This window comes from Taklimakanibacter albus (assembly GCF_016595235.1).
In the GTDB taxonomy this organism is placed as follows: Bacteria; Pseudomonadota; Alphaproteobacteria; order Rhizobiales; family Aestuariivirgaceae; genus Taklimakanibacter; species Taklimakanibacter albus.
Genome location: NZ_JAENHL010000007.1, coordinates 1,330,107 through 1,384,718, shown reverse-complemented (window position 1 = coordinate 1,384,718; position 54,612 = coordinate 1,330,107). Strand labels below are relative to the sequence as shown.

Sequence of the window (54,612 nt, the reverse complement as noted above, 5' to 3'; positions counted from 1 at the left end):
CTCGACGACGAGACGTATCGCGACATGCTCGTCCTGGTGACCGGGAAGAACTCTGCCCGCGACTGCTCGGACCATGAGCTTGTGAAAGTCATCGAGCTGTTCGGCAAAAAGGGGTTTCACGTGAAGCCCTCGAAAGGCCGGATGCCAGGCTATGCCGAGCATAAATATGCCCCCAAGATCAGGGCACTTTGGCTCTCCGGCTGGAACCTCGGCATCATCCGCGATCCCGAAGAGAAGGCGATGTGGACTTTCATCCATCGGCAGACCGGCATCGCGTCTGTGCGCTGGCTCAAGAGTTCGGAAGATGCCTTGAGGGTGATCGAAGCGCTGAAGAAGTGGCTGGCGCGAGAAGGCAATGTGGATTGGAGCAAGCCAGGCCCGATGGCGTCAGCCTTCCGCGACTTCCCCGGATACCGCATCGCCGTGGCGCAATGGCTGAAGCTCATCGCGATCGGCGCGGTTTCCATTCCCCACACCTGGACCTGCTCAGATGGCGAGCGCAGCGAAGGCCTGTTCCTCTACGGCCAGAAGGTGCTGGACAAGAGCGAGCCGGCAGAATGGTCCAACGCCGATTGGGTCACGATCACCAAGGCGCTCGGCCGCAAGCTGCGTAAAGCGCTGCAGGAGGCCGAATGAGCCCCACAATCACGATGCGGGAGCTGATCGCTCATTTCGACGCGGCCGACGCTTCCGGCAAGCCGGCGCGTGAGCAGTTCGTCGAAGTGCGGCGAGCGCAATTCGAGAGGGCGCAGGCCAACGGGCGAGTTGTGATGCTCGACGAAAAGCAGATCTATGATCCCGAGGAGCCGCTCCTGATGGCCTTGGTCGCGTCGACCTGCGGCCACCTGGTCCGGGTCGGGATCACAGCCCAGGAGGCCGCGGCGATCTACAGGTTCGCCAGATCGCAGGGGCTAGTCCAATGACAGGCTGGCCCTTCGACAATCTCAAGCCGCTTTCCTATGGCGTCATCCTCGCCGACTTCCCCTGGCGCTACAAAATGCGTAGCTCCAAGGGCTATGGCCGATCGCCCGAGGCGCACTACAAGACGATGCCGGATGAGGAGATATTAAACCTTCCGGTCTCGCAGCTCGCGCGCGGTGATTGCGTCTACATCATGTGGGCGATCTGGCCACGACTGCCGTTCGCCCTGGAGGTGATGAAGCGTCATGGCTTCAAATACAAAACTGGCGGGAGTTGGTTGAAGCTCACGAAGACCGGCAAGACCGCAATGGGAGGCGGCTACATTCTGCGCTCTTCGTGCGAGCCGTTCATCATCGGGACGATAGGCTCGCCAACTTATGGATCACGGTCGATCAAAAACTCGATCGAGTCGCTTCGACGGGAACACTCTCGCAAGCCGCCTGAAATGCGCGAGCTGATCACGCGTCTCTTGCCGACCGAATTCGGCTGCGAGCTTTTCGCTACCGAGCAATGGCCTGGATATGACGTCTGGGGCGATCAGCTCGGCAAATACGAGGAGGCCGCCTGATGGCGAGGCTCCCCGTCACCGATCATGCGGTCCTGCGCTACCTGGAGCGGATCTGTGGTGTCGACGTCGCCGAGGTTCGGCGGCGCATCTTCACGGCGGCCGAGCCGGCCTTGGACAAGGCGGCCAACGGCATCACGGCCGAGGGCATCAACTACCGTATCCGGCGCGGCCGGGTGATCACCCTTCACGTCGGCAAGGCGTTCCCGGTGCGCAGGCAGCATGCCGTCGCGATGAAGAAGATCATGCGCCAGGCGCGCAAGGTTCCGATCAAGAAGGAACTGTCGGAATGAGCCTAGTCGCAATAGGCCTTAGCATATTCTTGCCACTCGTTTCGAGCACTGGCGGCGTGGTCGAGGACCGTGACCGTGATGTAGTCCTTCTCATCTCGACCGATATCGCGGGTGAAGACACAAAGGGAACTCGCCCAGGCGTTCCATTTGGTCTTGCCGTCATCGGTGACGTAAACCCAAAGGCTCATCGCCTGCGTCCATTCCACCGCCCGGACCCCGAGCTGCATGCCGATCTCTTCCTTGGCGCGGATCTGCCAGGGCTTGAGATCTGGCGCGGCATGGGCTGGAAGGGCAAGGAGGGCCAGGGCGAACAGGGCGGTGGTGGCTCGAAGCATCTAGTTTCTCCGGTGATCTGCGCATGAGACCTCGCCGCCTATACCTGCCGGGTATATTGCGGGAGATCGCCGATGTGGCGGGGCTGGAAGCTGCCATAAAGATCGCCGAGGCGAAAGGTGGGGCCAGGGCCTATTTCCCGGCCGTGCCGGGGGCCGAACACTGGCTCTCGCAGCTCGTCGGCAAGGACAAAGCCGGCGCGATCGGCAAGGCCCTTGCGCCAGGCCAATGGCACGAGGTGCCCATGGGGCCGAGCGCCAGCCAGGCCAAGCGCTGGCGGATGATCATCGAAATGTCGGACGAAGGTCACTCAAAGCCTGCCATTGCCAGGGCGGCCGGAGTGCATCATAAAACAGTACAGCGCATCGTGAACGGCAAGCGCCGCACCGTCGATCGCGTCCTGGCTCAGAAAGACCTCTTCGAATAGATGGGGACGGGCGTCCCCCGCAAGTAATCCCGGAAATCGCTGCACTGTCTCGTCATGGAAACGAGACGCGCCACCGCAGCCGAATTTGTCAACTTCAACCTGAGCGCCGCCGCTCTGGCGGAAGAACCCCGGCATCTGCAGCTTGCCCGAAACTTCCTCGGAACGAAGGAGACTTCCGGCAAGCGCGACAATCCCGTCATCATGCAATTCTATGCCGACGTCGGGCATGACTACGTCGAACACGATGAAGTCGCCTGGTGCGCCGCTTTCCTCGGCGCGATGTTCGAGCGCTGCGGCGTCCGATCCACTCGCGCCCTGAATGCTCGCTCGTACCTCAAATGGGGCGAGGCGGTCGATCCCGAGTTCGGCCGCCCTGGTGACGTCGCTATCTTCACGCGGGGCAAGAACACCTGGCAGGGGCATGTCGCCTTTGTCCTCCGGGTCGCAGATAAATTCGTCGAGGTCCTGGGCGGCAACCAGAACAATTCGGTCTCGATCGCCCGCTATCCGCGCGAGAGACTGCTCGGCATTCGCCGCGTCGGCAAGTACAGCGTCAAGGCCTCGGGCCTCAAGTTTGGCGATCGCGGCCGGCGCGTCGAAGCGCTGCAGCAGCAGCTCACTGATCTCGGCTATGCCGTCGGGCATGTCGACGGGACCTTCGGATCTCGGACGCGCGAAGCGCAGCTCGCCTTTGAAGCCGACAACGACCTCCAGACGGACGGCATCGCCAGCGAGGCCGATATGGGGGTGATGGAAAAGGCGAAGAAGCGCGAGATCTCGGAAGCACGGAAAAACGCCACTCTCACGTCTCTTGCGGGGCGCTCGACCATTGCCAATGCCGCCGTCCACAATATCAGCGCCGGAAGCATTCTGTCCGGTGCCGGGGTTGTCGGCATCCTCGGCGAATTCAGCGGCACTCTCGGCGTCGTCGGTGACGCGCTGCAGATCGTGAAGGGCTTCGTCGCGGATAATGGGTTTCTGATCGGAGCGGCGGTAATCGGCGTCGGCGCCTGGATCGCCTGGCAGGCCTGGAAGTCTGGCGACGCCCGCGTCCAGGGCGAAAGAGCCGGGAGGATCATGTGATCGGGCTCCTCCGATATCTTCCCTATGCCATCGGCGCGATCCTTCTCATCGTGCTGCTCTACTATCGCGGTGAAGCGATAAAGGCGGAGGCCGAGCGCGATCTCCTGCAGGACAAGCTGACGATCGCGCTCATCCAGAACCGCGAGAAGGACAAGACCATCGATCTCCTGAAATCCTGGAAGGAGAAGTCCGATGGCATCCAGACCGATCTGATTTCGAAGATCGAGAAACTGGCGGCGGAGAGCCAGGACATCCAGGACGAGATCACCAATCTGGGTAAGACCGATGCTGATGCCAAAACTTGGCTTGACACTCCTGTGCCTGACGCTGTGCGCCGCGTGCTCGGCAAGAAAAGAGGGAACGGGAAGCGAGACGGTCTTCTTGTACCCGGCCGAGCAAGCCCCTTGCGACACGAGCGAGCGCGATCCCCCACTCAACGAAGACCTGGCCAATGAACTGACCAGGACTCGCCTGCAGCGCAACACATGCGCCGCGAAGGTCGAAGCCAACAACGAATTCACCCGGTGGGCGCAGGAAGAGGAACGCCGCCGCAAGGAGAAAAAGCCATGAGCCTGGCATGGAGAGTCGCGGTCTTGCTCTGCCTCATCGGCATCGGCGCGGTGCTCTGGGTCGCTTCCTATTCGGGGCCGCCCCAGCCCTGCGTGATGGGGCAGAAAGCGGACAAGTGTAAGTGATGGACATAGTCGACAAGGCGCAGGAGCTGGAGCAACGCGCACGTTTCAGCGGGGTAGGTCGGATCAGGGCGGGTCTACTCGCTGACGGAACGGTCGATTGCGTCGACTGCGCCGAGGAGATCCCGGAGGATCGCAAGAAGGCGATGCCGAACGCGCGCCGCTGCTCGACCTGCCAGGAGAAGCATGAAAGGCGGGGGCGGCGATAATGGATCAAGTCAATTGGGGATGGATGATCTCCGGCGCGGCATTCGTCTGGACGGTCTATCTGACTTTCTGGACGCGCCACTCGCAAAGCAAGAAGGCGGCCGAAAAGGACGTCACGGATCTGCGCGACAAAGTGACGAAGCTGGAGACTGGCTTTGCTGGGCTTGAGCAGAAAGTCGACGACATGCCGACGAGCGATGCGATCCACAAGATCGAGCTGGGCATGACCGAAATGCAGGGCAAGCTAAACGTCTTCACCGAGAAGCTCACGCCGATCGCGGCCACCGTCAACCGCGTCGAGACATTCCTCATGAATTCGAGCAAGGACCGATGACAAGCTTCAACGATTTTGTTCTGCGCGATCTCCGCCTCTGCCTCCTTCGCGCGCTTGCCGAGCAGCCGGGATATACGGCGAATGAAGTTTTGCTGCAGAAGGTGGCGGCGGGATACGGAATGAGCCGGACCCGTGAAGTGATCCGGACCGAATTGAACTTCCTTGCTGACGTCAGTGCGATCACCGTCGTCAATCAGGGAAGCTATGCCATCGCGACGCTGCATCGTCGTGGCCAGGATCATGTCGACGGTCTCATCGAGATCGCCGGGGTGAAAAAACCCTCTCCGAAGGAGTGACGACATGGCGAAAGACGCCAAGCGTGGCCGGCTGTCGTCGATCGACCTCTTGCCGGAAGAGGCTCGTCCGCATGTCATCGCGGCCATGGAGGCGCTCAAGGAACGGCGCCGGCAGCAGGATGATATCCGCGAGGAGCTGAACAGTCATCTTCTCGCCATGGGACAGAAGCCGATCTCTCGATCAGCCTTCCATCGGAAAGCATTGTGGCTCGCCACCTATGGCGAGCAGCTCACACAGGCACGCGAGGTCGCGGCAATCCTTGCCGAGAAACTCAACGAGGCACCTCAGGGCGATGTGGGCCTCCTCTTGAACGAGACAATCAAGACGATCGTCTATGACGTGATCATGGAGCAGTCGCTGAATGACAGCTCCGCCAGCATGGAAATGCTGAAGGAAGCAGCACTGACGCTCTTCAGGCTCGAACAGGCTCGCAAGATTTCGGTCGTGACGCGCAAGCGCATCGTCGACGACTTCAGCGACAAGGCCACGAAGGCGATCGACGTGGCGGCCGGGAGGGCCGGCCTCGCGCCCGAGGTGGTGAGCCAGATCAGGCGGGAAGTCCTGGGAGTGATTGACCGCAAATGAACGATGAGCCCGACAAGCCGCTGCCGGCCGAGCTGCAGCCCGTCCTGCCGAGAGACCCCGAGGCGGAGCTTCCGGGGGACCTTCCGCGCGGCGCGGACATAGCGCCGGATCTTGATCCCTTCGCGGAAGGCATCCTGATGAAGCACCAAGTCGACTGGCTGGCCGATGCATCCAGGTTGAAGATCGCCGAGAAGGGACGACGCACTGGTATAACCTTCGCCGAGGCCCTGGACGATACGCTCGAAGCCGCCAAGGAAGGCGGCTCAAACGTCTTTTACATCGGCGATACGAAGGACAAAGGCCGGGAATTTATCGGCTATGTCGCACACTTCGCCCGGGTCGTCGCGCAAGAGCTGGTGAAGATCGAGGAGTTTCTCTTCGAGGACAAGCGGGAGGATGGCCGATCGTCGTTCATCAGCGCCTTCCGCATTGTGTTCGCCAGCGGCAAGCGCGTAGAAGCTTTGTCTTCCCGGCCGGAGAACATTCGCGGTCTGCAGGGCATCGTCGTGATCGACGAGGCGGCTTTCCATCGCGATGTGCGCGCAGTGCTCGATGCCGTGATGGCGCTTCTCATCTGGGGCGGCAAGATCAGGGTGATCTCGACGCATAATGGTGTGCTCAACCCCTTCAATGAGCTGATCCACGAAGCGCTCGCCGGAAAGAATGCTTTCAAGGTCCACCATATCCCTTTCCGCAAAGCTATCGACAACGGCCTGTTCAAGCGGGTTTGCGCGAAGACGGGCGAGATCTGGTCGGCGGAAGCTGAGCAGGCGTGGGAAGCGGAGATCCGCAAGGCCTATGGCCCGCGCGAGTCCGCGATGAAGCAGGAACTGGATTGCGTCGCGGCCGAGTCGGAAGGGGCCTCATTGTCGCGCATCCAGATCGAGAGCTGCATGGTGCCGTGCCCGATCGCCCGGCTGAGCCTCCCCGACTCCTTCAAGGACAAGCCTCCCGCGATGCGCAAGCTAGAGGCGCATGCGTGGTTTGTCGCCAAGGTGAAGCCGGCGCTCGATCGACTGAACGTCAGCCGGCCTCATGTTTATGGATATGACTTCGCCAGGTCGGGCGCGATCTCCGCCATGAAGATATTCGAGATCGGAACCGATCTGAAGCGACGCTGCAAGCTGCTCTTGGAATTCCGGAACGTGCCCTTCGATCAGCAGCGCGAGCTGCTCTTCCTTGTCGTGGATCGCCTGCCGCGTTTCTCGGGCGGCGCAAATGACGCGACCGGCAACGGCCAGTACCTAGCGGAAGTCGCTCGCCAGAAATATGGCGAGCTGATCCATGAAGTGAAATTCTCGGCCGAGTGGTATCGGCTTAATGCGACGCCTTATATCGAGGCCTTCAACGACCAGACGATCGAGATCCCCCGCGACGACGACGTCTTGAAGGATCACCAGGCGCTGGCAAACGTAAACGGTGTCACCAAGGTGCCGGACGATCATATCGCCAAAGGTGCCGACGGCATGGACCGGCATGGCGACACGGCGATCGCCGGCATGCTCGGCTACTTCGCGAGCCGGCAAGATATTGCTGCTTACGGCTGGACGGCTGTTCCGGCCGTCAATGGCGATGTGCGCAAAGGCGACGAAGACATTTTCGAGCGCGACGTGCGGATCAGCAGCGGCATAGGCTCGATGAGAGGTGCATACGGATGAAGTGGCTCGAAGATTTCCTAAAGAAGGTCAGCTCCAAGAAACTTGCCGAGCCGGCCGGCGAAGCCGAGACCGGAAGCATCGCCGACAAATGGGAAGAAACCATTGTCGCCGGTCTCACGCCAGGCCGCATGGCGCAGATCCTCAAAGATGCGGCGGGGGATGATCCAGACGACTTCCTCGGCATGGCCGAGGAGATGGAGGAGCTTGATCCGCATTATGGATCGGTCCTGCGAACCCGCAAGCTCGCGATCTCCTCGATCGAGGCCGAGATCGTCGCGGCCTCGGAGGATGCGAAAGACCAGGAGATCGCCAAATTCGCGCGGGAGATCGTCGACGCGCCAAACTTCCCGGATCTGCTCGCCGATTGCCTTGATGGACTCGGCAAGGGCTACGCCGTCTGTGCGATCGAGTGGGACACCAGCAAGAACCTTTGGAAGCCGGAGAATTATGTCTGGCGAGATCCGCGAAGCTTCCGGTGGGACAGGGCCACGCGGACGATAAAGCGCCGGCTTGCGGACGGTTCGTTGGTCGATCTCGATCCCGGCCGCTATGTGACGCATGTGCCGCGTTTGAAGTCGGGCGCGCCAGTCCGCGGCGCTCTGGCGCGCCTGGCCTCCTGGAGCTTCTTGTTCAAGAACTACACGGTGAAAGACTGGGTGAGGTTCATCGAAGTCTACGGCATGCCTTTGCGGGTCGGCAAATATGGTCCGAACGCGAATGAGGATGACAAGCGCAACCTTCTTCGGGCACTCGCCAATATCGGCACCGACGCGGCCGGCATCATACCGAACACGATGAATATCGACTTTGTGCAGACGGGTGCCGGCACTGCAGCGCAAGGGCCGGTCTTCGGCCAATTCGCCGACTATCTCGACAAGCAAATCTCCAAAGGCGTGCTCGGTCAGACGATGACGACCGATGACGGCGCAAGCCGCGCGCAGTCCGAGGTCCACAATGAAGTGCGGCTCGATATCAAAGCAGTCGATGCGCGCCAGCTCGCGGCGTCGATCCAGAAGAGCCTGATCATTCCAGCCTGCGCGCTTAACTTCGGAATGTTGGAGAAATATCCGACCTTCCGTCTGCCCGTTGAAGAGCCGGAGGATCTGAAGGCATGGACTGCGAATGTCACCGAGTTCATGGACCGAGGCCTGCCCGTTAGCCGGAAGCAAATCCGCGAGAAGATCGTGCTCGATGAGCCGATCGACGAGGCGGACGCCCTTGTCGGCCGCGCGCCACGGTCATCACTCGAACCGGATGACGAGATTGCTCCGCGCTCCAGAAAGGCGAGAGCGCACCGCTCCGACTGCCCATGTTGCGGCGGCAAGGCGATCGCGCTTGCGACGAGCGAGGGGCAGGACAGCCTGGACGAGATCGTCGCGGCTGCGCTTGCGGACGATGCCATGGACGGGCTGGTCGAACCGGTTCTCGCGGCTGCGCGGGGATCTCGGAGTTTCGACGAGTTCATGACAAAGCTCACGCAGGCGGCCGGCGAAATGGATGCGGCATCGATCATCACCAGGCTCGGCGAGGCGACATTCAAGGCTCGCGGCCTCGGCAGTGCCACCGATGATCCCCAGGCATGAAGGCGACGATCAAGATATCGAGCGAGCCTTCGCCGGAGGTCATGCGCTTCTTCGAAGAGAAGTCGCTTCGCCCTTCCTTCAACTGGCGCGACGTCTGGGGCGAGGAACATGCTCATGCCTTCACCGTTGCGAAGAGCGCCGGCTTCGACATCTTGACCGATGTGCGGGGCGCTGTTGCCGACGCGCTGCGCGAGGGCAAAACCTTTGAAACTTTCCAGGCCGAGCTGGAGCCGATCCTCCGAGGGAAGGGATGGTGGGGCAAGAAGAAGCTCATTGATCCCAAGACCGGCGAGCTCGTCGACGCGCAGCTCGGATCAGCGCGCCGGCTTCGCGTGATCTATGAGGCCAATGTCCGGTCGGCGCGCGCGGCCGGCCAATGGGAAAGGGCGCAGCGGACGAAAGCGGCGTTGCCCTATTTTGAGTATCGCCTCGGCCCATCCGAGCGACACCGGCCGCACCATGTCGAGAAGGCCGGTATTATTCTGCCGATCGATGATCCTTTCTGGGATGAGTGGTTCCCGCCGAACGGCTGGGGCTGCAAATGCTGGCTGCGCCAGATCTCGCGCTCGGCCGCGAGCGCTGCCGGTGGCGTATCCGCGCGGCCGATCGTTCCGCGCCGCCGCTATGAGAACACGCGGCGCGGCATCGTGGAGGAGCTGCCGGTCGGCATCGATCCCGGCTGGCAGACTTCGCCTGGGAAGGGCCGGGCGCGGTTTCTCTCGAATGAATTCTTGCGGCGCGTGGACGGAGCGGACGAGCCGGCCGCGCGCGAATCGATCCGGGAGTTTTGGGGCCTTCCCATGTCGGCTGTCATCGGAACCATGGAGGAGCGCGTACCTCTACCGGTTGGGGCCTCGCGCAAGCTGCAGGCGATCACCGGGGCGCGCGGCGCTTCCGTCGCCATGTGGAACGACAAATGGCGCGCGGCCAGGAAGAAGCACGGCCACGCCCAGGAGATGGCGGACGCGCTCATGGCGCTCGACCAGGTGATCGAGGCCGGTGAAGAGGACCCGCTTCTTGATCGCCGGCCTGGCGAGGTCTGGCTCTACCCGGCGATCTTCGGCCGAGTGTGGAAGGTTGTGATCGTGAAGTCAGAGGCCGGATATATGCGGCTCAAGTCCTTCATGCCGTATAGCCCTGCGCGAGCTGAGAAGGACCGGAAATAGAAACGACAGCAGGGAGTAGGGCTTGCCTCCAACGGCCGCCATTGGCCGTCCCCCATATGCTGCTGTCGTAACGCGGAATATAGGCCATCCCGCCCCCAAAAACAACGCGGCTGGGAAAACCCCCAAAAAGGGGGTGAAGGCCCCCGGAAGGCCCGACTGTGGCCGGAGACCCCCGTTTTTGCCAGAAAACCCGTTCTAAACCCCTTTAAAGGGCCGACTGGAGGCCAGGGGAAGCCCCTAAACAGGTGAAGCCCGGTTTGGGGGCCGGGCTTCGAAGCAAAAACCAACTGAGTTCTGAAGTGTTGCGCTAACTGTTTGGGGGCTACTTCATGGGCCTGCCTCCATGGTGGGGGTGGAAGTCGAGTGGCCCGATCATCGCCGCCCCATGAACGCAAATGACGGGGACGCGCGTCCCCGTCATTGCATTGAGCCTCTGTCGCGATATTGGCCGCATGTCGCGAGAAAACGCAAGAGAGACACTGACGCCCAAATCGGGAAAGGCCTTCGCGCTCGCCCTGACGAGCCAAGGCACCGCGCCTGAGTGGGTCATGCTTCTGCCGGCCGGCCGCATCGAGGCAAATGATGGGCGCGCCTGGCTGAATGATCGTCCCGACGTGGTCGTCGCGAATTTCAATTCCGGTGGGCTCGATCTTCCGTTCGACTTTGAGCACGGTTCCGAGAAGCGCGCGCCGCTCGGCGAGTTCGTGCCGGCCGCTGGCTGGATCGTCGACGTTGCCAATCGCGAAGGTGCGATCTGGGCAAGGGTGCAGTGGACCGAACGCGGCCGGAGCGCCATCGAGGCGAAGGAGGTGCGCTACGTATCACCCGCCTTCCACCATGAGCTTGAGACGGGGCGGATCGTTTCGCTGTCTTCCGCAGCTCTTTGTCTGAGCCCTGCAATTTCATCGCTGCCGGCGATCGCTTCCCGGCAAAACCCGCAAGAGAAGGAGAACGACGAAATGGACAGGAAAGCCCTGTGCCAGAAGCTCGGGCTTGCCGAAAACGCGACGGACGCTGATATCGCCGCCGCGATCGGTACGCTCCAACAGAAGGCCACCGCCTCCGCCAGCCAGGTCGACCTGGCGCAGTATGTGCCGCGCGCCGACTACGATGCGGTCCTCGCCGATCGCAACAACCTTCAGACGTCGATCGCCAGCCGGCAGGCGGCTGATCTGACGACTGAGGGCACCGCCCTGGTCGAGCAGGCGATCAAGGACGCGAAGATAGCGCCGGCCTCGAAGGGGTTCTATCTGTCGCTGTGCAGCAGCCGCGAGGGCATCGACAAGCTCAAGGCCTTCATCGCCTCCGCTCCGACCGTCGTGCCTACGACGATCGGCGAGGACACTGGCGACAAAGGCACCGCCAAGGCGCTCACGTCGCAGCAGAAGAAGATCGCGGCCAGCCTGGGCATTTCCGAGGAGGATTTCGCCAAGGATCTCGCCGCCGACGCGAAGAAGGAGGCCTGATCAATGGCACCGCTCACCGAACGCAAGCTCATCACCCGCCGCGAAGCCAATCACTTCGGCTTCCCGGCTGCGGCCAATGCCAAGGTCCAGGAAGGCAGTCTCGTCGTGCTGGATGCCACCTGGGCCAAGGCTGGTGCCACGGCGCAGAACCTCGTCGCAGTCGGCATCGCGACGGAATTCGTCGACAACACTGGCGGCGGCAACGGCGCGAAGATGATCCCGGTCGAGAAGGGAACATTCCTGTTCGCCAATGCCGGTGGCGTCACCCGTGCTCACATTGGCGGCCAGGCCTTCATCGTCGACGACCAGACCGTCGCTCATGACAACGGCACCAACACGCGCTCCGGCTTCGGGCGGATCGAAGACGTCGACAGTGCCGGCGTCTGGGTGAAAATCCTCTAACGGAGATCTCTTCCATGGACATCAACAGGACTACGCTTGACAGCCTCTACACCGGCTACAAGCGCAATTTCTCCACCGGCTTTGGCAAGGTGAAGCCGCTCTGGCAGCGTATCGCCACCCGCATCGGATCGACGACCTCGCAGAACGTCTATCCGATGCTCGGCGACTTCCCCGGCATGCGCGAGTGGATCGGCGATCGCCAGCTCCGGCTGATCGGCATGCACGACTACACTATCAAGAACCGTGACTGGGAAGACTCGGTTCGCGTGAAGCGCAACAGCATCATGGACGACGAGTTCGGCATATATGCCCCGTTCATGGAAGGCCTCGGGGCCGCCGCAGCCGAACATCCCGACGTGCTGGTTTTCGGCGCCTTGAAAGATGGCTTCAGCAGCATCTGCTATGACGGCCAGAATTTCTTCGACACCGATCATCCTGTCGGTGGCGTCGGCGACACGCCGGTCACTACCAAGTCCAACATGCAGGCGGGTGCAGGCGCGCCCTGGTTCCTGCTGGATACGAGCCGGCCTCTTCTCCCGCTCATCTTCCAGGAGAGAAAGAAGGCCGACAGGCTCGATCGCCTGGACGATCCCACCGATCCGAATGTCTTCCACAAGAAGGAATTCATCTACGGCGTCGATGGTCGCTATAGCGCGGGCTATGGGTTCTGGCAGCTCGCCTTCGGATCGAAGGACACTCTCAACGCCGCCAACTTCAAGTCGGCGCGGACAGCGATGGAAACGCAGGTGAACGACAGCGGTTCGCCCCTTGGCGTTTCGCCGAAGATCCTCGTTGTCGGTCCGACGTTGCGCGATGCCGGCGAGGACATCCTCAAGAAGGAACAGAACTCAGGCGGCGAGACCAACACCCTCCGCAATGCGGTGGAGCTGGTGGTCGTGCCCTGGCTGGTTTGAGGAGCGCTGACGCATGAACACGAAGGCTGATACCCCCAAGACCGACGAGAAGAAGATCAAGGTGATCGTCGCCGGCCCGGATAAGGGCCGCTGGCGCCTCGGCACGAAATTCGGACCCGAGGGCACGCCCATCGAAGTCACGAAGGCCGAGCTGGACGTGATCAAGGCCGATCCTCTTCTCCGCATTCTGAGCTGAGGCGGCGCTCATCCGCCGCTTCAGACGGGCGGGTCCTTCTGGTTGGACCCGCCCACCCCAATACCCGAGGGGCCGGCGTGAAAGCTGCTTTCGAGCGCTCCGCCGGCCCAAAGCAACAATAGGTGCCCCTGGCGATGTACGCGACGAAGCAAGACATCATCGATCTGTACGGCGATGAGTTCCTGGCTCTGATCGCCACCAGGGGCGAAGAGACCGGCCTTGCCGGCCCGCTCACTAATGAGGCGATCACCGACGCCTGTGCGAATGCGTCGAGCGAGGCCGACTCCTTCTTCGCAGTGCGCTACCCGACGCCGGTCCAGAACCCGCCCTCGATCGTCCGCTCGCATGTGATCAATATCGCATGCCATCTTCTCGCCTCGACGCATGATCGCATGACCGAGATCATCCGGCAGCGCTACGAGGACGCACTGCGCTGGCTGCGCGATATCTCGACCGGCCGCGCCAATCTCGCAGGCGGGGACAACGGCAGCGGCACAGGCGAGCCGCAACCCGCGCCAGGCGGCTTCGAGTTCATTTCGAGCCCGTCGCTCTTCAAGCGGGAGAACCTTCGTTGAGCGGCATCCAAATCGAAGTCGACGCGAGCCAGCTCTCGATCATCGCCGATCGCTTCAATCGCCTCGGTGATCTCGACAAGCACGAGCTGCTCGACAGTCTGGGAGCGCTCGGCGTCTCGCAGACGCAGCAGCGGATCGCGACTGAGAAACGCTCGCCCGATGGCGCGCCCTGGGCTCCGAACCGGCGCGGCGGTTCGATCCTCATGCTGATGGGCCATCTCCTCGGCTCACTCTCCCACCAGGTGGGAAGCGACCAGGTGAGCTGGGGAAGCAACCTGGTTTATGCGGCCATCCATCAGCGGGGCGGCACGATCCGGCCGAAGCGCGCCAAGCGCCTGGCGTTCCGTGTCGGCAATCAGATGGTCTTCGCGCGCCAGGTCAATATTCCAGCGAGGCCCTATCTTGGCTTCAGCTCCGCGAACCTGGCGGAGATCCGCGAGACCGTCCATGCCTGGATCGAGGAGCGCCTTAAATGAGCGCTGGCCGCATCCTCACCTATCGCACTCAGGCCCTGGCCGATCTCAAGGCCCTCTTTCCGTTGTTGAAAGACATCGACACTCACGCCGGCCGGTTCGACGACGAAGAGATCGGCCGGTTGATCATGAAAGCGCCGGCCTTGCGCCTGGCCTATCTCGGATCGCCGAAGACCGACGAAAACCAGGACGGCCGTCTCGGCTGTCTCGCCAAATTTGGGGTCTTCATCGTCACGAAAGACGGCGAGCCCATGAAACGCGACGCCCAGGCGCTCAACATTGCCGAGGCGCTCCTGGTCGCCTTCGATCGCTATCAGCCCAAGGTGGGGGGCAAGACTTTGTCGGAGGCCGCGCGCAATTTGCGGCATGACATCCTTTACACCTCGGACACCGACAAAAAGGGCGTCTTGCTCACGGCGGTGAGCTGGGAGACGAAGATCACGATCGGCGCGAGCTTCATCATGGAAGGTGGCGCGGTTCTTAACGAGCTTTATATCAATGGCGAGCTGGTCCTTGAGGTGGCACCGTGAGCCGCTCCCTTGAAAGGCTCTATGCCGATCGCATCGGCAAGCAGATTGGCGAGCTGATCCGTCGCGTCGAGGATGCCGAGCGGCGCATCGCCAACGTGGCCCGGCCGGGCAAGGTCGAAGAAGCCGACTACGAAAAGGGCCTGGTCAAGGTGAAGGTCGGAGATTTGCAGTCGGCCTGGGTGCCTTGGCGGACGCGCGCCGGCTCGCAGCGACTGTGGGACCCGCCAGCGGTGGGTGAGCAGGTCATGCTATTCTCGCCGTCTGGCGAGCCTGGTCAAGGCTGGGCGGACTGGGGCGGCTTCTCAAACGGCTTCCAGCAGAACCACAACAAGGGTGGCGAATATAAGCTCACGCTCGGAGCCAGCTCAATCCACATCACCGGCCAGGCCATCGTGATCAAACAGGGCGGCAGCACCATCACGATCACGGACGGCAAGATCAAGCAGGAGTCGGACGAGATCGTCGCCGATGGCGAATGCCACTTCGGTGGCGAGGGCGGTGTGCCGGCCGCGATGCTCGGCTCGATCGACAGCGATGGCGACACCGAAGTCGAAAACCTGGCGACCAAAGTCTTTGTTCAATGAAGGAGGTTCCTATGAACTTGAAGTGGGAAGTGCAGCATGACGGGTGGGTCAATGGCGTCTGGAGAAAGAAGGGCGAGATCGTCTTCGCCCCCAAAGCCGCCATGCGCTTCCCTGAGCTCGCCGGCCAGGTGAAGGAAGACAAGCCGCCAGTCGAGGCGAATGAGACCGTCGTGGACGAAACGCCCTCGGCTCCTGTCGAGAGCGGCAAGAACGGCACCGGCAAGAGAAAGTAACCGCCGATGATGACGGGCATGAGCCGATCGAGCGGTAAACGGCTTGAGGGCATCGATCACCTCAAGCAGTCCGTGTGGGATATTCTCACCACGCCGGTCGGCACGCGCGTCATGCGTCGCGAATACGGATCTGAGGTGCCCAACGTCATCGACAAGCCGATCAACCCGGAGACGATCATCGACGTCTTCGCGGCGGCGGCCGACGCGATCGACAGATGGGAGCCGCGCTTCAAGCTTGTGCAGCTTGCGATGCCGGAGGCAGGGGCGGACGGGCGCGTCGGCCTGGAGCTGAAGGGTATCTGGTATCCCGATTGGCCGCGACGCGAAGGCGGCCGTGAAGTGGAGGTGGTCCTGTGACGATCACGATCACCGGCCTCGAAGGCCTGCCACTACCTGAAGCGATCGAGGAGATCGACTATGAGATCATCCTCCGGGCATATCGCGACAAAGTCGTCCAGCTCTATCCGGACCTGGACCCGATCATCGACCTGGAGAGCGAGCCCGCGCGGAAGGTGCTGGAGGTTGGCGCCTATCGCGAAATGCTCCTGCGCCAGCGCATCAATGACGCGCTGAGGGCAAACCTGATCGCCTTCGCGCGTGGATCTGATCTCGATCATCTGGCCTCCTTCTATGATGCCGTTCGCTTAGTGGGCGAGAGCGACGATGCCTTCCGCCGTCGCACCATTCTCATCATTGCTTCCCGCTCGACGGGCGGCACCGCTCCGCGTTACCGCGCCGTGGCGCTCGGTGCATCCATCCGCGTCAAGGATGCGATCGCATATCGCGAAGGAATTCTGCCAACCGTCAACGTTGCGGTCATCTCGACGGACAGCAATGGCGTGGCGGACGAGCCCTTGCTCGAGACAGTCCGAACCGCTCTCAACAATGCGGCGGTTCGCATGGTCAATGACACGATCGCGGTGCGGTCAGCCATCACGGTGACGGTGCCGATCACCGCCGATATCTGGCTCTATCCTGACACGGCCGCGGATATCGGGCCGCGCCTGGTCCAGAAGCTCCGGGAGGCCTGGGCTTCCGAAGGCGGCCTGGGTTTCGATCTCACCAGGTCATGGCTTACCGCACGGCTCATGCAGCCCGGCGTTCAGCGCGTCTCGATCATCGGGCCGGCCGCCGATGTGCAGATCCCGCCCTTCGAAGCGATCGCGCTGGGCAATATTGATCTCACCATCCGGGGCAGGGACTTCTGATGACCCGGCCGTCCCTGCTTCCCAACAATGCCACGCCCTTCGAAGACGCTCTTTCCCTTGCCGGCGACATGATCCCGCGCACCAGGAACGAGATCGACTCGATGCGCGGCATCAAGCTGGTGAACACCCCGCCGAGCCTGCTGCCGTTCCTGATCTATGAATATGGATTGCAGGAACTGACGCCTTACGTGCCGAACCTCTACGCGCTGATCCGGGAGGGCATCGCCTGGCAGCGGGTGCGCGGCACTCCGGCCGCCATGGCTCTCGGTCTCTCCTGGATCAACTACGAGGCCGCGATCGAGGAGGCACCGGTCAGGCGGCGGCGCTGGCATTTGTTCCAGCTCCATCTCGACCGGGTACGGGACGAAGAGACGCCGGACCTCGAAAGGATCGAGGGCATTGCAGGGCTTTCTCCGTGCCTTCGAAGCGTCTTTTATCGGGGCTTCCATGGATATGACGTCAGAGCCCATGAATATGGCTACTCGACATGGTCGCGCTCGATCTATTCCGCCGACTCCGGCGCGCGCCTTCGTCCAGGTGGGACAAAGTGGAGCTTTGGCCGCTCCTATGATTTCGACCTGGCGCTCTCGCAGGCGGACCTCGTAACGTTAGGGGTCTGGGTCGAGCCTGGCGAGGAAGGCGACGCGCTCGGCTGGGCGGACATCACTTGGGCGGATGCCGGCTCATCCTGGACGTCATCGGCGGCGCAAGCCCGGCGCAGGGCCATGTGCGCCGGCATGCTCGATCGGCCGGTCTGGCTGGAACTCAAGGACGGCGACGGCCTGGTCATCGGCTATCGGCGCGCGCGGGCCGCCTGTGGCGTCGTCGCCAATTTCTCCGGCCCCTATTCGGTGAACGGTCTGCACTACGCGCCGATCGAGCTGGCCGAGATCGTATATCTCGAATTCCTGACAGGCTTCGGCGATGGCGCTGATCGAGTGGCGACTTCGGCCAGGCTTGTCTTTGACGCGGAGCCGATCGATCCGGCCAAGCCAGGCCTTCCATGGGCGAGCGCTGCAGAACTAGCCGGGGGAAGTCCTGGCGTGGCGCAGCAGGCCATCGAGATCAAGCTCGGTAAGACCGTCCGCGAACGCTTCCGCTTCATTTTGAGGTTTTGACGATGGCGAGTCCCTATGCTCACCCGCTGGTTCCCAATGCCTATGATCGTTCCCCGAGCTTTCCGCAGTGGGAAGCGGTCATCATGCGCGAAGGAGTGGGATACTCTCAAGGCGCGGAGATCAACGAGGCGCAATCCCTCGCGGAGCGGCGTCATCGCCGTGTCGGCAATCTTGTCGCCAGGGATGGCGATCGCGTATCCGGCGCGGAGATCATTGTCGATCGCGTCGCCGGCACAGCCAGGCTGACGCCGGGCACGCTCTACATTCGGGGCGACGTTCGACCGATCGGCGAGAAGCTGATCTCGGCCGTGCCGATGACCGGCGAGATCCGCATCGGGGTGAGGATTACCACCACGGTGATCGATGAGATCGCCGAGCCGGCGCTGTACGGCCTTCACCCCGGCGAGCCGAGCGAAGGCGAGCCAGGTGCTGTCCGCGTGGCGCAGGCAATCGCCTGGAGCATCGAGGGCGATGAAGAAGCCGGCGACTTCATTCCCGTCTATCTCTTGAAGGACGGGACCGTCGTCGATCAGACACCGCCGCCGCAACTGTCTGGCTTCAATCAGGCGCTCGCGCTTTACGATCGCGACTCGAACGGCAACTACATCGTTGAGGGCTGTCGCGTTACGGCGCTCGGAAAGATCGGCAGCAAGCAGCATTTCTCGATCTCCGAAGGCGTCGCCAACATCATGGGTTTCAAGCGCAGCCGGGCGGCCGCGCTTCGTCACCAGCAGGAAGAGACCTGGGACAACGAGCAGATCAGCGCCGAGCCGCATAACTATCCTGCAGGTGGCGGTGCTGTCGTCATTCCAGTCAATCATTCGCCCATCGACAGCGTTCAAACGGTCATCATCACCCGCCAGACGACGCAGACCGTTGTGCGCGGTGCGGTCACCAACACGATGGACAATCTTCCGCATGCTTCGGTGACCTCGATCATCAGCGTGACACAAGGCGCAACCACCTTCACGCCGACGACGGACTATGTCCTGAACAATGATCGAGTCGACTGGACTTCGGGGGGAGCCGAACCTGCCACCGGCTCTTCCTACTCCGTCACCTATCGATATCTCTCGCCCGTCGCGCCGAGCGCAATCGGCCCGAACAGCGTCACGGTGACCGGGGGCGTCGCCGGCACGACGGCGCTCATCACCTACCGGTGGAAGCTCAACCGCATCGATCTTCTTTGTCTCGATAGCGACGGGCTCCCGGTCTATCTGACAGGCGTTGCAAGCCGCGAGACGCCTGTCGCGCCGCTGGCGCCTTTCACGCTCCTGCCGCTGGCTGAGATCACCAACAACTGGCTCACCAAGCCGAGCGTGGTGAATACCGGCGTTCGCGCCTATCACATGACGGCGATCGACCGCATGTATAAGCGCATCGTCGACCTGCTCGACTTGACGGCTCAGGAGCGGCTGCGCAGAGACATCGACTCCCGCGAGCCGGTGGCAAAAAAAGGCGTCTTCGTCGATCCCTTCACTTCTGACCGATATCGCGACCAGGGCGAGGCTCAGACGGCGGCGATCTTCCTCGGGTCGATGCAACTCGCCATCGATCCGACTTTCAAGCTCCCTGAACTTGATGGGCCGGTCTGTCTCGATTACACCGAGGAGATCATCATCAGCCAGCCGCTCGTCTCCGGCTGCTCGAAGATCAATCCCTATTCGAACTATGAGCCTTTGCCTGGCGCGCTTGCGCTCACGCCTTCCTCGGACTTCTGGGTTGAGCATGTGACCGAGTGGACTTCGCCGGTCACGCGGCAATTTACCGGCAACAGCAACCGCACGACGACGAGCGAAGAGCTGGTCGACGAACGCGAGGAGCTTCTTGAGTTCCTTCGCCAGATTAATATCGACTTCACGGCGCGAGGATTTGGGGCGGGAGAGAACCTCGCATCGCTCACCTTCGATGGCGTGAATGTGACTCCGCCCGGTCTGACGGCGGACGCCAATGGCCGCATCATCGGCACCTTCCAGATCCCGGCGAATGTGACGGCCGGCCAGAAGGCGGTAATCGCTACCGGCGCGGGCGGCACCTCGGCCCAGGCGCTCTTCGTTGGGCAAGGCCGGGTCGAGATCGAGACCATGCGACGGGTGACAACGATCACGCGCGCGCCGGCAAACCAGACGGTGGCGCAGGGACGGCCGCCGCGCAACGAAGGCAACGGCAATGCCGATCCGCTGGCCCAGACTTTCACGCTTCCGGAAGGGCGGCATGTCGCGGGCGTCAATCTTCGTTTTTGCGCAAAAGGCGTCGCCTCGAATGGCGTCCTTATCCAGATCGTGACCGTCGAGAACGGCATTCCGACGGTCGAGGTGGTGGCGGAGGCCTTCGTCGAGATGGGGCCGGTCGTCCTCAATCAATGGACGCCGATCCGCTTTCCGATCCCCGTCTATCTTCCGGCCGATCGCGAGTTCGCCATTGTCGCCAAGACCGATGACGCGGTGCATGGGCTCGCCTATGCCAAGGTCGGCGCATTCGATCCGGTGGCGCAGCAATTTGTCGGCGCGCAGCCCTATTCGGTCGGCGTCATGCTTTCATCTTCGAACGCTCGGACCTGGACGCCTCACCAGGACGAGGATCTGACGTTCCAGATCGTGGCGGCGAAATTCTCGCCGACAACGAAAGTAGTGCCGCTCGGAAGCCATGCGGTGACGATGGCGAGCGATTTCCTGGCGCGCGCGGCGGTGGAGCTGCCAACCGGAGACGCCAGCTTCTATTTCGAAATCGAGCGCGCGAGCGGGCAGATCACCAGGCTCCAGCCGGACCAGCCCTGGGAGCTGACTGAGTACATCACCGAGACCGTGCAATTCCGGGCGGTGCTGAAGGGCAGCGAGAAGATCAGCCCCATTCTTTATCCGGGGGTGCTTCTGGTTGTGGGCAAGATACGGACGAGCGGCACATATGTAACGCGCGCCTTCGCCATGGGGACTGCGATCCGCCTCTCCACCTTCCTGTGGTCGCAATTGCCGGCTGGCGCGGCGGTCACCATCGAGCGCGACGCGGCCGACGATAACTGGATCGAGGTCGATGAGACCCAGGCCACGGCGCTCAACAACGGCTGGATGGAACGCGAGTTCACAGCGAACCCGGTCACGGCGGTGCAGGGCCGGCTGCGCGTGACGATCACAGGCGGACCTGGCGCGCGGCCGGCGATCGCCGAATTCCGGTCAGTGTCGATTTGAGGTTGAGCAATGCCGATCAACGACAGAACACCTAACCGCGACTACCCTCAACCGCATGCGAGCAACACGCTTGCGGATGACGTCGAGCGCCTGCGGCAGGCTTTCAATGCGCTTGATGCCGACGTGCAGGCCGTGATCCTTCAACTCGGTCTCAAGGCGGCGCTAAGCCATGTTCACGAGATCGCTCAGATCACCGGGCTTCAGGAAGCACTCGACAGCAAGATGACTATCGGGGCCACCTTCAGCCTTAACGATCTCACCGATGTGAATGTGGCGGTCAGCGAGAACGGTCAGATCCTCGGCAAGTCCGGCTCGCAGTGGATACCGGTCGGCTACACCTGGGGCAATCTCGGCGGCAAGCCAAACTCGATCGAGGGCTTCGGCATTGGCGGCGGCACGTTCTCGCAGCCGGTGATCGGGGTCTCTTATGCGCTCGATGCTGGAGCGGTCTGGAAGCTCGTGGGCACCAGCGTGACGATGAACTACGACACTGGCGACTTCGAGTCATTCAGCCGCACCAACAATCTGAAGCAACTCACCATCGGCTCGGCCGGCTACTACGCCTGGACGGCGCAATATCAATATCAACGTTATACCGATGATGGCGCGGGGAGTGGACCGGACGTCTATTTGGACCGGCAGTCGAGCAGCCCGGCCGCCAACGACTCACTCGCCGCGAAATTCTTCCAGGGCCGCAACAGCGCTGCCGAGACGATCAACTATGCGACCATGCGCGCGCAGATCGTCGATCCTGTCGATGCGACGGAAGACGGGCGTTTCGCTTTCGAGACCATCATCGGCGGCGCGATCGCCTATCGCCTCTACATCGGCGCGGGCCTGTACGCGGCCGGGCAGTCCGATCCTGGTGCCGGCAAAGCGAATTTTGCAGGCGTTCAGATCGCCGGCACGGAAATCGGCTCCAACAGCTTCGGCGCGAGGACCATCTCAACCGCCGCACCTACGGGCGGCAACGACGGCGACATTCACTACCAGGTGGACCCGTAATCTTGAAGAACGCACTCAACGAGGAGAACTGCTATGGCTACTGAATTCCTTCATGGCGCAGAGGTCATCGAGGTCGATGATGGCATCCGTCCGATCAGGACGGTCAAGTCATCCGTCATCGGCCTGGTCGGCACCGCGCCCGATGCCGACACGGTGACTTTCCCGCTCAATGAGCCGGTCCTCATCGCCGGCAATCAGCACATGCTGCCGAAGCTCGGCGTTGACGGCACCCTTCAAGACGCCTTGAAGGCCATGTTCTACATGACCGGCGTCACCGCGATCGTTGTCCGAGTCGATGAAGGTGCCGGCGTTCCCGAGACGATGAGCAACATCATCGGCTCGCAGGGCTCCTATACCGGCCTCCATGCCCTTCAGCGGGCGCAGGGAAAGTATGGCTTCACCCCGAGGCTCTTGCTCGCGCCTGGCTATACGGCGCAGCGGCCGGCCAATGGCGTCGTGTCGATCGCCGTCACGGCGGGAGGCACCGGCTACACGACAGTTCCCAATGTCACGATCACTGGCGACGGCAGCGGCGCGACGGCGCATGCGGTGCTCACGGCCGGCGTCGTGACCTCGATCGTAGTCGACAGCCAGGGGGCGGGCTACACAACCGCTCCGACCGTCACGATCGCGGGGGGAGGCGGTACGGGAGCCACGGCCACCGCGACACGCGGCGCGGCCAAGAACCCGGTCACCGCCGCCATGGTCGGCATCGCCAATAAGCTGCGCGGCATGGTCTTCGCCGATGGCCCTGCCACCAGCTTCGCCGACGCCCTCGCCTGGCGCAACGACTTCGACACGGATCGCGTCCACATGACTGTGCCCGATGTGCTGCAGTGGGATACGGTCACAAATGGCTATGTCCAACGTTCGGCCTCGGCCGCGCTCGCCGGCATCCAGGTCTATATCGACCACAACCGCGGCTTCTGGCACTCGCCCTCGAACACACCGATGAACCAGATCGGCGGTACCTCTCGGCCGATCGACTTCACCTTCGGCGACTACGATTGCGAGGCCAATCTTCTCAACGAGAAGAACATCAACACCGTGGTCAATTGGGAAGGCTGGCGGTCCTGGGGCAATCATACGCTCTCAAGCGACGAGCAGAAGCGCTTCACGCCGGTGCGCCGTACGGCTGATATGATCTTCGACTCGATCATCCGGGCCGCCCTGACCTGGATGGATCGGCCGCTTAGTCAGAAGCAGCTCATCCTCAATATCGTCGAGTCCTCCCGCGCCTATATGCGCGAGTTGGCTTCGCTGGGGGCGATTGTCGGCGGCAATTGCTGGCTGGACCCGGATATGAACACGGAAAGCCAGCTCATGGCCGGCCATCTGAACATCTCGTTCGATTACGAGCCGCCCGCGCCGCTGGAACGCCTCACATATCGCGCTCACCGCAACCCGGCCTATTACCGGGTCCTGGTCCAGGACGTGCTGCGCGATCTCAACCGCCTGTCGCCGGCCGCTTAAAGGAGAAACGCAATGGCACTTCCGCATTTTGTCAAACAATCCACCATCATCGCGGACGGCTTCGGCCAGCTCGGGAAGATGGAGAGCGTCAAGCTTCCCGACCTCAAGCAGGTCTTTGAGGACTGGCGCGGTGGCGGCATGCCCGGCGCCGTCGAGGTGGAACTCGGCATCGAGAAGATGCAGATCGAGTTCAAGATCGGCGGCGTCGATCGGAACCTGCTGAAGATGTGGGGCCTGCAGCAGGGCGCGATCAAGCCGTTCCAGATCCTCGGCCATGCCGTCGCCGAGGACAGCGACGAGTCGCTGGGTGTTTCCGCCTATGTGCGCGGAAAGCTCGGCGAGATCGAGTTCGACGAGTTCAAGACGGGATCGCTCGCCAACATCTCCTACGTCGTCAAAATGCATTACTACCGGCTGCGCGTGGGTGATGAGGACATGGTCGAATATGACCCGATCAACCTCGTCTACAAGATCGGTGGCGTCGATCAGCTCGCCGCCCAGCGCGCCAATCTCGGCCTGTAACGGAGGCGGCAATGACAGAGAAAAAGAAGGAAGAGAAGCTTTTCCCGCATGTCGTCACGCTCGATGAGCCGATCAGCGTCGACGGCACGAGCTATTCGACCATCACCTTCCGCCAGCCGCGCGGCCGGGATTGGCGGCGCTGGCACAAGGAAGGGAACGAAGAGCGGAGGCTCATGGGCTTTCTCTCGGATATCGGCCAGGTGCCGGAAGCCGTGATCGACGAGCTGCCGTTCGAAGCACATGCGGAGGTGGTCAACGTCGCCCGGCTTTTTTTCGCGATCTACCAGCCGGAGAAGAGTGGCTTGCTGAACTTTGCGGCGAGCTTGCCTTTGTCCTCGGATGGACAATCCGGGACTGTGAAGAGCTGACAATCGACGAGCTGATCCTCCATCGCAACAAAGCGGTGGAGCGATGGGAAGGAACCTGGGGCGCATTGATCAAGGTGTTGGTGAAGCATGGCTGATATGGAAGCATCGGTTCTCGTCCGCCTGATCGATCGCCTCTCGGGTCCCTACAAGAAGATGATGGGCACCATGAAAGGTGCCGAGGGCATTCAGAAGCGGCTAAGCGCGCAGACCGCTAAGGCCCAGACCGCAAATTCCTCGTGGGAGCGAACCTCGCGCAAGCTCGATGAGCGGATGCGCGCCGCTGCCAGGTCGACCGATCGATTTGCAGCGGCACAAGCCAAGGTCGGCCGGAGCGTCAGGGAAGCGAGCCGGGCCATGAAGCCCTATCTCAAAGACCTGAAGGCCATGTCCGACCGGCTGAAGGACAAGGCATTCCGGGGGGCGCGCAATCTCGCGGTGGGTGCGGTGGCGACGGCCGGCCTGGCGGCGGGCCTGGTGCAGAGTCAGCTCATCAGCCCGGCGTCGGAGCTGGAAGGCTTCCGCATCCAGTTCGAAGCCCTGGAAGGCAGCGTCGAAGCCGGCAGAAAGGCTTTTGCATGGGCGGAAGAATTCGCGGTGAAGACGCCGCTCGAATTGCGCGAAGTCGCCGACGCCTATGCCTCGCTGCGCGCCTATGGGCTCGATCCGACCAACGGATCGCTGATGACTCTGACCGATACGATGGCGATGCAAGGCAAAGGTGCCGAGCAGCTTCAGGGCCTCATCATGGCGGTTGGTCAGGCCTGGACCAAGCAGAAGCTCCAGGGCGAGGAGATCATGCAGCTCCAGGAGCGTGGCGTTCCCGTCTGGGACATCCTGTCGAAGAAGATGGGCAAGTCCGTCGCGGATCTCCAAAAGCTGTCGTCAAAGGGCAAGCTCGGGCGCAAGGAGATCGCTCTCTTGCTCGAAGGCATGGGCGAGCGCGCGGCCGGAGCTTCGGAGAAATTCTCGAAGTCCTGGCGCGGCATGACGTCGAACGTCGCGGACGTCTGGTGGCGCTTCCGCAATATGATCATGGACGCGGGCCTGTTCGACTGGATGAAGTCGGAGCTGTCGAAATTCCTGGCGATGATCGACCGCATGGAGAAGAGCGGCCAGCTCAAGGAAATCGCGGTCAAGGTGTCGGAGAATATCAAACTGATCCTCCAAACGACGCTGGAGATCATCAAGGCCCTGATCGTGGTTATCCCGCAGGTGGTCGGCTTCATGCAGTCGCTAGCGGACTTTGCAGGGGGATGGCAGAACCTGATGATTCTCGGCGGCATCGCCCTGGCGCTGAAGGCCATTGCCGGCGCACTGTCGACGATCAAGACGCTCGGCGGCATTGCCGGCGCTTTGGGCGGGGCGGTACTTGGCGCGGGGGCCAAGACCGCCGCGAGCACGGCCGCGTCAACAGTGGCCGGTGGCGCGGCTGGCGCGGCCGGTGCTGCAGCGACGAGAGGCGGCGGAGGCTGGCTCATGCGGTTTATCAAGGGGGCTGGCTGGCTGACTGCCGGGTCCTTGATCTACGAATTTCTCGATCAGACATCGCGGGCGGCGCATCCGCCAGAAGAGTTGTCGCCCGACGAGAAGCGGAAGTGGATCGACGAGCGCTATCCCTACTTCAAGGCTGATCGCCTGGAGGACTTCGCGCCGGTTCCCGATGAAGGGCGCAGGGCTCCGCCTGGAACCAATGCGCCGAACAAGGCGGCTCAGATCGGAAGCTCGATCGAGAGCACGCTCAACACCGTGTCGCTGTTCTCGATCGGCGGCCGGATCATGAAGAGCCTATGGGACGGCATCAACGCGATCTGGACTTCGTTTCTCGCGGATCTGCAGGCCAAGGCGCAACAGATCCAGGCGACCATGTCGGTGACGGTTCAGCCGAGATGGGTGCCGGGCATGCCGCCGTCCTTTGCTGGCGGCCGGCGCGGAACGCCAGCGCCGCAATTGCCGGCGCAGCCGTCGATCGACGGCGCTCGCGCGCGCGGCGGCGACGTGCGCAAGGGATCGCTCTACCAGATCAACGAGAAGGGCATCGAGCTATTTGCGCCTGGCGTCTCGGGCTCGATCGTCTCCAATCGGCTCATGCGGGAAGGCCTGGGTGGCGGGCGGGGCGGAAGGATGGTCAATCTTGGGGGCATCCATATCCATGGCAATGTCGAGCGTGGCGCGGCCGAGGCGCTGTCGCGCGCTCTGATGCGTCGGCTGCGCTCCGCGCTCCATGATGGTGTCACCGCATGAACACCGTCTTGTTGGCGCTCGGTCCCTTTCGCTTCCAGGTGCGCGGACCTTCCTATGAGAAGCTCAACCTGTCGACGGAAGCCCGCTGGGAGCAGCAAGACAGGCTGAGCCGCGCGCCGGCCATGCAATTCATCGGGCCTGGCGTCCACACGCTGACGATCGACGGAACGATATACACACACTATTCGGGCGGCTTCAGCCAGATCGAGCGCATGCGGTCGGAAATGGGGAAGGGTCGGCCGCATATCCTCGTCAGCGGCTATGGGCGCGTCTTCGGCAAATATGTGATCCAGAACCTGGACACGACGCAGACCTTCTTCCTGGCGGACGGTGCGCCACTGAAGGTCGAATTCACGACCGAGCTGAAATCCTATGGTGAGGACGGCCAGAACTTCGGGGGCCTATTCTGATGGCTGTGATCTATCGGACAAAGCAAGGCGATATGATCGACCTGATCTGTTTCCGGCATTATGGGCGTTCATCGGGTGCCGTCGAGGTAGTGCTCGAAGCCAATCGCGATCTCTCGCAACAGCCGGCCGTCCTGCCGCTCGGCATTGAGATCACCTTGCCCGACATTTCGCCGATCCCGACGCCGCAACCTGTGAGGCTTTGGGACTGATGACGCCGGACTTCGACATTCTGATTGACGGCGCTTCGATCAAGGGCCGGATCAACGATCGGCTTCTGGAGCTGACCGTTTCCGATGCCCAGGGGCAGGAGTCGGATACTTGCCAGATCCTGATCGACGATCGCGACCAGGCCCTGGCAATTCCTCGGAAAGGGGCACAGCTTTCGGTTTCGCTCGGCTATGTCGAGACGGGCCTCGTCCATATGGGCCTGTTCACCGTTGATGAAGTCACGTTGAGCGGCAATCCGCGCGAAATGTCGATCAGCGCCAAGGCCGCCGACATGCGGGAGTCGCTCAAAGAACAGAAAACCAGGTCCTTCGAGAAGAAGAGCCTTGGCGACATCATCGGCGAGATCGCCGGCAATCACAATTTGCGCCCGGCCGTCTCGTCGGAACTGGCGTCTCGCGTCATCCCTTATCTGGGGCAAACCGAGGAGAGCGATCTCCACCTGGTGACCAGGCTCGCGAAGGATCATGGCGCAGTTTTCAAGGTGGCAAATGGGGCATTTCTGTTCACGGCCAAATCTGCCGGTCAGAGCGCATCCGGGCAGACGATGGGCACGGTCGTTATATCGCCTGCGAATTGCAAGGAGTGGAGCGCTACTCTGCAGGACCGGCCGCGCCACAAGGAAGTCAAGGCGCACTGGCACGATCGCGACAAGGGCGAGCGCACCACCGAGACGCAAGGAGGAACGGGTGGCGACGCTGCTTTCATGGTGCGCCATGATCTGCCGTCGAAGGACGAAGCGCAGTGGCAGGCGGAAGCGCGAGCGGGTGACTTGGCGCGGGCGGAAGGATCGCTCGATGCGACTCTCATAGGAGATCCGTCGATCGCCGCCGAAAAGTCGGCCGTCATGAGAGGGCTTCGTGCCGGCATCGACGGCATTGACTGGACGATTACCAATGCCGAGCACAGCTACAGCTCTGGCGGCTACACAACCTCGATCACAGCGGAGCTAAAAGCATGAGCCAGCCGAATTGGGAGAAGCTCTATCCAGGCCGGCGCGCCCTCACCGTTTTGATGCCGAAAGAACATGCGACGATGCTTCTGCTCGGCGCGAACGAAATCGCGCCGGGCGTGGTGCTCCTCGATCACTTCATGCTGGCCCGGCCGCGCCCCCTGGCGGCCGACAAGGAGCCGGCCAAACCGACGCCGGCAAAGTCGGCCGCGCGCGGCCGTCGCCGGCTGCGCCGGCAGGCCCGCAAGATTACGGAAGAAGAGCGCGCCGCGATCGACAAGGCCGTCGCCGAGGGCAAGGTCAAGCTCCTGAAGCCGGGCTTCGGTCTGCCGCCGAGCTGGCTCACCTCGGAGTCCGATCAATGACGATGAAGAGCTATGTCAGATCGGGCGGCCTCTATGTGCCGGTCTCGCAGCTCCATGTGAAGCAAGGCGGGACCTGGAAGAAGGTCTCGAAGGGCTATGTCAAACAGGGCGGGGCGTGGAAGCAATTTCACGAGAGCACCAAATATGCGGTGGAATATCTCGGCCCGCCGATCGTCGACACTGCTGGCCGGTCCACCTACACCTTTGCGACGACCGGTTTCGGCTCGCCCGACAGCACTCGCGAAATCTTCATAGTCGGGCGCGCGCGTCACAGTAGCTCCTCCGGCAATATCAGCGCGATGACGATCGGCGGAGTGGCCGCCACCATCTCGTCCTCGGTCAGCACCACGAGCTGCGAATTCTGTGGCTTTGCCCCGGTTCCGACAGGACCGAACGGCACCGTCGTCGTCACTCTGGGCAATACTCATCAGTTCTGCATGATCGCCGTCTATCGCGTTACGAAGCGTCCTGTCGGCGGCGCTCGCACGGATGCCGAGCTAGGGCAACTGTTCAGCGGAACATCCTTGACGATCAATTCCGTTACGATCGACGCCAATGGCTTCATGCTCGGGGCACATGGTCACGCGAACGCCAATCCGACAACGTCATCTGTTCTAACGACCGATGCCGATCTGAGCCCCGTAGCGGGGGTACGGAATTGGTTCGGTCACATGGAAATTCAGCCGGGCGCGATCACCCCGTCGCAGCAATGGTCGTGGTCGGGCAACGCCGCCGCGATGGGCACGCTGTGGGCTTTCAAGTGAGCTACGGCTTGGCCGATCTCCTGGGCATCTATGTCGGCTCGGATGGAGCGGCGACAAAGGCGCTCTATGACACGCTCGATCGCCTCGGGCCGAAGGGCCAGATCGCGACGCATCTCTTCCGGGCTCACAAGAATTCCAGCAAGGCGAAGGAGTATCGCCGGCACGGCCGATCGGCCGCCTATGCGACCAAGGATTGGGCGATCACCAGCCTGACGAACCTTCTGACGATGCACGGTCACCAGCTCGGCCTTAACTGGGGCTGGGGAGTCGACCTCAAGCAGGAGTTCCACCGAGACGTTTTCTATCTCGATCTGCCCACCGGCCAGGTGAGCTTTCACACGGTCGGCCGAGGCAAAGGGCCGGATTATCCGGGGACCTGGGACGGCGTGAGAGAGCAGGGCTCCATGCGGATCTGCAAATGGGTTTTGAACGATGTTTTCGTGGGGATTAAAGCCGATGAATGATCAGCCGATTCCGCGCCGTATTCGCGTCGACCAGATGACGACGGCAGAGCTGGCAATCCGGGATACCATCGCCGTCGTCGAACGGGCCGGCGCGCATCCTCTGCTCACCGACGCGGTGACCTTGCTGGGCCAGGCCCAGGCGAAGGTCGCGGACTATGTCGATGCTCATTCGATCGAGCATGACATCAAGCTATTGGCGACTAAGCATGGCGTCGTGCTCACACCAGGAATGGTCAGAGATATGGCGTCGTTCTTCACGGCGCAGCCGGGGAAAAGGTGACCGGCGTGACCGCTGAGAGATGGGCTCTGCAGATTGATGCGAACCGGCCGATCGCCATGCGGCCGGATGGCGTCACGATCCTTTTCGACGAATTGGCTGCGATGGAGCCGGGGGCGGCTGAGTGCCTTAAGGCGCGCGGCCTTGTCTATGTCACCGAGTTCACTGAAGGAGCCCGGAAGTTTGCCGGCCATATCATCGCTGTGAGCTGGGGCCAGGCTGAGCAGATCGCGCAAACGCGCGCGCTTGGCGAAGAGGTCACCGGCCTATTCCGAGCCGATCCAGGCACTCGACCAGGCTGACTCTTTCCCCCGGCCTTTTCAAAATAGGGGCGGGGGTGTTGGGGCGTTCCAGCGCCCCGAACCGGGAGCGGTAACTCCCATGGACGTATCGGCCGGCCGACCGGCCATCCCGCCACCCGCGCGCAGCGGGCGGGAGTGTCTTTGATAGGTTTTCAATGTCGCGTGGAGTCCCAAAACTCGCCCATGGTTTACAGCCCGTTCGCCCGGCCTCGCCGGCAGCGCCCTGGATCGGTGGAAAGCGCCTTCTAGCTCCCCAGATCGTCGCGCTGATCGAGCGCATTCCCCATAGCACCTATGCGGAGCCTTTTGTCGGCATGGGCGGGGTTTTCCTACGCCGGACGGCACGGCCAAGAGCCGAGGTCATCAATGATGTAAATCAGGAGCTGATCACACTCTTCCGGGTGCTCCAGCGGCACTACGTGGCGTTCATAGAAATGATCCGCTGGCAGCTCTCATCTCGCGCTGAATTCGAACGCCTGGCTGGCCTGCCGCCCGCAAACCTGACGGATCTCGAACGGGGGGCTCGTTTCCTCTATCTGCAGCGGCTGACCTTCGGAGGGAAGGTCGCGAGCCGCGTTTTCGGCGTCGATGTGAAAACTCCAGCCCGCTTCGACGTGAGCCGCGTCATTCCGCTCCTGGAGGAGCTGCACGATCGTCTGGCCGGCGTCGGTATTGAGTGCCTGCCCTATGCCGAATTCATCCGGCGATACGATCGCGAGGGGGTCCTGTTCTATCTGGACCCGCCCTATTGGGGCAGCGAAGACGATTACGGCCGAAAAATTTTTGGGCGGGGGGACTTCCAGGCCCTTGCGGATATCCTGGCCGGGCTCAAGGGAATGTTCTTGCTGTCGGTCAATGACCGGCCCGAGCTGCGGGAAATCTTCGCGGCCTTCGAGATTAAGGGGGTAAGAACCACCTACACGGTCGCGAAGGGACCGGGCCAGGTCGCCCGCGAGATCCTGGTGAGCAATATCCCCGGCCTCTTCCGCGCAGGCCGCCCAAGGCCCTGAGAAGGGGTTTCAAGGGCTGTTGAAAACCCGCGTCAGGCCGGTACTTTTGGAAGGGTTTCTGGCGACCAACGGAGGGCCGGGCGGTGAGGGCAGGGCGAAGCTAGGGCGCTAAGTGCCTGAAATATCGTGTGCCAAGTTTAGTGTCGTCGTGTGCCAAGTTTTTTGGCGCGCTACAAGTGATTCCATCGCCAAAGGGTTGCTATCCAGGATTGACGACCCGCGCTTCTGCGATTTTCGTTGAGTTTCATTTTCTTTCGTAATATAGCGAAAAGAGAAAAGTTTAGGGTTCATTTGGTTCGCATGTGCGAGATAATCCTTTCGCATATGCAAAAAGCGAATCGAAATGAATCGCAGGTTCGATGGGAGCGGCATGGCCGGCGAAGCGGGCGTCTATGATCTGGCCATTATCGGCGGCGGCATAAATGGCGTCGGCATCGCGCGCGATGCGCAAGGCCGCGGTCTCAAGGTTTTCCTCGCCGAGCAAGGCGATCTCGCTTCCGGCACCTCATCCGCCTCGACCAAGCTCATCCATGGCGGCCTGCGTTATCTCGAACATTATGAATTCCGCCTGGTGCGCGAAGCGCTGATCGAGCGCGAAGTCCTGCTCAATGCCGCGCCCCATATCATCTGGCCCTTGCGCTTCGTGCTGCCGCATCACAAGGGCCTCAGGCCCTGGCCGGTGCTGCGGCTCGGCCTCTTCCTTTATGATCATCTGGGCGGGCGCAAGATCCTGCCGGCCACGCGGGGCGTCAATCTCGCCAGCGATGTCACCGGGGCCGCCCTCAAACCGGAATTCACCCGCGCCTTCGAATATTCCGACTGCTGGGTCAATGACGCAAGGCTCGTGGTGCTCAATGCGCGCGACGCGCAGGAGCGCGGCGCCGATATCCGGCCGCGCACACGATACGTGTCGGCGCGGCGCGACGGCAATCTGTGGACTTGCGTCCTGGAAGACGTGAACAGCGGCGCCAAGACCGAGATCAAGGCGAAGCTTCTCATCAATACCGGCGGGCCATGGGTCAGCCAGGTGCTGGGGCGGGTGATCGGCGAGAACAATCCCGACAAGATCCGCATGGTCAAAGGCAGCCACATCGTGGTCGACAAGCTTTATGATCATGACCGCTGCTACATCTTCCAGAACCAGGATGGCCGCATCTGCTTCGCCATTCCCTATGAGCAGAATTTCACGCTGATCGGCACCACCGATGAGGACCACAAGGGTGATCCTGGCAAGCCTGAGATTTCGATGGCCGAACGTGATTATCTGCTCGCTTCGGTCAGCGAATATTTCAAGAAGCCGGTCACCGCCGACATGGTGCGCTGGACCTATTCGGGCATTCGTCCGCTGTATGACGACGGGGCGAGCAAGGCGCAGGAAGCGACGCGCGAATATGTGCTGAAGCTCGAGGCGCCGGACGGGCAGCCGCCTTTGCTGTCGGTCTTCGGCGGCAAAATCACCACATTCCGCAAGCTCGCCGAAGCGGTGCTCGACAAGATTTCCCCCTTCTTTCCCGGTCTCAAGCCGCAATGGACGGCGGGTGTGGCGCTGCCCGGTGGCGACTTCCCCTATGCGGAGATCGAGCAACGGATCGCCGATTTTCAGCGTCGCCATACGTTTCTCGATGCCGAGAATGCCCGCCGTATCTTCAGGGCCTATGGCACGCGGGCGGACAGGATTTTCGAAGGTGTACGCCAGGGGTCTGATCTGGGTGAAAGCTTCGGTCGCTTGAGCGCCTGCGAAGTGGATTATCTGATGAAGGAGGAGTGGGCAGAGACGCCCGAAGACATTCTGTGGCGCCGCTCGAAGCTCGGACTGCATCTGTCCGTGGCCGAGCAATCGGCGCTGCAAGCCTATCTGAACAAGGAAGCGGGCGAAAAGACCCGCCGGAAAGTTTCGGCTCTCTAACGAGTTTAAGGACTGCCCGGAAGGCAAACGCCATTTTCCGGAACGTGCCTACCGACTTTTACCGGACATGCGTGCGCTCCGGATTGGGCTTAAGCCGCGCGCGAAATGGGAGGACTAACGATGTCGCTTTTGAAGACAGTATCGGCGGCCGCCTTGCTGCTGGCACTCGGCGCCGCCCCTGCCTTCGCGGATATGGAAGCCGCGAAGAAATGGGCGGAGAGCGAATTCCAGCCGACGACGCTTTCCAAGGAAGACCAGCTGAAAGAGCTCGAATGGTTCGTCAAAGCGGCGGAACCGTTCAAGGGCATGGAAATCAACGTGCTGTCGGAAACCATTCCGACGCATGAATATGAATCGAAGACGCTGACCAAGGCCTTCGAGGAAATCACCGGCATCAAGGTCAATCACCAGCTGCTCGGCGAAGGTGAAGTGGTGCAGGCGGTGCAGACGCAGATGCAGACCAACCGCAATCTGTACGACGCCTATATCAACGACAGCGATCTCATCGGCACGCATTCGCGCCTGCAGAGCGCCGTCAACCTCACCGACTGGATGGCGGGCGACGGCAAGGACGTGACCCTGCCGACGCTCGATATCGACGACTTCATCGGCAAGTCCTTCACCACGGGGCCGGACGGCAAATTGTGGCAGCTGCCCGACCAGCAATTCGCCAATCTCTACTGGTTCCGCAAGGACTGGTTCGACCGCGCCGATCTCAAGGAGAAGTTCAAAGCCAAATATGGCTATGACCTCGGCGTGCCGGTCAACTGGTCCGCCTATGAAGATATCGCCGAGTTCTTCACCAATGATGTGAAGGAAATCGACGGGGTGCGCGTCTATGGCCATATGGACTACGGCAAGCGCGCGCCGGATCTCGGCTGGCGCATGACCGATGCCTGGCTGTCGATGGCGGGCTCAGGCTCGCCCGGCCTTCCCAATGGACGCCCGATCGACGAATGGGGCATCCGCATGGAGAAGGATTCGTGCAACCCGGCGGGCGCTTCGGTGTCGCGCGGCGGTGAAACCAACGGCCCGGCGTCCGTCTATGCGATCGCCAAGTGGGACGAGTGGCTCCGGAAATATGCGCCTCCGGGCGCTGCCGACTACGACTTCTATCAGTCGCTGCCGGCCCTGAGCCAAGGCAATGTGGCCCAGCAGATCTTCTGGTACACCGCCTTCACCGCTTCGATGGTGGCGCCCAAGAGCGCCGGCAACAATACGGTCGACGACACCGATACGCCGCTCTGGCGCATGGCGCCGTCGCCGCATGGTCCTTATTGGAAAGAAGGCCAGAAGCTCGGCTATCAGGACACGGGCTCATGGACGATGTTCAAGTCGACGCCGACGGATCGCGCCAAGGCCGCCTGGCTCTATGCGCAGTTCACCGTGTCGAAATCCGTGTCGCTGAAGAAGAGCCATGTCGGTCTCACCATCATCCGCGACTCGGACATTCGCCATCAGTCCTTCACCGACCGCGCTCCCAAGCTCGGCGGGCTTGTCGAGTTCTACCGTTCGCCCGACCGGGTGAACTGGACGCCCACCGGCGTCAATGTGCCTGACTATCCGAAGCTGGCGCAGCTCTGGTGGCAGCAGATCGGCGACGTCAATTCCGGCGCCTTCACGCCGCAGGAAGCGATGGACCGTCTGGCGTCTGAAATGGACCAGGTCATGGCCCGTATGCAGGCGGCCGATGAAGCCAACAAGACCTATGGCGGCTGCGGACCGCGGCTCAATGCGGAAAAGGATCCTTCCGAGTGGCTCGGCAAAGAGGGCGGACCTCATGCCAAGCTCGAAAACGAGAAGGAAAAAGGTCAGACCATCGCTTATGACGAGCTGATCAAGCGCTGGACCACGGCCCAGTAGCTCATCTGCAATCTCTCTCCCGGGAAACGCCGCTGGTGTTTCCCGGGATGTAGGGAATAAAGCGCGATGGCTTTAAGAAGAGGCGCCGTCACGCTTTATCTTTTTATCGACGCATGATTTTTCCGGAAAACCGCTTCGCACTTTTCCGGATCATGCTCTAGAGTGTCATCTTCACGTCAGAAAGCTCAGGCGGCCGATGTCCCTTGAACTCAAGAATGTGACCAAACGTGTCGGCGCCGACACGCATATCCATGAGACGAGCCTCAGATTCGAGGACGGGTCGTTCAATATCCTTCTCGGCACCACACTTTCCGGCAAGACCTCGCTGATGCAGCTGATGGCGGGCCTCGACCGGCCGAGCTCCGGCGAAGTCTGGTTCGCGGGCAAGAACGTGACAGGCGTTCCGGTGCAGAAACGCAATGTCTCAATGGTCTATCAGCAGTTCATCAATTACCCGAATTTCAGCGTCTATGAGAATATCGCCTCGCCGCTGCGGGTCGCCGGCATGGCTGAGGCCCAGATCGACAAACGGGTGCAGCAGGCGGCCGATCTCCTGCGGCTCGGGCCGATGCTCAAGAGGCGGCCGAGCGAATTGTCGGGCGGCCAGCAGCAGCGCACCGCGATCGCGCGCGCTCTGGTCAAGGATTTCGACATGATCCTGCTCGACGAGCCGCTCGCCAATCTCGATTACAAACTGCGCGAGGAATTGCGCGACGAGCTGCCGAAGCTCTTCGCCGGACGCAATTGCATCGTCGTCTATGCGACGACCGAACCCACTGAAGCCCTGCTTTTCGGCGGCAACACGGTGCTTCTCCATGAAGGCCGCGTCACCCAGTTCGGACCGACCTCATCGATCTACCGCAAGCCCGCCGACCTCACCAGCGCGCAGGTCTTCTCCGATCCGCCGATCAACACCGCCAAGGTGATGAAGAAAGGCGACCAGATCACGCTTGAAAACAAGGTCACCTGGCGGGCGCCCAAGGCGGCGCGTGTGCCGGACGGGGCCTATACGATCGCGATCCGGCCGCATCACATCACGCCGGTGCAGCAGGGTCGGGAGGCCTCCACCATCGAAGGCCGTGTCCTGGTGACGGAGCTGTCGGGTTCGGAAAGCGTCGTCCATTTCGACATGAACGGCCAGACCTGGGTGTCGCAGTCGCATGGCATCCATCCCTTCGAGGTCGGGGCGACGGCGAAGCTGTTCGTCGATGTCGACCAGGGCTTTTTCTTCGACGGCGAGAACCGGCTGATCGGAGCGGCTGCCTGATGGCCAGGATCACGCTCCAGGATATCCGCCATGCCTATGGGCCCGATCCCCAGCGCGAAGAAGACTGGGCGCTGAAGAAGCTCACGCTCGAGCTCAAAGATGGCGGCGCCTATGCGCTGCTCGGGCCCTCGGGCTGCGGCAAGACGACCTTGCTCAATCTCATCTCGGGCCTGCTCGCACCGACCGAAGGCCGCATCCTGTTCGACGGCACCGACATCACGGATGCTTCCCCTGAGCAGCGCAACATCGCCCAGGTGTTCCAGTTTCCGGTCATCTACGACACGATGACGGTCTACAGCAATCTGGCCTTCCCGTTACGCAATCGCGGCATCGGCGAAAAGGAGGTCGATGCAAGGGTGCGCGAGATCGCCCATATGCTCGAGCTCGACGCGACGCTGATGAAGCGGGCCTCGGGCCTCACCGCCGACGGTAAGCAGAAGATCTCGCTCGGCCGCGGCCTGGTGCGCTCGGACGTCAATGTCATCATGTTCGACGAGCCGCTCACCGTCATCGACCCGCATCTCAAATGGGTGCTGCGCTCGAAGCTGAAGGAGCTGCATCACCGCATCCGCCGCACCATGATCTATGTCACGCATGACCAGACGGAGGCCTTGACCTTCGCCGAGCAGGTGGTGGTCATGAAGGACGGCCAGATCGTGCAGATCGGCACGCCGATCGAGCTCTTCGAGCGGCCGCAGCACACTTTCGTCGGCCATTTCATCGGCTCGCCCGGCATGAATGTCCTGCCCTGCGAAGTGAAGGGCGGCAAAGCGATCTTCGCCGGCAATAACGTGCCGGCGTTCAATGCGGCCGCCTATAAGGGCAATGGCAAGACGCTCGAGCTCGGCGTCAGGCCGGAATTCGTGCGTTTCGCCGGCGATGGCATCCCCGTCGATATCGTCAAGGTTGCCGATGCCGGACGCTACCGCATCGTCGAGACGCGGCATCAGGCGCACAGCATCAAATTGCTGGTGGCCGAAGGCGCCGAGCTGCCTTCCGGCCAGGCGCGCCTCCACTTCGACGCCGATCACACGCAGATCTATGAAGACGGATGGATGGTGTCCTGATGAACAAGACCGTCAACCAGAAAGCCTGGTTCTTCGTCCTGCCCGTCGTGCTGCTGGTCGCCTTCAACGCCATCATTCCGCTGATGACGGTGGTGAATTTCTCGGTGCAGGAGACCTTCGGCGACAACATGTTCTTCTGGGCCGGCGTGCGCTGGTTCGAGCAGGTGCTGCAGTCGGACCGCTTCCATGCCGCACTCGGCCGGCAGATCCTGTTCACCGCTATCGTCCTCCTGATCGAGATTCCCCTCGGCCTCGCCATCGCGCTCACCATGCCGCGCAAGGGTCCCTGGGTCTCGGTCTGCCTGGTGCTGATGGCGCTGCCGCTGCTGATCCCGTGGAATGTCGTCGGCGCCATGTGGAATATCTTCGCGCTGCCCGATATCGGCCTGCTCGGCCGCCTCATCAACGGGCTCGGCATCGAATACAATTATACGCGCCAGATCTTCTCGGCCTGGTTCACCATGGTGCTGATGGATGTCTGGCACTGGACGTCATTGGTCGTGCTGCTCTGTTATGCCGGCCTGGTCTCCATCCCCGACGCTTATTATCAAGCGGCCAAGGTCGACGGCGCCAGGCCCTGGGCGGTGTTCCGCTATATCCAGCTGCCCAAACTCAAATATGTGCTGACCATCGCCATATTGCTGCGCTTCATGGACAGCTTCATGATCTATACGGAAGCGGTGGTGCTGACCGGCGGCGGCCCTGGCAATGCGACGACCTTCCTGTCGATCGACCTGCAGAAGATCGCCCTCGGCCAGTTCGATCTGGGCCCGGCGGGCGCCATGTCGATCATCTACTTCCTGATCATCCTGTTCTTCAGCTGGCTGTTCTACACGCTGATGATGAAAGACGAGGCCCGGTGATGAAACGCGTGCCCTGGCTTGTCCCGACGCTTTACATCCTCTTCCTGCTGCTGCCGATCTATTGGCTGGTCAACATGTCGTTCAAGACGACGAACGAGATTCTTGGCTCGTTCACTCTGTGGCCGCGGAACTTCACCCTCGACAATTATGTGAAGATCTTCACCGACCCGACCTGGTACAATGGCTATATCAACTCGATCACCTATGTGCTGATCAACATGGTGCTGTCGATCGTGGTGGCGCTGCCGGCGGCCTATGCCTTCTCGCGCTACCGCTTCCTCGGCGACAAACATCTGTTCTTCTGGCTGCTCACCAACCGCATGGCGCCGGCCGCCGTCTTCGCGCTGCCTTTCCTGCAGCTCTATTCGGCGGTAGGCCTGTTCGACACGCCGATCGCGGTGGCGCTCGCCCATACGCTGTTCAATATTCCGCTCGCCGTATGGATTCTCGAAGGTTTCATGTCGGGGGTGCCGAAGGAGCTCGACGAGACGGCCTATGTCGACGGCTATTCCTTCTGGGGCTTCTTCTTCAAGATCTTCGTGCCGACGATCGCCGCCGGCATCGGCGTCGCCGCCTTCTTCTGCTTCATGTTCTCCTGGGTCGAATTGCTCCTCGCCAAGACCTTGACCTCGGTCGCGGCGAAGCCGATCGCCGCCACCATGACGCGCACCGCCAGCACCTCCGGCTATGAATTGGGCCTCCTGGCGGCAGCCGGCACGCTGACCATCGTGCCCGGCGCCATCGTCATCTATTTCGTCCGCAACTATATCGCCAAGGGCTTCGCCCTTGGGCGCGTGTAAGGGAGGAGGGAACTGTCATGGAAAACGCTGCGTTCCTTTCCTGGATGGCCTGGACCTGGCCGACGGCGGCCTTCTTCCTGTTCATCTTCCTGTGCCTCGTCGGCATGTCGGTGTGGGAGTATTATTCGCCGGGTGGCACGCCACGCCATGGCATATTGGGTCTGGACACCACGCGCGGCGACCGGCTGTTCATCTCGCTGCTCGGCAGCGCCTTCATTTTCCTGGCCTGGCTCGGCCTCGTCGGCACGCCGCTCTGGGGACCGCTGGCGATCGCGCTCGTCTACGCTTTCGCGGTATTCAAATGGGTGTAGCGCATGACCCGGAAAAGTGGCGGCCGGTTTTCCGACAAGGTCATGCGCAAATCCAAGATCAATTAACACCCAGCACCGCGCGTGCGGCATGGGCGACCTCGTTCATGCCGGTGAAGCGATCGGCATCGAGGACCATGCGCCGCGCCATCGTCAGCGCCTTGCGCTCGCATCTGGCGCGCAGAGCCGGATCCTTGATGCTTTCGAGATCTTCCGTGTGGGCGAGGCCCAATATCCGGCGGATCATCTTGATGCCGGCGAAGGAAATCGTATCGGTCAGAAGCTTGCGCATGAAACGCTGCTTCTCGGCGGCGAAGGCGACCGCCCCTTCGGGCTCGGTGAAGAGCTCCGGCATATAGGCGTCGCCCGATCTGCTCTTGTCCCAGAGCTCGAGGAAGCGCCGGCTGAACAGGCGCCAGACATTTTCCGTCTGCAGCAGGATCCAGTGGCGATAGGGATTGCGCTGGCCGAAGCGCTCTTCATGGCCGGCCTGAGCGTAATAAGCGATGAGCAGATTACCGATGACGGCGCCGACATCGAAGCCCATGGGGCCGACAAAGGCGAATTCGGGATCGATGACGCGCGTGTCCTGAGGGGTGAGCATGACCGAGCCGGTATGGAGATCGCCGTGGATCATCGCCTCGGCCGAGGTCAGGAACTGCAATTTGCGCTCCTGGACTTTGATCTTCAAAGGCTCGTCGCGGCGGAACTGGGCGGCGATGTCGTCGAGATAGGGCGTCGTCCAGCGGTTGAGCTTGGCGACCCGGTAGGGATCGGTGAAGACCAGGTCTTCGGTGATCTTGCACAGCTCGGTATTGCCGGCAAAGGCGGCGATGCGCTGCTTGTGGACGGCGGCCGGCACGGCCAAAGCGGAGGTATTGAAGAGGGTCTGCGCCATGAATTCGGCGATGTGGCCGGCGAAGAGGGGATATTCGACGCCGCGGATGAGCCCCTTGCGCATGATGACATGGGGGGTCAGGTACTCCATCACGATCAGCGCCAGATCGCGGTCGTAATGATGGATCTTGGGCACCAGGCGCGGCGCGTGCCGCGCCTGCTCGGAGAGCGCCATATGCTCGTAATAGGAGCGCTCGAGCGGCAAGGGCCAGCTGTCGCCGACGAGCCGCACATAGGGCAGTGCCTGCTTGACGACGACGGCGCCCTGGGGGCCCTTGACGATGAAGACGAGGTTCAGATTGCCGTCGCCCACTTCCTCGACGGTCCAGGTCTCGGCTGCGCCGCCGAGAAAGTCGCGGACATTGGGCAGTTCCGACAGGACACCCGGCAAGGTGCCGTCATTGAGGGCGCGATAGGCGGTCGACATGGTTCCTTGGTTCAATGCGACGCCGAGCGCGAGACACGCAGACGCTCGGCATAGATATTGATGATCAGAGCGGCGAGCAGAATGAGGCCGCGGATCAGGATTTTCAAGAAGCTGTCGATATTGATGTGATCGAGGCCGTTATTGAGCACCCCCAGCACGAAGAGGCCGATGATGGTATTGCCGATGCCGCCGCGGCCGCCGAACAGGCTGGTGCCGCCGACGACGACGGCGGCGATGGCATCGAGCAGATAGGTGCCGAACTCGTTCTGCTGGGCGCTGCCGAAATAGGCGACGCCGAGCATGCCGGCGAGGCCGGAGCAGAAGGCCGAGATCATCAGCACGGCGGCGATGATGAGCTTGACATTGACGCCCGAATATTCGGCGGCCTCGCGATTGCCGCCGACCATGTAAACATAGCGGCCGAAACGCGTATAGGTCAGCACGACATGGCCGATCAGCAAGGCCAGAGCGGCGACGATGATGAGCCAGGGAATGCCGAAGATGGAGCCCGAGCCCAGCTCGCCGACGAGGGACGGCACGGCATAGGCGATCTGGCCCCTCACCAGCATGGCGCTGATGCCGTCGCAGATCTGGAGCATGGCGAGCGTCATGATGAAGGAGGGAATGCCGATCCGCGTCACGCCGATGGCGGTGATGCCGCCCAGCGCCACGCAGGTGGCGATCGCCAGGATGATGGCGAAACCGCCGGCGAGCGGGATATTGGCGATATTGACGCTCGCATCCTGCAGCGTGAAGAAGGCGACGACGATGCCGGTGGCATTGGCGACGCTGGCGACGCTCAGGTCGATCTCGGCGGTGAGGATGACGAAGGTCAACCCGACCGCGATGATGGCGGTGATCGACACCTGCTGCAGGATGTTCTGCAGATTGCCGAAGGACATGAAGGAGGAACTGGCGAAGCTGAAAAAAGCGACCAGGAACAGCAGTGTCAGGAAGGGCGCGATATTGCTCAGCTGGTTACGGAACCAGTCGCCAACTGACTGCCGTGCCGGGCGAGCTTCCGAAGTTGACGTCATCCCCGTTTCCTCACTGTCATATTCATGCTGCCGCCAAGAGGCGGTCCTTGCTGATCGTTTCGTCGGCGAATTCCTGTGAGACCGTACCCTTACGCATCACCATGATGCGGTCGGCGAGCGACAGCACGGTTTCGGGCTCGGTCGAGAATATAATGATGCCCACGCCCTGGTCGCGCAGATTCCGCACGATCTTCACCACATCTTCCTTGGCGCCGACATCCATGCCGCGGGTCGGCTCGCTGAGGATCAGAACCTTGGGCAGATAAGTCAGCCATTTGGCGACGCCGACTTTCTGCTGGTTGCCGCCCGAGAGATTGCCGAGCAGCGCCTCGGTGCCCGGCGTCTTGATGCTCAGGCTTTCGATGTGCTGGCGCGCGATCTTGCGCTCGGCATCGGGCTTGAGCCAGAGGCGCGACAGGCGCTCCAATATGGCGATCGACGTGTTCTTGTAGATCGGCTCATGGTGGAACAGCATGCTGCGCCGGCTTTCCGGCACATAGGCGATGCCGGCCTTGGCGGCGCGGGCGGTGTTGGAGAGCTTGTGCGGCGCGCCGTCGAGCTTGAGCAGGCCCGCGTCGCATTTGAGCTTGCCGAACAAAGCGCGCGCCAGCTCGATCTGGCCGCAGCCCATGAAGCCATAGATGCCGAGGATCTCGCCGCCTTTGACGGTAAGGCTTACATCCCGGAACGCGCCGGCCTTGCTCAGGCCTTCCGCCTCGAGAACCGTCCTGGCGCCCTTGGGGCTCGCCAGCGTGATGTCGCCCAGATAGCTCGATTCCAATTCCTCATGGCCCTTGCCGATCATGCGCTGGATGATCCAGGCCTTGTCGATCTCCGGCGTCACCGGTGCCGCGACCACCTTGCGGCCGTTGCGGAAAATGGTGATCTCGTCGGCGATGGCGAGCACGTCTTCGAGGAAGTGCGAGATGAAGATGATGCTGTTGCCCTGATCGCGTAAGCTGCGCAGCGAGCGGAACAGGCGCTCGATCTCGGGCGGCGACAGAGCCGAGGTCGGCTCGTCCAGGATGATGATGGATGCCCCGGAAAACAGGACGCGGGAGAGCTCGACCAGCTGCTGGATGCCGATCGGCAGGTCGCCCAGGATCATGCGTGGATCGAGATCGAGGCCGAGCTTCTGCAGCTGCTCGCGGGCGCCTTTGTTCATGGCGGCCCAGTCGACGGCGCCCAGCCGGGTGATCGGCTGGACTCCCAGATAGACATTCTCGGCGACGGTGAGCTGCGGCACGACGCTCAGCTCCTGATGCACCATGCCGATGCCGTGTTTCAGAGCGTCGCGGGCAGAATGGAAGTGGACGGGCGCGCCGTCGAGCAGCATCTCGCCCTCGAAGCCCGCATGCACGCCGGCGATGATCTTCATCAGGGTCGATTTGCCGGCGCCGTTTTCACCGACCAGCGCGTGGATCTCGCCCCGGCGCAAGGTGAAGTCCACACCCCGAAGCGCTTCGACACCGCCGAAGGACTTCGAGATGTGGGACATTTTCAGGCGAATAGCGGCCTCATCCATAGCGGCCGACTCTATCACAAACAGGCCTCAGATCAGGAATTGTTCCTCCATCCAGGCCATGCCGGCGGCGTTGTCCTTGGTCACCACCGGACCGTCGGTGATGATGTGCTTCGGAATGCCTTCACCCGTCTTGGTGCCATGCACGACGGCGGCGACGCCGGCGATGATGGCGCCGCCATGGATGCGGCAAGACGGGTTGCGCACCGTCGCGAACATCCGTCCGTCGGAGACGGCGGCAATGGCCGGCGGCATGGCGTCGACACCGCCAATCAGGATGCCGTCGCGGCCCTTGGACTGCATGACTTTATGGGCGGCGAGCGCCATGTCGTCATTGTGGAAGAAGGCGGCATCGATCTGCGGGTGCTTGGTAAGCAGTGTCTCCCAGATGCGGGCGACCTTGGTGACGTCCCAATCGGCCGGCTGCTCATCGAGCACCTCCATGTCGGGGAACTTCTCGATCACCGACTTGAAGCCCTTGGCGCGGCCCTGCGCGCCGGTATGGCCGAGCGCACCTTGCGTCATCACGATTTTGCCCTTGCCGCCGAGCTTGTTGACGAGGGCCTGGGTCACCGAGGCGCCCATGAACTCATTGTCGGGGGCGAGGAAGGTGTGGACGTCGATCGTGTCGAGAGGTGCGATCAGCGTGTCCATGTCCATGACCGGGGTGCCGCCCTCGATCATCTTCTTGACCGGCGCGGTCAGGGTGCCGATGCCGAAGGCCTGGATGGCGACGAAGTCCCATTTCTGCGAGGCCATGTTGTCGATGGCGGCGCGTTGCTTCACCGCATCGAGCTGGCCGTCGAACCAGGTCACTTCCACATTGAAGAGCTTGCCCCAATATTCGGCGGCCTGCTTGCCCTGGGCGCACCAGGTAGCCTGCAGACCGGCATTGGAGAAGGCGGCCTTCAATGGCTTTTCCGATTTGCCGGCTTCCTTGGCGAGCGCCGCAAGACTGGGTGCGAAGAGGCCGGCGGCGCCGGCCACTGTGGCGAGCTTCAGAAGGTCGCGGCGAGACTGCACGTTTGAGTCCGACATCTGGGGTTCCTCCGTTTTCATGTCAGGGACATTTGTCATACTTATTGTTTTGGCAAATTTATAAAGTGAGTTTTCGGCTTTGCCTAGAGCCCTTCCCGTTTCGATCGAATCGAGACGATTCGATCGAAACGGGAAAAAGGCTCGGACAACTTATAATTTGAGCGCTCCCTTATCGCCAAAGTCGGGCAACTTTGGCGGGGAGCGCTCTGCGCTCACAGCCAAAGTGGCGTGCCACGAAAGGACACTTGCAATAACCTTCACGTTAGCCTATTTTCTTCTGTAACTTAGAATGTTACAAATGTTACAGGAGATCCCGGTGTCCACGACCCAGACCGCGCCGATCGCCGCGGGAACGCGCATCGGCCATGTACATCTGAAAGTGTCCGATCTCGATCGGGCGCTCGCCTTCTATTGCGGGGTGCTCGGTTTCGACCTCATACAGAAGTATGGCAGCCAGGCCGCCTTCATCTCGGCCGGCGGCTATCATCATCATATCGGCCTCAATACCTGGGAAAGTGCCGGCGGCTCACCGCCGCCGCCCGGTACCACCGGCCTGTTTCACCTCGCCATCCTCTATCCGACCCGCGCCGATCTCGCCGATGCGCTGAAACGGCTGGCCCAGCACGGTATTTCGCTTGACGGTGCGTCCGATCACGGTGTGAGCGAGGCGCTGTATCTGCGCGATCCCGACGAGAACGGCGTCGAGCTCTATTGGGACAAGCCCGAGAGCCAGTGGCCGCGCAATCCGGATGGATCACTCGCGATGTTCACGCGCCGTCTCGATATCGAAGATCTCTTGCGCACCGCCCAGAGTTAACAATTCCACTGACCTCAGACTGAAAGGGGATATCCCATGACCAAAGTTCTCGTCCTTTATTATTCCGCCTATGGCCATATCGAGCAGATGGCCTATGCCGTGGCCGAAGGCGCCAAGTCGGCCGGCGCCCATGTCGATGTGAAGCGCGTGCCGGAACTGGTGCCGGAAGAGGTCGCCAAGAAGTCGGGTTTCAAGCTCGACCAGAAGGCGCCCATCGCCACGGTCGATGAGCTGCCTAATTATGATGCAGTCATTTTTGGATCGGGGACGCGCTTCGGCAATGTCACCGCGCAGCTGCGCAATTTCATGGACCAGACCGGCGGCCTGTGGATGAAAGGCGCGCTTGTCGGCAAGGTCGGCTCGGTCTTCACCTCGTCGGCCACCCAGCATGGCGGCCAGGAATCGACCATCCTCACCTTCATCCCCACCTTGCTCCACCAGGGCATGGTCGTGGTGGGCCTGCCTTACGCTTTCCAGGGCCAGATGGGCGTCGATGAGATCAAGGGCGGCTCGCCCTATGGCGCCTCGACCATCACCGATGGCGACGGCAGCCGGCAGCCTTCGGCGGTCGAACTCGACGGGGCCCGCTACCAGGGCCGCCATGTCGCGCAAATCGCCGCCAAGCTCGCGAAATAACTACGTTTATTGTTGACCTGCGGGTCCCTGAACAGGAAACTCCTCGCCTATAAAGCGGGGAGTTTTTTATGGCGCCTTACATCCTGGCGATCGACCAGGGGACCACGTCGACGCGCAGCATCCTGTTCCGGCCCGATCTGTCGGTGGCGGCCGTCGGCCAGCAGGAATTTCCACAGCATTTTCCGGATTCGGGCTGGGTCGAGCATGAGCCCGAGGATATCTGGCGCACCACCGTCGAGACGATGAAGGTGGCGCTCGCCAAGGGCGCGGCCGAGGCGCGCGACATCGCAGCCATCGGCATCACCAATCAGCGCGAGACCGCACTCATCTGGGACCGCAAGAGCGGCAAGGCGATTCATAGAGCGATCGTCTGGCAGGACCGGCGCACCGCCGATCTCTGCGCGCGCCTCAAGGAGGCGGGACATGAAGCCATGGTCTCGGCCAAGACCGGGCTGCTGCTCGATCCCTATTTCTCCGGCACCAAGATCGCCTGGCTGCTCGACAATGTGCCGGGCGCGCGGGCGAAGGCGGAAGCGGGCGAGCTCGCTTTCGGCACGATCGACGCGTTTCTTCTGTGGCGTCTCACCGGCGGCAAGGTGCATGCGACGGACGCCACCAATGCGGCGCGCACGCTTCTCTACGACATTCATCGCGGCCAATGGGACAATGAGCTCTGCCGTCTGCTCAATGTGCCGAAGTCGCTCTTGCCCGAAGTGCGCGACTCCTCGGGTGATTTCGGCGCGACCGACGCGCAGCTCCTGGGTGCCGCCATCCCGATCAAGGGCATTGCCGGCGACCAGCAGGCGGCGACGGTCGGCCAGGCCTGCTTCCTGCCCGGCATGATGAAGTCGACCTATGGCACGGGGTGCTTCGCGCTGCTCAATACGGGCACATCGCCGGTCACCTCGAAGAACCGGCTGCTGACCACGATCGCCTATCAGCTGAACGGCAAACGGACCTATGCGCTGGAAGGCGCCATCTTCGTCGCGGGCGCGGCGGTGCAGTGGCTGCGCGACGGGCTCAAGATCATCGATGCGGCGCATCGCACCGGCGATCTCGCCGCCGCCGCCGATCAGAATCAGCAGGTCTATCTCATTCCGGCTTTCGTCGGGCTCGGCGCGCCTTACTGGCGGCCGGAGGCGCGCGGCGCGATGTTCGGGCTGACGCGCGCGACAGGACCGGCGGAGTTCGCGCGCGCCGCGCTCGAGGCGGTGTGCTACCAGACGCGCGACCTGCTCGAGGCGATGCAGGGCGATTGGGGCGACAAGAAGAGCACGATCCTGCGCGTCGATGGCGGCATGGTCGCGTCCGACTGGACCATGCAGTTCCTGGCCGACATTCTCGATGCGCCGGTCGACCGCCCGAAAGTGCTGGAGACGACGGCGGTGGGAGCCGCCTATCTCGCCGGCCTCGCCCAGGGCCTGTGTCCGGCACCGGAGGAATTCGCCAAGGGCTGGAAGCTCGAGCGCCGCTTCGCACCGAAAATGCCGGCAGAGATCCGCGACGAGAAATATGCCGGCTGGAAAGACGCGATGCGGAAGCTGTTGAGCTGACTCACCCTCGCCCCGCGTAGCGGGGAGAGGGTAGGGGCCCACCGCGAAGCGGTGGGAAGGGTGAGGGGCGCAGGATCTCTTGGTGCAATGATAAGCGCACCTATCGCGACCGCCGATTTTTGCTGGAAAAAAGGGTAACAGGGATGCTCCTCACCCTCCCAACGCTGACGCGTTGGGTTCCTCCCTCTCCCCTCTTCGAGGGGCGAGGGCAAGTGCGCCTGGGGGTAATTTCCCTGTCATTTGGCCGTCACGGAAACGCCGCATAGCCTCCCTGACCAGAAGAGGGAGAGAATCATCGATGACCGCTATAACCGCCGATACCGAGCTGTCCTCCGCGGATGCTCTCAAAGCGGCCGTCCATCAGCACCGGGCCGTTTCCTTCAACGGCATGCTCGAAAGACTGTTCACGATGGCTTTCGGCGGGCTCGTCTATCCGCAGATCTGGGAAGATCCGATCGTCGATCTCGAGGCGATGGAGCTCACCCAGGACCATCGCATGATCACCATCGCGTCGGGCGGCTGCAATGTGCTCTCTTATATGACGCGCTCGCCTGAAAGCATCATCGCCGTCGATCTCAATCCCGCCCATATCGCGCTGATGAAGCTCAAGCTTGCGGCGGCGCGGCAGCTGCCGGCCTATGAGCAGTTCCGCCGCTTCTTCGCCGATGCCGACAGCCATGCCAACACGGCCGCCTATCACGCTTTTCTGCGCCCGCAGCTCGATCAGGAGACGCAGCGCTATTGGGAGAAGAAGACGCTCAATGGCCGGCGGCGCATCGACATGTTCGCCAGGCGCTTCTACCGCCACGGCCTGCTCGGCCGCTTCATCGGCGTCGCACATCTGGTGGCGCGTTTCTATGGCGTGCGCCCCGAGACGATCATCAACATGTCGGATCTCGCCGAGCAGCGCATCTTCTTCGACGATCATATCGCGCCGATCTTCGACAAGCGTCTGGTGCGCTGGCTGACCGGCCGGCGCCTGTCGCTCTATGGCCTCGGCATTCCGCCGGCCCAATATGAGAAGCTCGCCGGCGGGCGGTCGATGTCGGAAGTGCTGATCGAGCGGCTGCGCAAGCTCGCCTGCGACTTTCCGCTGAACGAGAATTACTTCGCCTGGCAGGCTTTCGCCCGGCGCTACGACACGGGTGCTACGGCGGCACTGCCGCCCTATCTGCAGCGCGAGCATTTCTCGGCGGTGAAGCGCGGGGCAGGGCGGATCACGCCCCATCTCGGCTCCTTCACGGCCTGCCTCAAGGCGCATGAGGCGGAAAGCCTCGACCGTTATGTGCTGCTCGACGCGCAGGACTGGATGACGGACGAGCAGCTCACCGAATTGTGGGAAGAGATCACCCGCACCGCCAAACCGGGCGCACGGGTAATCTTCCGCACCGCCGGCGAGGCGACGATCCTGCCCGACCGGGTGCGCGCCGACATTCTGGAGCGCTGGTCCTATGAGGCGGAGCGCTCGCGTATCCTGGGCTTCATGGACCGGTCCGCCATCTATGGCGGCTTCCATCTCTATCAGCTGAAGGCGGCTGCGTGACCGTTGACGCCCATCACAGCGATCTCATGGACCGCATCTACCGCCACCAGCGGCATTTCTATGATGCGACTCGCAAATATTATCTTCTGGGCCGTGACCGGCTGATCGAGACCCTGGCGCCGCCCCGCAACGGGACGGTGCTGGAGATCGGCTGCGGCACCGGGCGCAATCTGTTGAGCGTGCGGCGGCGCTATCCGCAGGCCCGGCTCTTCGGCCTCGACATCTCGGACGCCATGCTCGCGACGGCGCGGGCGCATTCGCGCGGGCAGGATATCGCCTATGCCAAGGCGGATGCCGCCGCTTTCGATCCGCAACAGCTGTTCGGGGTCGAAAAATTCGATCGCGTCTTCATTTCCTACGCTTTGTCGATGATCCCGCCCTGGCAGGATGTGCTTGCGCAGGCGAGCTCCATGCTGGCGCCGGGTGGCGAGCTGCATGTCGTCGATTTCGGCCAGCAGGAACGGCTGCCCAGGCTCTTCCGCTCGACCTTGCGCACATGGCTCTCCTGGTTCCATGTGACGCCCCGGGCCGATTTACGTGAAAGGCTCGAGGACGTGGCGCGCGCCCAAGGCGCGGCGCTCCAGTTCACGGCGCTCAAGGGCGGCTATGCCTGGCTCTTCGCGGTGCGAAACCCGGGCTTGTCAGAAAGGGCGAATTCCTCTCTATTCTGACACCCTATGTGGGTCCTGAGCAGCACGATCGAGAGTTTCCTCATCGCCTTTCCGGCGCTGTTCTCGATCGTCAATCCGATCGGCATCGCGCTGATCTATCACCAGGTAACAGCCGGGAATACACGGGCGGAGCGCACCGCGCTCGCCTGGCGGGTGGCCACCTATTCGCTGGGCGTCATGCTGGTGTCGCTGCTGGCCGGCGCCACGCTGATCGGCTTTTTCGGTGTTTCGCTGAGCGCGCTCAGGGTGGCGGGCGGTCTCGTCGTGGCGGTGCGGGCCTGGGAAATGCTCTCGGCGCCGGAGCAGAACGAGGGCCGCAAGCAGGAGCAGGCATCCAAGGCCACCGGCGCCAGCGATGACGCCTTCTTCCCGCTCACCATGCCGCTGACCACCGGGCCCGGCACGATTTCGGTGGCGATCGCGCTCAGCGCCAACCGGCCCAAGAACACGCTCGACGTCATTCCCTATTTCACCGGCATGTCAGTGGCGGCATTGGTGGTGGCGCTGACCATCGGCCTCTTCTACGCTTCGGCCGACCGGGTCGTGTCGCTGCTCGGCCAGAACGGCTCGCGCGTGGTGACGCGCATGTCGGCCTTTCTGCTTTTGTGCATCGGCGTGCAGATCTGTCTCACCGGCGTGCAGGAGGCGCTGGTGAGCATCATCCCAACGCGCGTCATGCCCTCGCATGTGTGAAGGACCAAGACTCTCATGATCTTCCCGGCCATCGAAGACTGGAACGACGCCTATACGAACGGTGCCCATATTGCCGGCGGCGACGCCTATCCGGGGCGCTGGGCCGAGGCGGCCGCTGCCTTTCGCGATGGCATCGGCGCGATCGGCAGCATGAAGCTCGATCTTTCCTATGGCGCGCAGCCGCGTAACAAGCTCGATCTGTTCCTGCCGACGGAGAAGCCCTGGGGTCTCTTCGTCTTCGTGCATGGCGGCTACTGGATGCGCTTCGACAAGTCGCACTGGTCGCATCTGGCGGAGGGCGCGGTCCGGCGCGGTTTCGCGGTGGCGATGCAGAGCTACACGCTCTGTCCCGATATCGGCATCGCCGGCATCGCGCGTGAGGTCGCCGAAGCGGTGAGCTTCGCCGCGCGCGAGGTCGAAGGTCCGATCTATCTCGCCGGGCATTCGGCCGGCGGCCATCTCGTCTCGCGTTTGATGGCGGCGCCCGCACTGCTGCCGGAAGAGGTACAGCGGCGCATCGCCCATGTCGTCTCGATATCGGGCCTACATGATCTGCGCCCGCTCATGAAGACGACGATGAACGAGACGCTGAAAATCGAGGCGGTGGACGCCTTGGCCGAGAGTCCGGCTTTGCTCGAGCCGTTGCCCAGTACAAGGATCACCTGCTGGGTGGGGGCGGCCGAGCGCGCCGAGTTCATCCGCCAGAACGCGCTCCTCGCCAATGTCTGGCGCGGTCTCGGCGCCGCCACGGCCGAAATCGTCGAGGCCAACCGGCACCATTTCGATGTGATCGAGGGGCTGACCGATCCGCGCTCGCCTTTGACCGCGGCCTTATTTGAAGCCTGATCGGCGGTTATGAAGCGGGTGAGGAGGTGCTCGGCGATGAGCCATCCAAAACCGCAAGGGGTGCCGCCCAGCGAGCCCCGGCCGATGCCCATGCCCGAACCGCCGCGTCCGGCGCCGATCCCGGATCAAGGACCGAAACCGCCGCCCGGCCTATGAGCGGGCTGCGCAAATGCGCCTCGACAAAGTCTTCCGTAGCGGCATAGTTTGCGGGGGTTGTGAACGGGAGAGACCAAATGGGACGTTTCCTCTGGGCCGTGCTGCTGACCGGCATGCTGTCGGGCGCCGCGGCGGCGCAAAGCATCGGCGGCGCCTATAACGTGGCCGGCACCAATGTCGACGGCTCGCCCTATGCGGGCCAGGCGCTGATCACCATCACCTCGAACACCACCTGCGAAATCGCCTGGCAAACCGGCGGCACCACGTCGAAGGGCTTCTGCATGCGCAATGAGGATGCCTTCGCCGCCGGCTATGTGTTGGGCAAGGATATCGGGCTCATCATCTACAAGGCGGCGCCCGACGGGACATTGCGCGGTGTATGGACCGTCGCCGGCCAGAATGGCGCCGGCACCGAGATCCTCACGCCGATCAAGTAAGCGCCGGCATCCCGGGCGGGGCCATTGCAATTGCCCATTTCCTTGTTGTACAATCGTTCAACAAGGAAATGGGCATGTTCAACCCGCGTTATGCCAGGCTGTTCGAGACGGTGCGGATCGGGCCCAAGACGGCGCCGAACCGCTTCTATCAGACGCCGCATGCGAGCGGCATGGGCTGGCGGGCGCCCAAGGCCTCGGCCGCTCTGCGCGGGATCAAGGCGGAAGGCGGCTGGGGCGTCGTCGCCACCGAATATTGCTCGATCCATCCTTCATCCGACGACTTCCCCTTCGGCTATCTGTCGCTGTGGGACGAGGACGATGTGCGGGCGCTCGCCAAGACCGCCGAGGCGATCCACGCGCATGGCAGTCTCGCCGCCGTCGAGCTCTGGCATGGCGGCTTCCATGCCAATAACCGGCTGACGCGCGAGCCGCTGCTGTCGCCTTCAGGCCAGCGCGCCAAGTTCATCCAGCCGATGGGCGCGCGCGCCATGGACAAGGCGGACATCGCCGAGTTCCGGCGCTGGCAGAAGGATGCCGCGGCGCGCGCCCGAAAGGCCGGATTCGACATCGTCTATGTCTATGCCGGGCATGACTATCTGCCGCTGCAATTCCTGTCGCCGCGCACCAACCGGCGCAGCGACGAATATGGCGGCAGCATCGAGAACCGCACCAGGCTCCTGCGCGAGATGATCGAAGAAACCCGCGCCGCCGTCAAAGACGACTGCGCCGTGGCGCTGCGCCTCGCGGTCGATGAGCTGCACGGGCCGAAAGGCATCACCCATGACGGTGAGGCGCGCGATATCGTGGGCGTTCTCGCCGAGCTGCCCGATCTCTGGGACGTCAATGTCGCGGGCGCGCTCGGCAATGATTCCAAGAGCGCGCGCTTCTCCGAGGAAGGATTCCAGGAAGACTATGTCTCCTTCGTCAAGAAAATGACGACAAAGCCGGTCGTCGGCGTCGGCCGCTTCACCTCGCCCGACATGATGATGAGCCAGCTGCGCCGTGGCATCCTCGATTTCATCGGCGCGGCGCGGCCTTCGATCGCCGATCCGTTCCTGCCGCAGAAGATCAGGGAGGGCCGTGAGGACGAGATCCGCGAATGTATCGGCTGCAATATCTGCCGCGCCGCGAACAATGAATCGATCCCGATCCGCTGCACCCAGAACCCGACCATGGGCGAAGAATGGCGGCGCGGCTGGCATCCGGAAAAGATCGCACCGAAACGTTCGGAGAAAAGCATCCTCGTCATCGGCGGCGGCCCGGCCGGCCTCGAATGCGCGCTGGCGCTCGGGCGGCGCGGCCATCAGGTGGCGCTGGCCGAAGCCCGCCGCGAGCTCGGCGGGCGGGTGCTCGCCGAAGCAAGGCTTCCTGGCCTGGCGAGCTGGATCCGGGTGCGCGACCATCGCGAACATATGATCGGCAAGCTGTCCAATATCGCGGTCTATCGTGAAAGCCGGATGACGGCCGAGGATGTGGAAGGCTTCGGCGCCGATCATGTCGTGGTGGCGACCGGCGGCATCTGGCGGCGCGATGCGATCGGCGCATTCGGCGAGGAGCCGCTGAGCCTGCCGGAAAGCGACAAGATACTCACCCCCCATGACATCGAACGCCTCGCGGGGACAGCACAGTCCATCGTGATTTATGACGACGATCATTATGCGGTGGGCAGCGCGCTCGCCGAGATGCTGAAGCGCCAGGGTCATAAGGTCACCTATGTGACGCCGGCGCCGGTGGTGTCGTCCTGGACGCAGATGACCGACGAGCAGGGCTTCATCCAGTCGCGGCTGATGGCGCTCGATGTCGAGCTGGTCCTGTCGCATCAGCTCAAGGGCATGGCCGGCGACCAGGCGCGTTTCGTTTGCGTCTATTCGGGCCGCGAGCGTGACCTGACCTGCGACACGCTGCTGCTGGTCACCGGGCGCGTCCCTGACGATTCACTTTACCGGGATCTCGTCCACCGATTGCCACAAGGTACGGTGAGCGCCATCGGCGACTGCCATGCGCCGTCCCATATCGCCGATGCGGTCTTCGCCGGGCACCGTTTCGCCCGTGAATTCGACGAACCCAGATCCGAGCTCCTCCGCCGCGAAAGGCCCGAACCATGAGCAGAGCGACATCGAGGCGGCGCGAGCGCCCGCAACGCATACCCGGCGCCCTGCAGCAGCGGCCATGGAAGCAGTTCACCTTGCCTTACCGGCCGATCGAGGTGTTGAGCGCCGATCAGGTCGAAGCGATCCACGACACGGGGCTGACCATTCTCGAAGAAATCGGCATGAGGGTGCTGGAACCACGCGCCCGCGCTCTCTTTGGCGCAGCCGGCGCCAGCGTGGACGAAGGTGAGCTTCAGGTGCGCTTCGATCGCGCGATGATCACCGATCTCGTCGCCAAGGCGCCGGCGGAGTTCTCGCTGCGCGCCCGCAACCCGGCCAAGAATGTCCGGGTCGGCAACCGGAATGCGATCTTCTCCTCGGTCGGCGGACCCGCTTATGTGAGCGATCTCGAACGCGGTCGGCGCGCCGGCACCTATGCCGAAATGTGCGACTATCTGAAACTCATCCAGATGCTCGACATCCTGCATCAGGAGGGCGGTGGCCCTTTCGAGCCGCTCGACCTGCCGGCCGAAACGCGCCATCTCGATCTCTATTATGCCGAGATCACGCTGCTCGACAAAAACTGGCAGCCGCAAGGGCTCGGCACCGACCGGGCGATCGACGCGCTCGAAATGGCGGCAATCTCGCTCGGCACGACGCGGGAAGGGCTGATCGACGATCCGGTCTTCACTTGTGTCATCAACACCAATTCGCCGTTACAGCTCGACATCCCGATGGCGGAAGGGCTCATGACCTTCGCCGAGCATGG

64 protein-coding genes (2 of these 64 running past the window's edge) are annotated in these 54,612 nt (G+C 62.4%); 59 read left to right on the top strand and 5 right to left on the bottom strand.

Annotation, left to right across the window (positions count from 1 at the left end):
• The 4 genes in view from JHL16_RS18135 to JHL16_RS18120 are tightly spaced (each overlapping or abutting the next) and all read left to right on the top strand, a layout consistent with a single transcriptional unit that may run on beyond the window.
• Positions 1-636: the 3' portion of a gp16 family protein gene (locus tag JHL16_RS18135; protein ID WP_200186263.1), read on the top strand. Its footprint begins 66 nt before the window's first position; only the last 636 of its 702 coding nucleotides appear in the window; the start codon falls outside the window, past its left edge; it ends in the stop codon at positions 634-636.
• Complete coding sequence (locus JHL16_RS18130; protein ID WP_200186262.1) at positions 633-923, top strand: hypothetical protein; 291 nt, start codon at positions 633-635, stop codon at positions 921-923. The genes JHL16_RS18135 and JHL16_RS18130 overlap by 4 nt, the downstream gene beginning before the upstream one ends.
• On the top strand, positions 920-1,489 hold the full coding sequence (locus tag JHL16_RS18125; RefSeq protein ID WP_200186261.1) for an MT-A70 family methyltransferase: 570 nt from the start codon (positions 920-922) through the stop codon (positions 1,487-1,489). Before JHL16_RS18130 ends, JHL16_RS18125 begins: the two co-directional genes overlap by 4 nt.
• Positions 1,489-1,779, top strand: coding sequence for a hypothetical protein (locus tag JHL16_RS18120; protein WP_200186260.1), 291 nt, complete (start codon positions 1,489-1,491; stop codon positions 1,777-1,779). The genes JHL16_RS18125 and JHL16_RS18120 overlap by 1 nt, the downstream gene beginning before the upstream one ends.
• A 2-nt stretch (positions 1,780-1,781) precedes the next feature.
• Here the strand turns inward: JHL16_RS18120 and JHL16_RS18115 are convergent, their stop codons facing one another.
• A complete protein-coding gene (locus tag JHL16_RS18115; protein ID WP_200186259.1) occupies positions 1,782-2,114 on the bottom strand; it encodes a hypothetical protein in 333 nt (110 codons plus the stop codon).
• 23 nt (positions 2,115-2,137) lie between these two features.
• On the opposite strand from JHL16_RS18115, the gene JHL16_RS18110 reads away from it, so the two are divergent.
• The 45 genes from JHL16_RS18110 (at position 2,138) to JHL16_RS17890 (ending at position 39,483) form a co-directional block, all read left to right on the top strand.
• Positions 2,138-2,539, top strand: coding sequence for a helix-turn-helix domain-containing protein (locus JHL16_RS18110; RefSeq protein WP_200186258.1), 402 nt, complete (start codon positions 2,138-2,140; stop codon positions 2,537-2,539).
• Between the two features lie 54 nt (positions 2,540-2,593).
• Positions 2,594-3,622 carry a C40 family peptidase gene (locus JHL16_RS18105; RefSeq protein ID WP_200186257.1) on the top strand — a complete coding sequence of 343 codons (1,029 nt, stop codon included), beginning with the start codon at positions 2,594-2,596 and terminating at the stop codon, positions 3,620-3,622.
• 285 nt (positions 3,623-3,907) lie between these two features.
• Positions 3,908-4,192: an Rz1-like lysis system protein LysC gene (gene lysC, locus JHL16_RS35535; protein ID WP_420884547.1), complete on the top strand. Its 285-nt coding sequence runs from the start codon at positions 3,908-3,910 to the stop codon at positions 4,190-4,192.
• Positions 4,189-4,317 carry a hypothetical protein gene (locus JHL16_RS35290; RefSeq protein ID WP_281436019.1) on the top strand — a complete coding sequence of 43 codons (129 nt, stop codon included), beginning with the start codon at positions 4,189-4,191 and terminating at the stop codon, positions 4,315-4,317. The genes lysC and JHL16_RS35290 overlap by 4 nt, the downstream gene beginning before the upstream one ends.
• Positions 4,317-4,523, top strand: a complete 207-nt coding sequence (locus tag JHL16_RS18095) for a TraR/DksA C4-type zinc finger protein (protein ID WP_200186255.1) — start codon at positions 4,317-4,319, stop codon at positions 4,521-4,523. The genes JHL16_RS35290 and JHL16_RS18095 overlap by 1 nt, the downstream gene beginning before the upstream one ends.
• Positions 4,523-4,855 (top strand): DUF2730 family protein, encoded by a 333-nt coding sequence (locus JHL16_RS18090; protein WP_200186254.1) that lies wholly within the window; start codon positions 4,523-4,525, stop codon positions 4,853-4,855. The genes JHL16_RS18095 and JHL16_RS18090 overlap by 1 nt, the downstream gene beginning before the upstream one ends.
• A complete protein-coding gene (locus JHL16_RS18085) occupies positions 4,852-5,151 on the top strand; it encodes a VpaChn25_0724 family phage protein (protein WP_200186253.1) in 300 nt (99 codons plus the stop codon). The genes JHL16_RS18090 and JHL16_RS18085 overlap by 4 nt, the downstream gene beginning before the upstream one ends.
• 4 nt (positions 5,152-5,155) lie before the next feature.
• Entirely contained in the window at positions 5,156-5,737 is a 582-nt protein-coding gene (locus JHL16_RS18080) for a DUF3486 family protein (RefSeq protein WP_200186252.1), read from the top strand.
• Positions 5,734-7,395: a hypothetical protein gene (locus JHL16_RS18075; RefSeq protein ID WP_200186251.1), complete on the top strand. Its 1,662-nt coding sequence runs from the start codon at positions 5,734-5,736 to the stop codon at positions 7,393-7,395. Before JHL16_RS18080 ends, JHL16_RS18075 begins: the two co-directional genes overlap by 4 nt.
• A 128-nt stretch (positions 7,396-7,523) precedes the next feature.
• Positions 7,524-8,978: a DUF935 domain-containing protein gene (locus JHL16_RS18070; protein WP_420884546.1), complete on the top strand. Its 1,455-nt coding sequence runs from the start codon at positions 7,524-7,526 to the stop codon at positions 8,976-8,978.
• Positions 8,975-10,144 carry a phage head morphogenesis protein gene (locus tag JHL16_RS18065; RefSeq protein WP_200186249.1) on the top strand — a complete coding sequence of 390 codons (1,170 nt, stop codon included), beginning with the start codon at positions 8,975-8,977 and terminating at the stop codon, positions 10,142-10,144. The genes JHL16_RS18070 and JHL16_RS18065 overlap by 4 nt, the downstream gene beginning before the upstream one ends.
• Positions 10,145-10,692: 548 nt before the next feature.
• Entirely contained in the window at positions 10,693-11,610 is a 918-nt protein-coding gene (locus tag JHL16_RS18060) for a phage protease (RefSeq protein ID WP_200186248.1), read from the top strand.
• A gap of 3 nt (positions 11,611-11,613) precedes the next feature.
• On the top strand, positions 11,614-12,012 hold the full coding sequence (locus JHL16_RS18055; protein WP_200186247.1) for a hypothetical protein: 399 nt from the start codon (positions 11,614-11,616) through the stop codon (positions 12,010-12,012).
• Positions 12,013-12,026: 14 nt separating this feature from the next.
• A complete protein-coding gene (locus tag JHL16_RS18050; RefSeq protein ID WP_200186246.1) occupies positions 12,027-12,926 on the top strand; it encodes a Mu-like prophage major head subunit gpT family protein in 900 nt (299 codons plus the stop codon).
• A gap of 13 nt (positions 12,927-12,939) precedes the next feature.
• Positions 12,940-13,122 carry a hypothetical protein gene (locus JHL16_RS18045; protein ID WP_200186245.1) on the top strand — a complete coding sequence of 61 codons (183 nt, stop codon included), beginning with the start codon at positions 12,940-12,942 and terminating at the stop codon, positions 13,120-13,122.
• 134 nt (positions 13,123-13,256) lie between these two features.
• Entirely contained in the window at positions 13,257-13,697 is a 441-nt protein-coding gene (locus JHL16_RS18040) for a gp436 family protein (protein WP_200186244.1), read from the top strand.
• Positions 13,694-14,173, top strand: coding sequence for a phage virion morphogenesis protein (locus tag JHL16_RS18035; RefSeq protein WP_200186243.1), 480 nt, complete (start codon positions 13,694-13,696; stop codon positions 14,171-14,173). Before JHL16_RS18040 ends, JHL16_RS18035 begins: the two co-directional genes overlap by 4 nt.
• On the top strand, positions 14,170-14,700 hold the full coding sequence (locus JHL16_RS18030; protein WP_200186242.1) for a hypothetical protein: 531 nt from the start codon (positions 14,170-14,172) through the stop codon (positions 14,698-14,700). The genes JHL16_RS18035 and JHL16_RS18030 overlap by 4 nt, the downstream gene beginning before the upstream one ends.
• Positions 14,697-15,284, top strand: coding sequence for a phage baseplate assembly protein V (locus JHL16_RS18025; RefSeq protein WP_200186241.1), 588 nt, complete (start codon positions 14,697-14,699; stop codon positions 15,282-15,284). The genes JHL16_RS18030 and JHL16_RS18025 overlap by 4 nt, the downstream gene beginning before the upstream one ends.
• An 11-nt stretch (positions 15,285-15,295) precedes the next feature.
• A complete protein-coding gene (locus JHL16_RS18020; protein ID WP_200186240.1) occupies positions 15,296-15,517 on the top strand; it encodes a hypothetical protein in 222 nt (73 codons plus the stop codon).
• A gap of 18 nt (positions 15,518-15,535) precedes the next feature.
• Entirely contained in the window at positions 15,536-15,874 is a 339-nt protein-coding gene (locus JHL16_RS18015; protein WP_246770968.1) for a GPW/gp25 family protein, read from the top strand.
• Positions 15,871-16,725: a baseplate J/gp47 family protein gene (locus JHL16_RS18010; RefSeq protein WP_200186238.1), complete on the top strand. Its 855-nt coding sequence runs from the start codon at positions 15,871-15,873 to the stop codon at positions 16,723-16,725. Before JHL16_RS18015 ends, JHL16_RS18010 begins: the two co-directional genes overlap by 4 nt.
• Positions 16,725-17,843, top strand: coding sequence for a phage tail protein (locus JHL16_RS18005; protein WP_200186237.1), 1,119 nt, complete (start codon positions 16,725-16,727; stop codon positions 17,841-17,843). The genes JHL16_RS18010 and JHL16_RS18005 overlap by 1 nt, the downstream gene beginning before the upstream one ends.
• 2 nt (positions 17,844-17,845) lie before the next feature.
• A complete protein-coding gene (locus JHL16_RS18000) occupies positions 17,846-21,028 on the top strand; it encodes a DUF4815 domain-containing protein (protein ID WP_200186236.1) in 3,183 nt (1,060 codons plus the stop codon).
• Positions 21,029-21,037: 9 nt separating this feature from the next.
• Positions 21,038-22,033: a phage tail fiber repeat family protein gene (locus JHL16_RS17995; protein WP_200186235.1), complete on the top strand. Its 996-nt coding sequence runs from the start codon at positions 21,038-21,040 to the stop codon at positions 22,031-22,033.
• Positions 22,034-22,066: 33 nt separating this feature from the next.
• Entirely contained in the window at positions 22,067-23,506 is a 1,440-nt protein-coding gene (locus JHL16_RS17990) for a phage tail sheath C-terminal domain-containing protein (protein WP_200186234.1), read from the top strand.
• Positions 23,507-23,518: 12 nt separating this feature from the next.
• Positions 23,519-24,028 carry a phage major tail tube protein gene (locus JHL16_RS17985; RefSeq protein WP_200186233.1) on the top strand — a complete coding sequence of 170 codons (510 nt, stop codon included), beginning with the start codon at positions 23,519-23,521 and terminating at the stop codon, positions 24,026-24,028.
• 11 nt (positions 24,029-24,039) lie between these two features.
• A complete protein-coding gene (locus JHL16_RS17980) occupies positions 24,040-24,396 on the top strand; it encodes a phage tail assembly protein (RefSeq protein ID WP_200186232.1) in 357 nt (118 codons plus the stop codon).
• 87 nt (positions 24,397-24,483) lie between these two features.
• On the top strand, positions 24,484-26,637 hold the full coding sequence (locus JHL16_RS17970; protein ID WP_200186231.1) for a tape measure protein: 2,154 nt from the start codon (positions 24,484-24,486) through the stop codon (positions 26,635-26,637).
• The gene (locus JHL16_RS17965; RefSeq protein WP_200186230.1) at positions 26,634-27,047 is read left to right on the top strand and encodes a phage tail protein; all 414 of its coding nucleotides are present in this window, start codon (positions 26,634-26,636) and stop codon (positions 27,045-27,047) included. Before JHL16_RS17970 ends, JHL16_RS17965 begins: the two co-directional genes overlap by 4 nt.
• A complete protein-coding gene (locus JHL16_RS17960; RefSeq protein WP_200186229.1) occupies positions 27,047-27,256 on the top strand; it encodes a tail protein X in 210 nt (69 codons plus the stop codon). Before JHL16_RS17965 ends, JHL16_RS17960 begins: the two co-directional genes overlap by 1 nt.
• On the top strand, positions 27,256-28,233 hold the full coding sequence (locus JHL16_RS17955) for a phage late control D family protein (RefSeq protein ID WP_200186228.1): 978 nt from the start codon (positions 27,256-27,258) through the stop codon (positions 28,231-28,233). Before JHL16_RS17960 ends, JHL16_RS17955 begins: the two co-directional genes overlap by 1 nt.
• Positions 28,230-28,589 carry a hypothetical protein gene (locus tag JHL16_RS17950; protein WP_200186227.1) on the top strand — a complete coding sequence of 120 codons (360 nt, stop codon included), beginning with the start codon at positions 28,230-28,232 and terminating at the stop codon, positions 28,587-28,589. Before JHL16_RS17955 ends, JHL16_RS17950 begins: the two co-directional genes overlap by 4 nt.
• Positions 28,586-29,353 (top strand): hypothetical protein, encoded by a 768-nt coding sequence (locus JHL16_RS17945; RefSeq protein ID WP_200186226.1) that lies wholly within the window; start codon positions 28,586-28,588, stop codon positions 29,351-29,353. The genes JHL16_RS17950 and JHL16_RS17945 overlap by 4 nt, the downstream gene beginning before the upstream one ends.
• An 8-nt stretch (positions 29,354-29,361) precedes the next feature.
• Positions 29,362-29,817 carry a hypothetical protein gene (locus JHL16_RS17940; RefSeq protein WP_200186225.1) on the top strand — a complete coding sequence of 152 codons (456 nt, stop codon included), beginning with the start codon at positions 29,362-29,364 and terminating at the stop codon, positions 29,815-29,817.
• A complete protein-coding gene (locus tag JHL16_RS17935; protein WP_200186224.1) occupies positions 29,810-30,097 on the top strand; it encodes a hypothetical protein in 288 nt (95 codons plus the stop codon). The genes JHL16_RS17940 and JHL16_RS17935 overlap by 8 nt, the downstream gene beginning before the upstream one ends.
• Positions 30,094-30,396: a hypothetical protein gene (locus JHL16_RS17930; protein ID WP_200186223.1), complete on the top strand. Its 303-nt coding sequence runs from the start codon at positions 30,094-30,096 to the stop codon at positions 30,394-30,396. Before JHL16_RS17935 ends, JHL16_RS17930 begins: the two co-directional genes overlap by 4 nt.
• Positions 30,397-30,551: 155 nt before the next feature.
• The gene (locus JHL16_RS17925; protein ID WP_200186222.1) at positions 30,552-31,406 is read left to right on the top strand and encodes a DNA adenine methylase; all 855 of its coding nucleotides are present in this window, start codon (positions 30,552-30,554) and stop codon (positions 31,404-31,406) included.
• Between the two features lie 343 nt (positions 31,407-31,749).
• Positions 31,750-33,312 carry a glycerol-3-phosphate dehydrogenase gene (gene glpD / locus JHL16_RS17920; RefSeq protein WP_246770967.1) on the top strand — a complete coding sequence of 521 codons (1,563 nt, stop codon included), beginning with the start codon at positions 31,750-31,752 and terminating at the stop codon, positions 33,310-33,312.
• Positions 33,313-33,432: 120 nt separating this feature from the next.
• The gene (locus JHL16_RS17915; protein WP_246770966.1) at positions 33,433-35,175 is read left to right on the top strand and encodes an ABC transporter substrate-binding protein; all 1,743 of its coding nucleotides are present in this window, start codon (positions 33,433-33,435) and stop codon (positions 35,173-35,175) included.
• A 196-nt stretch (positions 35,176-35,371) separates the two neighbouring features.
• Positions 35,372-36,442: an ABC transporter ATP-binding protein gene (locus tag JHL16_RS17910; RefSeq protein ID WP_200186220.1), complete on the top strand. Its 1,071-nt coding sequence runs from the start codon at positions 35,372-35,374 to the stop codon at positions 36,440-36,442.
• On the top strand, positions 36,442-37,509 hold the full coding sequence (locus tag JHL16_RS17905; RefSeq protein WP_200186219.1) for an ABC transporter ATP-binding protein: 1,068 nt from the start codon (positions 36,442-36,444) through the stop codon (positions 37,507-37,509). Before JHL16_RS17910 ends, JHL16_RS17905 begins: the two co-directional genes overlap by 1 nt.
• Complete coding sequence (locus JHL16_RS17900; RefSeq protein ID WP_200186218.1) at positions 37,509-38,372, top strand: carbohydrate ABC transporter permease; 864 nt, start codon at positions 37,509-37,511, stop codon at positions 38,370-38,372. Before JHL16_RS17905 ends, JHL16_RS17900 begins: the two co-directional genes overlap by 1 nt.
• Positions 38,372-39,172, top strand: a complete 801-nt coding sequence (locus JHL16_RS17895; protein ID WP_200186217.1) for a carbohydrate ABC transporter permease — start codon at positions 38,372-38,374, stop codon at positions 39,170-39,172. Before JHL16_RS17900 ends, JHL16_RS17895 begins: the two co-directional genes overlap by 1 nt.
• A 17-nt stretch (positions 39,173-39,189) precedes the next feature.
• Positions 39,190-39,483, top strand: coding sequence for a DUF2160 domain-containing protein (locus tag JHL16_RS17890; protein WP_137857548.1), 294 nt, complete (start codon positions 39,190-39,192; stop codon positions 39,481-39,483).
• 58 nt (positions 39,484-39,541) lie between these two features.
• On the opposite strand, the gene mtnK is transcribed toward JHL16_RS17890, so the two are convergent.
• Genes mtnK through JHL16_RS17870 form a run of 4 tightly spaced genes read right to left on the bottom strand, consistent with a single transcriptional unit; the run spans position 39,542 to position 44,401 of the window.
• On the bottom strand, positions 39,542-40,804 hold the full coding sequence (mtnK, locus tag JHL16_RS17885) for an S-methyl-5-thioribose kinase (protein WP_200186216.1): 1,263 nt from the start codon (positions 40,802-40,804) through the stop codon (positions 39,542-39,544).
• Between the two features lie 11 nt (positions 40,805-40,815).
• Positions 40,816-41,841 carry an ABC transporter permease gene (locus tag JHL16_RS17880; protein ID WP_137857550.1) on the bottom strand — a complete coding sequence of 342 codons (1,026 nt, stop codon included), beginning with the start codon at positions 41,839-41,841 and terminating at the stop codon, positions 40,816-40,818.
• A gap of 22 nt (positions 41,842-41,863) precedes the next feature.
• Positions 41,864-43,366 carry a sugar ABC transporter ATP-binding protein gene (locus JHL16_RS17875; RefSeq protein WP_246770965.1) on the bottom strand — a complete coding sequence of 501 codons (1,503 nt, stop codon included), beginning with the start codon at positions 43,364-43,366 and terminating at the stop codon, positions 41,864-41,866.
• Positions 43,367-43,393: 27 nt separating this feature from the next.
• Positions 43,394-44,401 (bottom strand): sugar ABC transporter substrate-binding protein, encoded by a 1,008-nt coding sequence (locus JHL16_RS17870; RefSeq protein ID WP_200186214.1) that lies wholly within the window; start codon positions 44,399-44,401, stop codon positions 43,394-43,396.
• A gap of 316 nt (positions 44,402-44,717) precedes the next feature.
• On the opposite strand from JHL16_RS17870, the gene JHL16_RS17865 reads away from it, so the two are divergent.
• From JHL16_RS17865 to JHL16_RS17820, 10 genes are all read left to right on the top strand, one after another.
• Entirely contained in the window at positions 44,718-45,218 is a 501-nt protein-coding gene (locus tag JHL16_RS17865; protein ID WP_420884545.1) for a VOC family protein, read from the top strand.
• A 36-nt stretch (positions 45,219-45,254) separates the two neighbouring features.
• Positions 45,255-45,854, top strand: a complete 600-nt coding sequence (wrbA, locus tag JHL16_RS17860) for an NAD(P)H:quinone oxidoreductase (RefSeq protein ID WP_200186212.1) — start codon at positions 45,255-45,257, stop codon at positions 45,852-45,854.
• A gap of 68 nt (positions 45,855-45,922) precedes the next feature.
• Positions 45,923-47,407: a glycerol kinase GlpK gene (gene glpK, locus JHL16_RS17855; protein WP_200186211.1), complete on the top strand. Its 1,485-nt coding sequence runs from the start codon at positions 45,923-45,925 to the stop codon at positions 47,405-47,407.
• A 298-nt stretch (positions 47,408-47,705) separates the two neighbouring features.
• Positions 47,706-48,950 carry a BtaA family protein gene (locus JHL16_RS17850; protein WP_200186210.1) on the top strand — a complete coding sequence of 415 codons (1,245 nt, stop codon included), beginning with the start codon at positions 47,706-47,708 and terminating at the stop codon, positions 48,948-48,950.
• Entirely contained in the window at positions 48,947-49,621 is a 675-nt protein-coding gene (locus tag JHL16_RS17845; protein ID WP_420884544.1) for a class I SAM-dependent methyltransferase, read from the top strand. The genes JHL16_RS17850 and JHL16_RS17845 overlap by 4 nt, the downstream gene beginning before the upstream one ends.
• Positions 49,622-49,627: 6 nt before the next feature.
• Positions 49,628-50,314, top strand: a complete 687-nt coding sequence (locus JHL16_RS17840) for a MarC family protein (protein WP_200186209.1) — start codon at positions 49,628-49,630, stop codon at positions 50,312-50,314.
• Positions 50,315-50,329: 15 nt separating this feature from the next.
• Positions 50,330-51,160 (top strand): alpha/beta hydrolase, encoded by an 831-nt coding sequence (locus JHL16_RS17835; protein ID WP_200186208.1) that lies wholly within the window; start codon positions 50,330-50,332, stop codon positions 51,158-51,160.
• Positions 51,161-51,393: 233 nt separating this feature from the next.
• A complete protein-coding gene (locus tag JHL16_RS17830; RefSeq protein ID WP_200186207.1) occupies positions 51,394-51,753 on the top strand; it encodes a hypothetical protein in 360 nt (119 codons plus the stop codon).
• A 74-nt stretch (positions 51,754-51,827) separates the two neighbouring features.
• Entirely contained in the window at positions 51,828-53,858 is a 2,031-nt protein-coding gene (locus tag JHL16_RS17825) for an oxidoreductase (RefSeq protein WP_246770964.1), read from the top strand.
• Positions 53,855-54,612 carry the 5' portion of a trimethylamine methyltransferase family protein gene (locus JHL16_RS17820; RefSeq protein WP_200186205.1) on the top strand. It continues 772 nt past the right edge of the window, so only the first 758 of its 1,530 coding nucleotides appear in the window; it begins with the start codon at positions 53,855-53,857; its stop codon lies off the right edge, out of view. Before JHL16_RS17825 ends, JHL16_RS17820 begins: the two co-directional genes overlap by 4 nt.

Coding starts and splice junctions, on each gene's coding strand:
- JHL16_RS18130 (WP_200186262.1), top strand. CDS start 633: ATGAGCCCCACAATCACGATGCGGGAGCTGATCGCTCATTTCGACGCG.
- JHL16_RS18125 (WP_200186261.1), top strand. CDS start 920: ATGACAGGCTGGCCCTTCGACAATCTCAAGCCGCTTTCCTATGGCGTC.
- JHL16_RS18120 (WP_200186260.1), top strand. CDS start 1,489: ATGGCGAGGCTCCCCGTCACCGATCATGCGGTCCTGCGCTACCTGGAG.
- JHL16_RS18115 (WP_200186259.1), bottom strand. CDS start 2,114: ATGCTTCGAGCCACCACCGCCCTGTTCGCCCTGGCCCTCCTTGCCCTT.
- JHL16_RS18110 (WP_200186258.1), top strand. CDS start 2,138: ATGAGACCTCGCCGCCTATACCTGCCGGGTATATTGCGGGAGATCGCC.
- JHL16_RS18105 (WP_200186257.1), top strand. CDS start 2,594: ATGGAAACGAGACGCGCCACCGCAGCCGAATTTGTCAACTTCAACCTG.
- lysC (WP_420884547.1), top strand. CDS start 3,908: ATGCTGATGCCAAAACTTGGCTTGACACTCCTGTGCCTGACGCTGTGC.
- JHL16_RS35290 (WP_281436019.1), top strand. CDS start 4,189: ATGAGCCTGGCATGGAGAGTCGCGGTCTTGCTCTGCCTCATCGGCATC.
- JHL16_RS18095 (WP_200186255.1), top strand. CDS start 4,317: ATGGACATAGTCGACAAGGCGCAGGAGCTGGAGCAACGCGCACGTTTC.
- JHL16_RS18090 (WP_200186254.1), top strand. CDS start 4,523: ATGGATCAAGTCAATTGGGGATGGATGATCTCCGGCGCGGCATTCGTC.
- JHL16_RS18085 (WP_200186253.1), top strand. CDS start 4,852: ATGACAAGCTTCAACGATTTTGTTCTGCGCGATCTCCGCCTCTGCCTC.
- JHL16_RS18080 (WP_200186252.1), top strand. CDS start 5,156: ATGGCGAAAGACGCCAAGCGTGGCCGGCTGTCGTCGATCGACCTCTTG.
- JHL16_RS18075 (WP_200186251.1), top strand. CDS start 5,734: ATGAACGATGAGCCCGACAAGCCGCTGCCGGCCGAGCTGCAGCCCGTC.
- JHL16_RS18070 (WP_420884546.1), top strand. CDS start 7,524: ATGGCGCAGATCCTCAAAGATGCGGCGGGGGATGATCCAGACGACTTC.
- JHL16_RS18065 (WP_200186249.1), top strand. CDS start 8,975: ATGAAGGCGACGATCAAGATATCGAGCGAGCCTTCGCCGGAGGTCATG.
- JHL16_RS18060 (WP_200186248.1), top strand. CDS start 10,693: ATGCTTCTGCCGGCCGGCCGCATCGAGGCAAATGATGGGCGCGCCTGG.
- JHL16_RS18055 (WP_200186247.1), top strand. CDS start 11,614: ATGGCACCGCTCACCGAACGCAAGCTCATCACCCGCCGCGAAGCCAAT.
- JHL16_RS18050 (WP_200186246.1), top strand. CDS start 12,027: ATGGACATCAACAGGACTACGCTTGACAGCCTCTACACCGGCTACAAG.
- JHL16_RS18045 (WP_200186245.1), top strand. CDS start 12,940: ATGAACACGAAGGCTGATACCCCCAAGACCGACGAGAAGAAGATCAAG.
- JHL16_RS18040 (WP_200186244.1), top strand. CDS start 13,257: ATGTACGCGACGAAGCAAGACATCATCGATCTGTACGGCGATGAGTTC.
- JHL16_RS18030 (WP_200186242.1), top strand. CDS start 14,170: ATGAGCGCTGGCCGCATCCTCACCTATCGCACTCAGGCCCTGGCCGAT.
- JHL16_RS18020 (WP_200186240.1), top strand. CDS start 15,296: ATGAACTTGAAGTGGGAAGTGCAGCATGACGGGTGGGTCAATGGCGTC.
- JHL16_RS18015 (WP_246770968.1), top strand. CDS start 15,536: ATGAGCCGATCGAGCGGTAAACGGCTTGAGGGCATCGATCACCTCAAG.
- JHL16_RS18005 (WP_200186237.1), top strand. CDS start 16,725: ATGACCCGGCCGTCCCTGCTTCCCAACAATGCCACGCCCTTCGAAGAC.
- JHL16_RS18000 (WP_200186236.1), top strand. CDS start 17,846: ATGGCGAGTCCCTATGCTCACCCGCTGGTTCCCAATGCCTATGATCGT.
- JHL16_RS17995 (WP_200186235.1), top strand. CDS start 21,038: ATGCCGATCAACGACAGAACACCTAACCGCGACTACCCTCAACCGCAT.
- JHL16_RS17990 (WP_200186234.1), top strand. CDS start 22,067: ATGGCTACTGAATTCCTTCATGGCGCAGAGGTCATCGAGGTCGATGAT.
- JHL16_RS17985 (WP_200186233.1), top strand. CDS start 23,519: ATGGCACTTCCGCATTTTGTCAAACAATCCACCATCATCGCGGACGGC.
- JHL16_RS17980 (WP_200186232.1), top strand. CDS start 24,040: ATGACAGAGAAAAAGAAGGAAGAGAAGCTTTTCCCGCATGTCGTCACG.
- JHL16_RS17970 (WP_200186231.1), top strand. CDS start 24,484: ATGGCTGATATGGAAGCATCGGTTCTCGTCCGCCTGATCGATCGCCTC.
- JHL16_RS17965 (WP_200186230.1), top strand. CDS start 26,634: ATGAACACCGTCTTGTTGGCGCTCGGTCCCTTTCGCTTCCAGGTGCGC.
- JHL16_RS17960 (WP_200186229.1), top strand. CDS start 27,047: ATGGCTGTGATCTATCGGACAAAGCAAGGCGATATGATCGACCTGATC.
- JHL16_RS17955 (WP_200186228.1), top strand. CDS start 27,256: ATGACGCCGGACTTCGACATTCTGATTGACGGCGCTTCGATCAAGGGC.
- JHL16_RS17950 (WP_200186227.1), top strand. CDS start 28,230: ATGAGCCAGCCGAATTGGGAGAAGCTCTATCCAGGCCGGCGCGCCCTC.
- JHL16_RS17945 (WP_200186226.1), top strand. CDS start 28,586: ATGACGATGAAGAGCTATGTCAGATCGGGCGGCCTCTATGTGCCGGTC.
- JHL16_RS17935 (WP_200186224.1), top strand. CDS start 29,810: ATGAATGATCAGCCGATTCCGCGCCGTATTCGCGTCGACCAGATGACG.
- JHL16_RS17925 (WP_200186222.1), top strand. CDS start 30,552: ATGTCGCGTGGAGTCCCAAAACTCGCCCATGGTTTACAGCCCGTTCGC.
- glpD (WP_246770967.1), top strand. CDS start 31,750: ATGAATCGCAGGTTCGATGGGAGCGGCATGGCCGGCGAAGCGGGCGTC.
- JHL16_RS17915 (WP_246770966.1), top strand. CDS start 33,433: ATGTCGCTTTTGAAGACAGTATCGGCGGCCGCCTTGCTGCTGGCACTC.
- JHL16_RS17910 (WP_200186220.1), top strand. CDS start 35,372: ATGTCCCTTGAACTCAAGAATGTGACCAAACGTGTCGGCGCCGACACG.
- JHL16_RS17905 (WP_200186219.1), top strand. CDS start 36,442: ATGGCCAGGATCACGCTCCAGGATATCCGCCATGCCTATGGGCCCGAT.
- JHL16_RS17900 (WP_200186218.1), top strand. CDS start 37,509: ATGAACAAGACCGTCAACCAGAAAGCCTGGTTCTTCGTCCTGCCCGTC.
- JHL16_RS17895 (WP_200186217.1), top strand. CDS start 38,372: ATGAAACGCGTGCCCTGGCTTGTCCCGACGCTTTACATCCTCTTCCTG.
- JHL16_RS17890 (WP_137857548.1), top strand. CDS start 39,190: ATGGAAAACGCTGCGTTCCTTTCCTGGATGGCCTGGACCTGGCCGACG.
- mtnK (WP_200186216.1), bottom strand. CDS start 40,804: ATGTCGACCGCCTATCGCGCCCTCAATGACGGCACCTTGCCGGGTGTC.
- JHL16_RS17880 (WP_137857550.1), bottom strand. CDS start 41,841: ATGACGTCAACTTCGGAAGCTCGCCCGGCACGGCAGTCAGTTGGCGAC.
- JHL16_RS17875 (WP_246770965.1), bottom strand. CDS start 43,366: ATGGATGAGGCCGCTATTCGCCTGAAAATGTCCCACATCTCGAAGTCC.
- JHL16_RS17870 (WP_200186214.1), bottom strand. CDS start 44,401: ATGTCGGACTCAAACGTGCAGTCTCGCCGCGACCTTCTGAAGCTCGCC.
- wrbA (WP_200186212.1), top strand. CDS start 45,255: ATGACCAAAGTTCTCGTCCTTTATTATTCCGCCTATGGCCATATCGAG.
- glpK (WP_200186211.1), top strand. CDS start 45,923: ATGGCGCCTTACATCCTGGCGATCGACCAGGGGACCACGTCGACGCGC.
- JHL16_RS17850 (WP_200186210.1), top strand. CDS start 47,706: ATGACCGCTATAACCGCCGATACCGAGCTGTCCTCCGCGGATGCTCTC.
- JHL16_RS17840 (WP_200186209.1), top strand. CDS start 49,628: ATGTGGGTCCTGAGCAGCACGATCGAGAGTTTCCTCATCGCCTTTCCG.
- JHL16_RS17835 (WP_200186208.1), top strand. CDS start 50,330: ATGATCTTCCCGGCCATCGAAGACTGGAACGACGCCTATACGAACGGT.
- JHL16_RS17830 (WP_200186207.1), top strand. CDS start 51,394: ATGGGACGTTTCCTCTGGGCCGTGCTGCTGACCGGCATGCTGTCGGGC.
- JHL16_RS17825 (WP_246770964.1), top strand. CDS start 51,828: ATGTTCAACCCGCGTTATGCCAGGCTGTTCGAGACGGTGCGGATCGGG.